The sequence below is a fragment of the Runella sp. CRIBMP genome (genome assembly GCF_009905605.1).
Taxonomy (GTDB): domain Bacteria; phylum Bacteroidota; class Bacteroidia; order Cytophagales; family Spirosomataceae; genus Runella.
The window spans coordinates 460,626-518,296 of the sequence record NZ_JAAAKZ010000002.1 but is presented as its reverse complement, the minus strand read 5'-3'; the positions used below and the strand labels follow the sequence as shown (position 1 = coordinate 518,296).

Annotated in this window: 43 protein-coding genes (2 of these 43 cut by a window edge); 22 read left to right on the top strand and 21 right to left on the bottom strand. The window is 44.1% G+C overall.

The features are described 5' to 3' along the window. Window positions 1-1,432, top strand: partial view of a translational GTPase TypA gene (gene typA, locus GVN20_RS07235; protein ID WP_114065427.1) — the 3' portion only. It extends 383 nt beyond the left edge of the window; 1,432 of the gene's 1,815 nt are visible here — the last part of the coding sequence; its start codon lies beyond the left edge, outside the window; it ends in the stop codon at window positions 1,430-1,432. A gap of 71 nt (window positions 1,433-1,503) precedes the next feature. Here typA and GVN20_RS07230 read toward each other — a convergent pair whose 3' ends face one another. After that, window positions 1,504-1,716, bottom strand: coding sequence for a hypothetical protein (locus GVN20_RS07230; RefSeq protein WP_114065428.1), 213 nt, complete (start codon window positions 1,714-1,716; stop codon window positions 1,504-1,506). 62 nt (window positions 1,717-1,778) lie between these two features. Continuing rightward, window positions 1,779-2,048, bottom strand: a complete 270-nt coding sequence (locus tag GVN20_RS07225) for a hypothetical protein (RefSeq protein WP_162793519.1) — start codon at window positions 2,046-2,048, stop codon at window positions 1,779-1,781. Between the two features lie 217 nt (window positions 2,049-2,265). Between GVN20_RS07225 and GVN20_RS07220 the strand changes: the two genes are divergently transcribed. Next, window positions 2,266-2,667 (top strand): DUF3828 domain-containing protein, encoded by a 402-nt coding sequence (locus GVN20_RS07220; RefSeq protein ID WP_166557681.1) that lies wholly within the window; start codon window positions 2,266-2,268, stop codon window positions 2,665-2,667. A gap of 54 nt (window positions 2,668-2,721) precedes the next feature. Here the strand turns inward: GVN20_RS07220 and GVN20_RS07215 are convergent, their stop codons facing one another. The 3 genes from GVN20_RS07215 to GVN20_RS07205 are packed head-to-tail and all read right to left on the bottom strand — an operon-like array spanning window position 2,722 to window position 5,740. Beyond that, on the bottom strand, window positions 2,722-3,369 hold the full coding sequence (locus tag GVN20_RS07215; RefSeq protein ID WP_166557680.1) for a phosphoribosylanthranilate isomerase: 648 nt from the start codon (window positions 3,367-3,369) through the stop codon (window positions 2,722-2,724). A 2-nt stretch (window positions 3,370-3,371) separates the two neighbouring features. Beyond that, a complete protein-coding gene (locus GVN20_RS07210; protein ID WP_166557679.1) occupies window positions 3,372-4,583 on the bottom strand; it encodes a M20/M25/M40 family metallo-hydrolase in 1,212 nt (403 codons plus the stop codon). A 41-nt stretch (window positions 4,584-4,624) separates the two neighbouring features. Next, window positions 4,625-5,740: a mechanosensitive ion channel family protein gene (locus GVN20_RS07205; protein WP_166557678.1), complete on the bottom strand. Its 1,116-nt coding sequence runs from the start codon at window positions 5,738-5,740 to the stop codon at window positions 4,625-4,627. A gap of 122 nt (window positions 5,741-5,862) precedes the next feature. On the opposite strand from GVN20_RS07205, the gene GVN20_RS07200 reads away from it, so the two are divergent. The 10 genes from GVN20_RS07200 to GVN20_RS07155 all read left to right on the top strand — a co-directional run bounded on the left by GVN20_RS07200 (window position 5,863) and on the right by GVN20_RS07155 (window position 22,184). Further along, window positions 5,863-6,609, top strand: coding sequence for a type III pantothenate kinase (locus GVN20_RS07200; RefSeq protein WP_166557677.1), 747 nt, complete (start codon window positions 5,863-5,865; stop codon window positions 6,607-6,609). After that, a complete protein-coding gene (locus GVN20_RS07195; RefSeq protein WP_166557676.1) occupies window positions 6,587-7,870 on the top strand; it encodes an OmpP1/FadL family transporter in 1,284 nt (427 codons plus the stop codon). The genes GVN20_RS07200 and GVN20_RS07195 overlap by 23 nt, the downstream gene beginning before the upstream one ends. A 268-nt stretch (window positions 7,871-8,138) precedes the next feature. Continuing rightward, a complete protein-coding gene (gene lptC, locus GVN20_RS07190; protein WP_229598997.1) occupies window positions 8,139-8,678 on the top strand; it encodes an LPS export ABC transporter periplasmic protein LptC in 540 nt (179 codons plus the stop codon). A gap of 134 nt (window positions 8,679-8,812) precedes the next feature. Next, on the top strand, window positions 8,813-9,532 hold the full coding sequence (locus GVN20_RS07185; RefSeq protein ID WP_166557675.1) for an RNA polymerase sigma-70 factor: 720 nt from the start codon (window positions 8,813-8,815) through the stop codon (window positions 9,530-9,532). A 13-nt stretch (window positions 9,533-9,545) separates the two neighbouring features. Further along, entirely contained in the window at window positions 9,546-10,544 is a 999-nt protein-coding gene (locus GVN20_RS07180; RefSeq protein ID WP_166557674.1) for a FecR family protein, read from the top strand. Between the two features lie 20 nt (window positions 10,545-10,564). Further along, window positions 10,565-13,966, top strand: coding sequence for a TonB-dependent receptor (locus GVN20_RS07175; RefSeq protein ID WP_166557673.1), 3,402 nt, complete (start codon window positions 10,565-10,567; stop codon window positions 13,964-13,966). Window positions 13,967-13,989: 23 nt separating this feature from the next. Continuing rightward, window positions 13,990-15,852 carry a RagB/SusD family nutrient uptake outer membrane protein gene (locus GVN20_RS07170; protein ID WP_166557672.1) on the top strand — a complete coding sequence of 621 codons (1,863 nt, stop codon included), beginning with the start codon at window positions 13,990-13,992 and terminating at the stop codon, window positions 15,850-15,852. A gap of 123 nt (window positions 15,853-15,975) precedes the next feature. Next, entirely contained in the window at window positions 15,976-17,373 is a 1,398-nt protein-coding gene (locus tag GVN20_RS07165) for a DUF1080 domain-containing protein (RefSeq protein WP_409033837.1), read from the top strand. A 64-nt stretch (window positions 17,374-17,437) separates the two neighbouring features. Continuing rightward, window positions 17,438-19,897, top strand: a complete 2,460-nt coding sequence (locus GVN20_RS07160; protein ID WP_166557671.1) for a glycosyl hydrolase family 95 catalytic domain-containing protein — start codon at window positions 17,438-17,440, stop codon at window positions 19,895-19,897. 52 nt (window positions 19,898-19,949) lie between these two features. Continuing rightward, complete coding sequence (locus tag GVN20_RS07155; RefSeq protein WP_166557670.1) at window positions 19,950-22,184, top strand: S9 family peptidase; 2,235 nt, start codon at window positions 19,950-19,952, stop codon at window positions 22,182-22,184. 27 nt (window positions 22,185-22,211) lie between these two features. Here the strand turns inward: GVN20_RS07155 and GVN20_RS07150 are convergent, their stop codons facing one another. Further along, window positions 22,212-23,066, bottom strand: a complete 855-nt coding sequence (locus tag GVN20_RS07150) for a sulfite exporter TauE/SafE family protein (protein WP_166557669.1) — start codon at window positions 23,064-23,066, stop codon at window positions 22,212-22,214. A gap of 171 nt (window positions 23,067-23,237) precedes the next feature. Between GVN20_RS07150 and GVN20_RS07145 the strand changes: the two genes are divergently transcribed. The 9 genes from GVN20_RS07145 (at window position 23,238) to GVN20_RS07105 (ending at window position 39,051) form a co-directional block, all read left to right on the top strand. Next, window positions 23,238-24,815, top strand: coding sequence for an L-serine ammonia-lyase, iron-sulfur-dependent, subunit alpha (locus tag GVN20_RS07145; protein WP_166557668.1), 1,578 nt, complete (start codon window positions 23,238-23,240; stop codon window positions 24,813-24,815). A gap of 97 nt (window positions 24,816-24,912) precedes the next feature. Continuing rightward, window positions 24,913-26,619, top strand: coding sequence for a hypothetical protein (locus GVN20_RS07140; protein ID WP_166557667.1), 1,707 nt, complete (start codon window positions 24,913-24,915; stop codon window positions 26,617-26,619). A 187-nt stretch (window positions 26,620-26,806) separates the two neighbouring features. Then, the gene (locus GVN20_RS07135) at window positions 26,807-27,520 is read left to right on the top strand and encodes an alpha/beta hydrolase (protein WP_206023217.1); all 714 of its coding nucleotides are present in this window, start codon (window positions 26,807-26,809) and stop codon (window positions 27,518-27,520) included. 61 nt (window positions 27,521-27,581) lie between these two features. Next, window positions 27,582-30,245: a DUF6797 domain-containing protein gene (locus tag GVN20_RS07130; protein WP_206023216.1), complete on the top strand. Its 2,664-nt coding sequence runs from the start codon at window positions 27,582-27,584 to the stop codon at window positions 30,243-30,245. Between the two features lie 82 nt (window positions 30,246-30,327). After that, a complete protein-coding gene (locus GVN20_RS07125) occupies window positions 30,328-32,283 on the top strand; it encodes an NPCBM/NEW2 domain-containing protein (protein WP_409033836.1) in 1,956 nt (651 codons plus the stop codon). Window positions 32,284-32,565: 282 nt separating this feature from the next. Further along, window positions 32,566-33,522, top strand: coding sequence for a family 43 glycosylhydrolase (locus GVN20_RS07120; RefSeq protein ID WP_229598996.1), 957 nt, complete (start codon window positions 32,566-32,568; stop codon window positions 33,520-33,522). A gap of 82 nt (window positions 33,523-33,604) precedes the next feature. Continuing rightward, the gene (locus GVN20_RS07115) at window positions 33,605-35,809 is read left to right on the top strand and encodes a c-type cytochrome (protein ID WP_229598995.1); all 2,205 of its coding nucleotides are present in this window, start codon (window positions 33,605-33,607) and stop codon (window positions 35,807-35,809) included. Between the two features lie 87 nt (window positions 35,810-35,896). After that, window positions 35,897-37,456 (top strand): hypothetical protein, encoded by a 1,560-nt coding sequence (locus tag GVN20_RS07110; RefSeq protein ID WP_166557663.1) that lies wholly within the window; start codon window positions 35,897-35,899, stop codon window positions 37,454-37,456. A 59-nt stretch (window positions 37,457-37,515) separates the two neighbouring features. Next, a complete protein-coding gene (locus tag GVN20_RS07105; protein WP_166557662.1) occupies window positions 37,516-39,051 on the top strand; it encodes an arylsulfatase in 1,536 nt (511 codons plus the stop codon). A 12-nt stretch (window positions 39,052-39,063) separates the two neighbouring features. On the opposite strand, the gene GVN20_RS07100 is transcribed toward GVN20_RS07105, so the two are convergent. The 9 genes from GVN20_RS07100 to GVN20_RS07060 all read right to left on the bottom strand — a co-directional run bounded on the left by GVN20_RS07100 (window position 39,064) and on the right by GVN20_RS07060 (window position 51,923). Further along, on the bottom strand, window positions 39,064-41,787 hold the full coding sequence (locus GVN20_RS07100; protein ID WP_166557661.1) for a GEVED domain-containing protein: 2,724 nt from the start codon (window positions 41,785-41,787) through the stop codon (window positions 39,064-39,066). Between the two features lie 36 nt (window positions 41,788-41,823). Continuing rightward, a complete protein-coding gene (locus tag GVN20_RS07095) occupies window positions 41,824-44,067 on the bottom strand; it encodes a hypothetical protein (RefSeq protein WP_166557660.1) in 2,244 nt (747 codons plus the stop codon). A 106-nt stretch (window positions 44,068-44,173) separates the two neighbouring features. After that, a complete protein-coding gene (locus tag GVN20_RS07090) occupies window positions 44,174-44,824 on the bottom strand; it encodes a hypothetical protein (protein ID WP_166557659.1) in 651 nt (216 codons plus the stop codon). 10 nt (window positions 44,825-44,834) lie between these two features. Then, complete coding sequence (locus tag GVN20_RS07085; RefSeq protein ID WP_166557658.1) at window positions 44,835-45,410, bottom strand: hypothetical protein; 576 nt, start codon at window positions 45,408-45,410, stop codon at window positions 44,835-44,837. A gap of 54 nt (window positions 45,411-45,464) precedes the next feature. Beyond that, a complete protein-coding gene (locus tag GVN20_RS07080; protein WP_166557657.1) occupies window positions 45,465-46,013 on the bottom strand; it encodes a hypothetical protein in 549 nt (182 codons plus the stop codon). 332 nt (window positions 46,014-46,345) lie between these two features. Then, window positions 46,346-47,575: a hypothetical protein gene (locus tag GVN20_RS07075; protein WP_166557656.1), complete on the bottom strand. Its 1,230-nt coding sequence runs from the start codon at window positions 47,573-47,575 to the stop codon at window positions 46,346-46,348. A 43-nt stretch (window positions 47,576-47,618) separates the two neighbouring features. Next, the gene (locus GVN20_RS07070) at window positions 47,619-47,987 is read right to left on the bottom strand and encodes a LytTR family DNA-binding domain-containing protein (RefSeq protein WP_166557655.1); all 369 of its coding nucleotides are present in this window, start codon (window positions 47,985-47,987) and stop codon (window positions 47,619-47,621) included. Between the two features lie 144 nt (window positions 47,988-48,131). Beyond that, entirely contained in the window at window positions 48,132-48,896 is a 765-nt protein-coding gene (locus tag GVN20_RS07065) for a LytTR family DNA-binding domain-containing protein (RefSeq protein WP_166557654.1), read from the bottom strand. Window positions 48,897-48,911: 15 nt separating this feature from the next. Beyond that, window positions 48,912-51,923 (bottom strand): sensor histidine kinase, encoded by a 3,012-nt coding sequence (locus GVN20_RS07060; RefSeq protein ID WP_166557653.1) that lies wholly within the window; start codon window positions 51,921-51,923, stop codon window positions 48,912-48,914. A 238-nt stretch (window positions 51,924-52,161) separates the two neighbouring features. Between GVN20_RS07060 and GVN20_RS07055 the strand changes: the two genes are divergently transcribed. Further along, a complete protein-coding gene (locus GVN20_RS07055) occupies window positions 52,162-53,487 on the top strand; it encodes a Gfo/Idh/MocA family protein (RefSeq protein ID WP_166557652.1) in 1,326 nt (441 codons plus the stop codon). Between the two features lie 50 nt (window positions 53,488-53,537). Here the strand turns inward: GVN20_RS07055 and GVN20_RS07050 are convergent, their stop codons facing one another. The 6 genes from GVN20_RS07050 to GVN20_RS07025 all read right to left on the bottom strand — a co-directional run. Continuing rightward, the gene (locus GVN20_RS07050; RefSeq protein WP_166557651.1) at window positions 53,538-53,978 is read right to left on the bottom strand and encodes a cytochrome c; all 441 of its coding nucleotides are present in this window, start codon (window positions 53,976-53,978) and stop codon (window positions 53,538-53,540) included. Between the two features lie 32 nt (window positions 53,979-54,010). Further along, entirely contained in the window at window positions 54,011-54,652 is a 642-nt protein-coding gene (locus GVN20_RS07045; RefSeq protein ID WP_166557650.1) for an SCO family protein, read from the bottom strand. A gap of 29 nt (window positions 54,653-54,681) precedes the next feature. Further along, complete coding sequence (locus tag GVN20_RS07040) at window positions 54,682-55,113, bottom strand: viral A-type inclusion protein (protein ID WP_166557649.1); 432 nt, start codon at window positions 55,111-55,113, stop codon at window positions 54,682-54,684. A 55-nt stretch (window positions 55,114-55,168) separates the two neighbouring features. Beyond that, the gene (gene recN / locus GVN20_RS07035; RefSeq protein ID WP_166557648.1) at window positions 55,169-56,851 is read right to left on the bottom strand and encodes a DNA repair protein RecN; all 1,683 of its coding nucleotides are present in this window, start codon (window positions 56,849-56,851) and stop codon (window positions 55,169-55,171) included. Window positions 56,852-56,925: 74 nt separating this feature from the next. Next, entirely contained in the window at window positions 56,926-57,153 is a 228-nt protein-coding gene (locus tag GVN20_RS07030; protein WP_166557647.1) for a hypothetical protein, read from the bottom strand. A gap of 13 nt (window positions 57,154-57,166) precedes the next feature. Next, window positions 57,167-57,671: the 3' portion of a DUF4835 family protein gene (locus tag GVN20_RS07025; RefSeq protein ID WP_166557646.1), read on the bottom strand. 425 nt of this gene lie beyond the right edge of the window; 505 of the gene's 930 nt are visible here — the last part of the coding sequence; its start codon lies off the right edge, out of view; its stop codon occupies window positions 57,167-57,169.

Sequence of the window (57,671 nt, the reverse complement as noted above, 5' to 3'; positions counted from 1 at the left end):
AGTAGATAAGCCCAACTGCCGCCCCGACGAAGTACACGAAGCGGTATTTGACCTAATGTTTAACCTCGAAGCCAACGACGTACAACTTGATTTTCCTACCGTTTTCGGCTCGTCGAAACAAGGATGGATGGGGCCTGATTGGCAAAAACCAACCACCGATATTTCGTATTTATTGGACGTAATCGTTGAACATATCCCACCAGCTCCCAACAACGAAGGCGATCCGCAAATGCAGATTACTTCATTGGATTACAGTTCTTTTGTAGGACGTATTGCCATCGGTCGCGTACACCGTGGTACATTCAAAGAAGGTGCTCAATTGGGTCTTTGCAAGTCAGACGGCACGGTAAAACGCGCTCGTGTCAAAGAATTGCAGGTATTTGAAGGCTTGGGCAGACAAAAAGTAACGGAAGTTTCATCGGGTGATATTTGTGCCGTAACGGGTTTGGAAGATTTCGAAATCGGTGATACCATCACGCTTTTCGAAAATCCTGAACCCCTACCGCGTATTTCGGTAGACGAGCCAACGATGAACATGTTGTTTACCATCAATAACTCACCGTTTTTTGGCAAAGAAGGCAAATTTGTGACTTCTCGCCACTTGCGTGAGCGTTTGTTTAAAGAAATGGAAAAAAACCTTGCCTTACGCGTTGAATCAATGGGTAGCGAGGATAAATTTATGGTGTTCGGCCGTGGTATTCTTCACTTGTCGGTGTTGATTGAAACCATGCGTCGCGAAGGTTACGAATTGCAGGTAGGTCAGCCACAGGTGATTTTCAAAGAAGGCGACAAAGGCGAACGCCTTGAGCCAATCGAAATTCTCGTGGTAGATGTTCCTGAAGAATCAGCTGGTAAAGTAATTGAATTGGTTACCCAACGCAAAGGCGACCTACTCGTGATGGAGCCACGCGGCGATTTGCAACACTTGGAGTTCAATATTCCTTCACGCGGTTTGATTGGGTTGCGTTCCAACGTCTTGACTGCCACGCAGGGTGAAGCCGTATTGTCGCACCGTTTTAAGGCCTACGAGCCCCACAAAGGCACGATTCCGGGACGTATCAACGGTTCAATTATTTCTAAAGGAACTGGAGTAGCTACCCCTTACGCCTTAGACCGTTTGCAAGAGCGCGGAAGATTCTTTGTGGATCCAGGTGAAGAATTATACATGGGAATGGTAATCGGTGAGCATAGCCGCCCAGGAGATATTGTAGTAAACTTGCAGGAAACCAAGAAGTTGACCAACATGCGGGCTTCAGGTACGGACGACAACGTGCGTATTGCGCCTAAAATCAACTTTTCGTTGGAAGAATCAATGGAATATATCCAAAAGGATGAATATTTGGAAGTAACGCCGCAAACGCTTCGTATTCGGAAAATATACTTAGACGAAAACGAACGCAAGCGCAATTCAAAAGAAATGGAAATGGCGTAAAAAGTGGGCAGTTTGCAGTAGGCAGTCAACAATTTTTTGTGAAATTACTGCCCACTGCCTACTGCAAACTATTAATTTTTCGGGCAGTCGCAGGCGTTGCGTTTGCGGAAAATGCCCCCCAAAAAACCTTTACGTTGCCGATTACGCTTGCGTTTTCGGTACGACGATTGCTCAGAAGCGGCCTCAACGGTCGCTTTTTTGTTTGTAACTACTTTGACTTCCGCCGCAGAGGCTTCAAACTGCAAAAAGCTGATACACAACAGCAGCAAAATACTTTTTTTCATGGGTATGAATTTTAAGGACGAATTCGGTTGGAAGCGGCGAAAGTATGAAAAAAAACGATGTTCTACCAACGACCCCGTCCGCGCCCGCGATGACCATAATTACGGCTGTCGTAACGTGGGCGTTGCGAATAACGCGGCGGATTGACGTATACACGAGGGCGAACCACTACCGGTGGCGGCACAACCCGCACGTAAGGGCGAGGAGCGTAGTAACGAGAGCCGTAATAACCTCGGTCGTATCCGCCTCGATACCCACCACCTGAATAAAAACAGCTGCTCATGATTGCACTGAGCGCCAATACGGTTACAAAAAGTGTTATGCGCGATTTCATAGCTTGTCAGCGTTTAATGGTACTACTTTTATATAACGTTTTATCTGCCTTTTTTGTCTAAGACAACTCAAAAAGTATTTGCCACTATGGGATTGCAAAAAATTATGGGGCTTTAGATTGAGGTAAGTGATTTTATTAGGCATATTCTGCGGTTTTTGCTAAAAAATTATGTTTCCATCGTTACTTTTGTAAACAACCTCAACCTAACTTTGAAAAAATGAAACGCTCTCTCTTTTTAATGATTTTTATTGGGTTTGGCCTACATTCACTGAACGCTCAAACCCCAACTGCCGCTCAAGCTGCTAATGATTTCTACAAGTGGTATTTGACCAAAGGAGTCAATTTGGGATGGCGAAAGGTGGTAAACCACCCTGATTTAACCCCTTCTTTCCGAAAACGCTTAACGAATTTTTTTAAGAAAATGGAAAAAGATAACGAGGGTGGTTATGATCCAATTCTTCAGGCGCAGGATTTCGAAGAGAAATTTTTATTGAAACCAGTCTCTCAATCACCCACAAAAGCAATATTTAATTTTTGGATGTTTGGCCAAAAAGCAGCGGTTGTTACGCTAATTAATAGTAATAACAAATGGATGATTGATGCCATTCAAGGGGTGTAAACTGGAATACTTTTTTGACCGAAGCACATCTCTCAAATTGGGGAATTTGATTGTTTAACCAATCGCGGCAAAAAAAGCCTCTAATTTTTCGGGGTCTAGTTGTCCATTGGTACGTACACTGCTACAAAGGTCTAAGCCAAACGGCTGTACTGTTTCAATCGCCTCTTTTACGTTTTCGGCTTTGATGCCTCCTGCTAAAAAGAGAGGAATAGGGATGGCTTCGCGTATTTTGCGGCTGATGGCCCAATTGTGGACCCTTCCCGTTCCCCCCAATTCCTTGATTTTTAGGTTTGGATTTCCGCTATCCAATAAAATGGCATCCACAAATTCGGCCGTCTGAAGAGCTTCTTCCACCGTTTTTTCATCAATTACGTGGATAACCTGCACGAGTTTAACGCCCGGCAGTGCCTCCCGGATTTGGTGATAGGTGCCTTCAGAGAGCGCATCTACAATCTGAATGGTGCTCGTATGAACGCGCTGATGGTGGGCAATGATGGCCTCTGGATTGGTCTCGCTTGTAAGCAAAAAAGTAGAAACGGGCGGCGGCACCGCCTTGGCAATCTGCGCAATTAGCTCGTCTGATATTATTCCTGGCCCGCTGGGCATATTTCCCACTAAACCCAAGGCAGAAGCCCCTGCTTCAATGGCCAGTTTGGCTTCCATCAGACTGCTAATGCAGCAAATTTTTACGCGTGGTTTCATGGTCAAAACGTTACTTTCATCATCAATTTCTCCGCTCCCCGTTGAACTTCCGCTTCCACAGTTTGACCCTTTTCGTATTTTCCTAGCGCGCCCATGTAATCATAAATTGTATTGAGTGTATAGTTGCCTAGTCGTAAAATAAGGTCGCCCCCTTTGATGCCGGCCGCTTCGCCAGGCCGATTTTTAGAAACGCCGTCCACTTTGATGCCGGGACCGTTGAATGAGTAATCCAACAACAACCCCATCGTTACTTTAAAACTGGCATTGCGAGCCATTGGCATCGCGGTTTCGAGGTATTCGAGGCGGCCGGGAAGTTTATCCAATTCATTAATGATTCCGGTGACGGCATTCAAAATTTGGGATTCGCCCGCAAAGTTGATGAGTGCGATGTCGTCGCTGGGGCGGTGGTAGTCAGAATGTACGCCCGTAAAGAAAAAAAGTACGGGGATTTTTTTTGTATAAAACGAAGTATGGTCGGAAGCCCCTGCCCCCGAAGAGTCAATTTTAAACGCCATCTTTTCGCGCTGCATCACTGGCGGAATCACCTGTCCCCAGGTTGGGCTCGTGCCCCATCCGCCAACGGTAATGGGTTTGGTGGGGTCAAAACGGCCAATCATGTCAAAATTGAGCATACAATTTACCTTCGTAAGGTCAATGGTAGGATTATTAGCGTAGAATTTTGAGCCTAACAGCCCTAATTCTTCGGCAGAAAAACAAATAAAAAGAAAATTGTGGCTTTCCTTGATGCCGTTTTTAGCGTAATACCGTGCCAATTCCAACACACCTGCCACTCCTGAGGCGTTGTCGTCGGCTCCGTTATGGATTTTTCCTTTGGCATCTTGGTCGAGCGAACCCCGCTGATAGCCTTCGCCCAAATGGTCGTAGTGCGCCCCGATCACAATGGTGCGCTCAGCACCGTTGTCCAGATAGCCTACTACATTGCGGGCGTCTAGTACATGTACTGTGTCAAGATTGGCCTTGAAGGGTTGTTCAAAACCATTGGTCCCTTTGGGTTGTAAGCCTAGGTCATTAAAGAAGGTTGCAATGTATTGCGCTGCTTTTTGTTCGTCTTTGGTGCCCGTTCCCCGTCCTTTCAATTCATCGGATGCAAGGTAGGAAATATGTTTTTCAACATTTGTTGGACTGATGGTAATTGATTGTCCAAAAGAATAAATACTGATCAGGACGAAAAGAAAAAGAAGGGAATGCTTCATATAATGTTGGTTTTAGTAGGCTTGATATCAGGTTTTTAGTGTTAATTTTCGACAGATTCTTTGATAAACAGATTGCGACTTGGATACGCAAAGGTAGCACCGTGTTCGTGCACTATTTCAATGATTTTGAAGTTAATTTCCTCTCTGGTTTCCATAAATACCCGCCAAATAGAGCTATGGACGTGGTAAATTACCAAAATATCTAACGAATTTTCGGCGAGGGTTTCGAGGCGAACCATCGGCATTTTTGAATTAGTCAGATAATTGCTTTCTAAATAGAGACGAATGTCCTTCACGATTTGTGCGATGGTTTCGGGAGGGGTGTTGAACGACAGACGAACGTAGTATTTGGCGCGGCGGTAGCTTCGTTGAGTAACGTTTTCGAGGGCTTGGGTGGTCATGAGTCGGTTAGGAACCGTAATCAAACTCCCATCATCGGAACGGACGCGGGTACTACGAAACCCAATCTGCTCAATCTCGCCCGAAATTTTGTCCAACACGATGGAGTCGCCAATTACAAAGGGCCGTTCAAGCATAATCGCGACAGAGGCAATCAAATTTTCGAGGGTTTCGCGGGCGGCCAACGCAATGACCAATCCCCCGATTCCTAGACTGGTAATGAGCGCCCAGACGTTGACTTCGTAAACTTTGTGAAGAATGACAAAAAAACTGGTCAAGGTCCACAGAATGATGGCAATATCTTTGAAAAACGGAACGAGTTGGTCATCAAGGGGGGTAGGTGTTGTGGCGGCTTTTTGTTTAAATATCAACGCGGCAAATTTAATGATACGAATGCCCAACCAGCCAATTGCGGCACCTAGCAGGGTGAAAAATAGGTTCTGAATGAGTACCAACCCGCCGAATTTTTTGGAAGTCATCCAATCCCATTGTTTAGGGACGACCAAGTGACTGAAGGCGAGATATATCATGCCCAGCGTAATGAGCAATTCAAAGGGACGGCGGGTGAGCCGAACAAACTCGGCCAAGGGAATATCCCCCGATTCATTTTTGATAAATCGGTAAATGGTACGACTGATTGTAAATGATAGTCCGCGTCTGATGAGTATACTTAAACCAATGATTCCCCCAAACCAAAGCAAGTCTCGGATGGGATTGTCTAAAATTGTATAATTAAGCCACTTTGATACTATTTCCATGGTGACTGTCGGTTTTTTACTGCAAAACAACAATTTTGCGTCGTGAAAGTAAAAGGTTATGTGCTATTAAGATAACAAAGATTATTAATTTTTAACTCCAAAATACCAACTCGTTTATTTCAATGAATGCAGCCATTGACCTCGGAAATACCTTTGCCAAAATCGCTTGGTTTGAAAATGAGCAACTTGTAAAAGCGCAATATAAAATTCCGTTTGAGGAGTTAACCGCAATATTGTCGGATGAGTTACCGACCCACGCCATTTTGTCTTCTACTAGCCAAGATACACAAGTATATGCTGATTTGCTGCGCCAACAAGGTGTTTGGGTTGTACAGCTTTCTCCCGCGCTTCCAGTGCCGATTGGCAAAGATTACGACACCCCGCAAACCCTTGGCGCTGATCGTTTGGCGGCGGCCGTGGGTGCTACCGTTTTATTTCCTAATGAAAACTGCTTGGTCATTGACATGGGGACCTGCATCACCTACGATTGGGTAAGTGCAGACGCTGTTTTTCATGGCGGAATAATTTCTCCAGGCTTTCGTATGCGATTTCAGGCCATGCACACGTTTACTAAGAGATTGCCTTTGATTGACGTGGTAGAGACACAAAATAAGGTGTCCGTGCCCTTGGTCGGGAAAAGTACACATACAGCAATGGAAAGCGGAGTCATCAATGGACTGCTCGCAGAAGTGGAAGGCTTTATGGAGCAGTATCGCAACGAATACGGCGAATGTCGCGTACTATTGTGCGGGGGAGACGCGCCTTTCTTTGAAAATCGGCTTAAAAATCGCATCTTTGCGGCGCCAAATCTGGTTTTGATGGGTCTGAATCGAATTTTATTATACAATGTCAATGTACAAAACGCGTAAGCTTCTTCAGTGGAGTTGGGTACTGGGAGTCCTATTTTTACAAACAAACGTTCATGCTCAGGGGTTAGGAAACGCCCCTTATTCAGCCATCGGAATAGGAGAGTTATTAAGTAGAGGATATTCGCCAAGCAATGCCATGGGCGATGTGGGGGTTAGTGCCTCTAATCCTCTATATATCAATTCTTTAAATCCAGCTTTGCTTGTCCGGAACCGATACACCATGTTTGATGTGGGGGTAATCGGTCAATACAAAAGCCTTCAGGATTCTCAACAAAATCAACGTGATTTTGGGGGAAATATCGGGTATTTGGCCTTGTCGTTTCCAGTTGCGCCCAAATGGTCGTTGGGATTGAGCCTAAAGCCTTACAGCTTTGTGAATTACCAGCAGAATTCGTACGGACGTATCGGCACTTCCATTTATGAAGCCCAGTATGTATACTCTGGAAAAGGAGGGCTCAATCAAATTAACCTGACAAATGGCTTCCAAATTGGTAAAAATCTGAGCGTTGGGGCTGATTTTACCTATCTATTCGGGAATTTTAACCGCAGTGTCACTTCTCAATTACGCATCGGCGATAGCCGTGACTACATCGTGAGTCGGGATGACCGTCTGAATATGAGTGACGTTAACCTGAAATTAGGGGCCGCTTATCGCCAGAAACTGAAAGAAGATCACTACCTGAATTTTGGGGCTACCTATAATCTGGCTTCTTCGGTAAATACAATTCGTAATACTACCCTGGAGGTATTGAGTAGCGCTGGTCAGCCTATTACCAATCCTGATACCATAACGCAGGCTAATCTTAACGTGAATCTTCCCGCCAACTGGCGCGTGGGATTGAGCTATGAGAAATTCTTCAAGCTGTTGCTTAGCTTTGACTACGACCGCCAAAACTGGTCGCAATACAAAGGAATATCGGGCAATAATGAAAACATGCGCGACGGACAAAGTTTTCACTTTGGCATGGAATACGTTCCCAAATTCAACTCGACAAAATATTGGGATTTGGTCTTTTATCGTTTAGGTTTTATCTATCACCAAACTCCGTTGGTTATCGGAACCAAACCCGTGGATGACATGAGTATCTCGATGGGAATGTCCCTGCCCGTAGGACGGAACTTCGTTAACCTAATCAACATCTCTTTTGTGGCGGGGCAACGAGGAACTGTTTCTTCCCAAACATTTCGAGAGCGATACGGACGGGTAGTTCTTGGAATTTCGCTAAAAGATACGTGGTTCCAGAAATTCAAAGTGGATTAATTGCGATTTAAAAATTGTTAAAAACAAACAATAAGGTGTTTATTTTCAGCATATTTGTATGCAAGCATACGATTTTTTGCTAAAAAAAATGAAAAAAAATCCCTCTATAAATCAATTGTTTTTGGAAAAGACGTTAGAACACCTTAATTTTGCCTTCAAGATGTTAAGGTGGGTTAATACAACATCTGCAAGGATGCAAATGGGAGATAAACTTTTATCTCCTATTTGTTTTTTACAGCAGTCAACTTTTCGATACATGTTAAGGTTGATGAAGTGCTCTCCCTTTATTTTGTCAATGGTGTTTCTCGGTGCCTGCGAGGAAGACAAAAATTCAAAAAAATTTATTGCTTACAACGGCCCACTCGAAGAGGCTGAAAATATTGAAGTACTGTTTAGCGAGCTTGGTTTTTTGAAAGTGCGGGTCAGAACTGCAAAGCAAATTAAGCTCCCCACCGAAGATAAAGTATTTCCCAAAAAAGTTTTTGTAGATTTTTACGGCCCTGCGGGTGATGTCATCACCACCTTGGAATCCGATTCTGGTCGTTATGAATACCGAACTGGCCTATACAAAGTAAAAGGGAACGTCAAGGTGGTTACCCAAAAAAAGGAACGCTTGTTTTCGGATGAGTTGACTTGGAATCCACAAACGCAGAAAGTATTTACCGATAAAAAGGTGACCATCGAAAATCAACAATCGGGAGAGCGCATGAATGGGGTAGGCTTGGACGCCAATCAGGATTTTAGCCAATACAGTATCCGCAAACCTACGGGCTTCTTCAATGCCCCTGCTGGAATCACACCCAACTAGGCTTAAAGCCTATTTTTTGCCTTATTATCATTATACAAAGAATTATTTTAAAAATATTTACAAAATAGGCAAGGGTAAAGCAAGGTTTTTATACTCTTAGTAGATAAACACCCGTTTGTTATCCCCTTACCCCTATGCCCTTGCCTTCAATGGACTCAAATGAGCCGGAATTTCATCAACCGGACGAGAGTAACCGTTTTGCCCCTCAACTAAAGGACAATTCCGCTGGAATTGTTGATTCTGAATTGTGGATAAAACGTGCCTTTGAAGCAGATACCACCAAAGGTTACGAACTGCTTTTTAAGCGCTACTATCAGCCGTTGTGCAGTCATGCCGTTCGGTTTGTGTATTCAAAAGAGGTGGCCGAAGACTTGGTGATGGAGGTATTCAGTCAGTTTTGGCAAAAACAATTGCATCAGACCGTTACGTCTTCCTACCGAGCCTATTTGTTTACTTCTGTACGACACGCTTCTTTCGCGTATTTGCGGACAGAGTTAGGCGTTGAAAAATCCAGTGATTATTCAGAAAACGATAGCTCAGATACCCAGCCCATTACGCCTCAACAAATTCTTCAATACAATGAATTGTACGTAAAAATTGAAGAAATTCTTCGTTCTACCTCCCCACAAAGTCAAAAGGTATTTGTAATGAGTAGGTTTGAAGGCAAGAAAAATGCGGCTATTGCCGAAGAACTGAACCTTTCTACGAAAACAGTGGAAGGACACATTACAAAAGTCCTCTCGTTATTGCGGCAATCCCTACGAAATTACGGGTTACTTTTCTTGTTCATAATGAGTGATTTATGGGCTCAAAGCAAAGAAGTTATGTTCTTTTTTCTCTCACAATGGTCGTAATTTACTCACACTCATGAGCCAGAATATATTTAAACCTGCCATTTTGGCCTTATTTGAAGGCCGAGCGACACCTTTGCAGAAATCATTAATTGAAGAATGGTTGATGGAGCTGAGTCACCAGGAGCTCTATTTTCAGTGGTTGGAGGAGTGGGAGCGACAAAACCCGCAATTGATAGTAGATGCCGATGCGGCTTTTTTTCAATTGTCAAATCAGGCCGAGGCTGATAATCCTAAAACGGCGGCGGTACGCCCGTTGTCTCGACGCCTCAATTTCTTTTTAGGGATAGCTGCTTCCGTATTGCTATTGACAGGGATATGCACCTACGTTTTTCGGGACGTGATTCTTTTCCAACAGTACGAAACCACCAACGGTGAGCTTCTGACGCTTCAATTGCCCGACGACAGTCGTGTGACCCTAAACGCTAATTCGTCCCTTAAAGTACCACGGTTTGGATTTGGGGAAACGTCGAGAGAAGTTTTTTTGAAGGGAGAAGCGGAATTTTCGGTGAAGCATTTACCCAATCACGCCCAATTTATTGTCCGCACCCCCGATCAACTGGAAGTGCAGGTTTTGGGAACTGAATTTATGGTTTACAGCCGTTCAAGGGGAAGTAAGGTGGTGCTTAATAAAGGCAAAGTACAGTTGCGCTCCCTGAAAACCAAGGAAACGAAACCCCTGATTATTACCTCGGGCGATGTGGTTACGATTTCTTCAAAGGGGCGTCTCACTTTGCGCCGCGATCAGTCGCTTGCGCCACATTTGGGTTGGAAAGAACACCGTTTTATGTTTGAAAATACCTCCATTTCTGAAATAGCCTACCAATTGACCGAACGATTTGGGGTCCAAATTGTGATTGCAGATTCAACATTGGCCAAACGAACCATCGGTGGGACATTTAAAGCCGAAACAGCCGATGCTTTTTTACAGGTCTTGGCCGAAATGCTTGAAATAAGAATTATCCGTAACGAATCTCCTTCGGGTGCTACCCAAACCTATACCTTAACTTATTGAAAATTAAACCCCTATTGATAATGATTCGACCTATCCGTATTCCCGTTTATTTGGTAGGAGTAGTCTTGTGGCTACTCACCGCACCACGGCTTTCGGCCCAACTATTGGCCTTTAACCAACAGGCAACACCGCGATTGGAACCGCAAGCACCAGCAGGAAAAGTTTCGTTAAGGGATGCCCTGATGCAGTTTAAAAAACAGCACGGAATCGACATTCTTTTTGAAGAAAAAATCGTTGACGGTATTTCTATCCCTACTGGGCAGTTGAGTAGCAATAACAATGTGGAGCGGAATTTATCGCAGATGCTGCGCCCATTGGGCTTACGGTTAAAAAAGGTGAGTAAAGATACCTTCGTCATTGTTTCTGCAAAAGCGAATCCCAAAGCGGTATTGCAAGAAGCCCTGTCGCCCGGGGGGCCATTGGTTGTAGAGCGCCCGTCAAACCTTGTGGCTCAACTTTCAACTTTAAATAATTCCCTCCCCGTCAATCAGACCATTGAAAAAATGGTAACGGGAGTAGTAACGAGTGCGTCAGGTGAGCGCCTGCCGGGGGTAAACGTGGTCATTAAAGGAACCCAGCGCGGAACCGCTACTGATGAAAACGGGAGTTTTCGCTTAGAAGTAGCTGATGACAATAGCGTATTGATTTTTAGTTTTATTGGTTATATAAAACAGGAAATTTTGGTAGGCACCCGAACCACGCTTAATGTATCGCTAAAAGCCGACGACATGGCCCTAAATGAAGTAGTGGTGGTGGGTTATGGTGAAATTAAAAAAACAGACCTAACGGGAGCCGTAGCGTCGGTACAAACAAAAGACATTGTTAGGGCCAATCCGGTAGTGGCAGCAAGAGCCATTCAGGGACAAGTAGCTGGCGCAACTGTCACCAAATCAAGCAATAAGCCAGGCGCAGGTTATAGCATTACTATCAGAGGAGAAAATACGGTCAACAACTCTACCGAGCCTTTGGTGGTCATTGACGGTCTAATGGGAGGTGATATCAACAACCTGAATCCCAACGATATTCAATCAATGGATGTCTTGAAAGATGCTTCCTCGACGGCTATTTACGGGGCGCGGGGTGCTAATGGAGTGATTATCATTACCACTAAAAAAGGGCTTTCTGGTAAGCCAAGGGTGAGTTATGATAGCTACGTAGGAATCAAAACACCCGCTCACGTGCCTCGGTTGATGAATACTGAGGAGTTTTATAAAGTGACCTTTACTGATAGAGTGTTGGAAGGGGCAACAGGGGCAACGTTTACAGCGGCCGAAACCGCCAATATTAATGCTGGTAAAACAACGGATTGGGTGGATTTGGTAACCGCTCCAGGCATTCAGATGAGTCATAACATCAGTGTCTCGGGGGGGAGTGAGAAAACCACCTACCGCTTTTCTGGTGGCTTTTTGAACGAAGATGGCAACGTGCTATATACAGGATTTAAAAGGTATAACTTAAACGCGGGGCTTGACAGCAAATTGGGAGAACGCTTTAAAGTAGGGTTTACTTCCTATTTGACCTACAGCGACCAAAATGTAGGCTCGGGCGAATCGCTGAGAAATGCCTATCGTGCCAGACCTACGGGTACTGTTTATTATTCAGACCTTGCTAATCCGTCCGAAAATGGCGATTTGAATATTGATGGCTACGCTTTTTGGATGGGAATCAACGACAAGCAGGTAGGAAATCCATTGCTTGATATTGACCCTAAAACGTCTAAACTACAGACCACTACCATGAACGCCATGGCCAATGCCTACGGAGAGGTGACTTTGCTCAAAGGACTGACGTTTCGTTCATCGCTGTCGGCTTCATATACGGCACAGCGTTTAGGCGACTTTAGAGGGCAATGGTCAAAATCGCAGATTGGGGCAAAACCAAGAGCGCAGTACGACAACCGAACCATCGGGAATTATACCATTGACAATATTCTCAATTATAACATAGACTTAGGAAAGCACAAAATTACGGCTACGGCGCTGCAAAGTGCTTTTTATCAGAGAAATGAGGCCTATTCTATCGCGGTACGAGACCTGCCGTACGCTTCAGATTGGTATGCCTTGAATACCGCAGCAACCATTTCGGGAATTAACAGTTCGCTCGTCGAGCGCTCTATTTTATCGTACATGGGAAGAATCAATTATTCCTACAATGATAAATATTTATTGACCCTCACGGGCCGTTCAGACGGTGCTTCGCAACTTGCCGAAGGTAACAAATGGGCGTTTTTCCCTTCGGTGGCTTTTGCGTGGCGATTGGGCGATGAACAATTTATCAATAATCTAAATGTGTTTTCAAACCTAAAACTGCGCCTTAGTTACGGTCAGGTAGGCAACTCAACCGTCAATCCATACAGTACACAGGCTGGTTTATTGAACACTGGCTATGATTTTGACGGCACTGCGGCTTATGGCTTTGCTCCATTAAATTTGGCCAATAAAGATTTGAGATGGGAGCGGAGCAAAGAGCTCAACTTAGGTATTGATTTTGGATTCTTTAAAAACCGAATTGCCGCTTCGCTTGAAATTTACAACCGCAAAACAGATGATTTAATTTTGAACCAAAAACTCCCCACCACGACGGGTTTTACCCAAGTAATAGCCAACGTGGGTAAAATTGAGAACAAAGGCGTGGAGTTAACGCTCAATACGGTTAACATATCAAAACAGAATTTTAATTGGAATACTACATTTGCCTTTACCAGAAACCAAAACAAATTGCTTGAATTATACGGTAATGGTCAGACGGTTGACAAAGGAAACAACCTTTTTGTGGGTTATCCCATAAGAGCCAATTTTGATTTTAAATTTGACGGTATTTGGCAAACAGCCGACAAAGACTTGGCTACAAAATACAAGCAGGTGCCTGGCTCTGTGCGGGTGGTGGATCAAAACAATGACGGTCAGATTTCTTCCACCGATGCAATTGATGACAGGATGTATCTCGGTACGCAGCTTCCCAATTGGATTTTGGGTATAACCAATCGCTTTAAGTACAAGAATGTTGATTTCTCGTTCTTTACTTATTACCGCAATGGAGTACAATACAGAAACAATACCCTGGCAGGGACTTTTGGCGAGATTGGCAGTACGAGATACAACAAATTGGCAGGCTTGGATTATTGGAGAAGCGATAATCCTTCCAACACTTTTTTCGGTACTGTAGCCGCCAATCCTTATCGCAATGCCATTTTTTATCAAGATGCTAGCTTCTTAAGAATCTCTGATATTACCTTGGGCTATACCTTGGGTAACAGGGCGCTAAATAAGGTAAAAATGTCGAATGCGCGGCTCTATCTGCAAGTGTTGAATCCGTTTGTGTTCAGCAACTTTACTGGTTTTGACCCCGAATTCAATTCCGCTATTTTTCAGGATGACGTGCCGTCGGCGACGTATTCTTTTGGCGTAAACATCAGTTTCTAACCTTTCCTTTAATCAGAAAAACAATGAAATCTCACTATAAATTACGACTGACATCGGTGGCAATCGCCTTTATTGGCGTTTTTGCTACGGGTTGTGAAAAAGACTTTTTGGTTGAAAAGCCCGTTACCACACTTACTACCGACGTTTATTTTAAAACCGAAGCGGGGTTTGAAGATTTGGTTCGGGCGTGTTATCCTCTTTTGAGAAACATCCACCAAAACAGGATCTTGGTGTTGCAGGGAACCGATATTTTTACCGCGCAAAGCGGCTGGAATCCTTCGTCAGTTACTGGGAAAGAGAATGTTCCGAGTTTGTTTGACGTCTATAATGCTGAATTTAACGCTAACTTGGCGGATATTCAACGCCTTTGGCAGTTGCTGTATGCCGAAATCGCCAGAACCAATTCGGCCATCACTCGCGCCAATGATATTACCACAATGGCACCCGCATTGAAAGATGCCAGGGTGTCGGAAGCAAAGTTTTTACGGGCTTTGTGTCTGTTTTATGCCGTGCAGCAATGGGGCGATATTCCTATGCCACTGGCAGAAATCACTTCACCGAGCAAAGATTTTCCAAGGGCTCCTTCGGCAGATGTTTATAAACAAATTATCACAGATTTGTTGGATTGTGAAGCAAAATTGCCCGTTACCGCCACCAATTATGGTCGTATTACCAAAGGTGCAGCGCAGTTTTTGCTGTCACGGGTGTATTTAACAAGAGGTTGGAACTTTAACAACGCTTTAGGCGGAACAACAGCCGACTTTGACATGGCACTTCAATACGCCGATAAAGTAATAGATGCCTATCCGTTGGCGGCCAACTACAGCGATTTATTTCCTAAACGTTCAAACAACCCCCTGACCCAATACACGGGGGCTCAAAATGATAAAAATCCCGAAATTATTTTTGCGGTTCAGTACAACTCTGAAGTACTAACCAATAAAACAGATGCGGCTTTTACACAAGACCCTGCCGGTGGCAATGACTTGCATTCTAAATTTGGACCAAGTGGCGAGGGGTTTGTCGGTACCAAAGGTCGAACAAGTGACTATAACCGATGTTTGGGCATACATCAGGTTACACCTGCAGGCTACCGTTTTTTTGATCCAGACAATGATACCCGTTATGCACACAATTTTGTAAGTGTTGGATATGCTCTTACCGCGGTAAAAGATTATAGACCGCTACCATTGAGCAACCCCTCTTTGAGAATAAACTTCAACGTGGGCGATACTGTGATGTTTGCCAGACCTTGGAATAAACCTGCCACTACCTTGGCCGAAAGAGGCGTGGACTTGGGTGGCAAGAAAAACTATGCTGTCGTAAATGCCGATGAATACGGCGGTGGGTATCCCATTGATAATTCGGGGCTAAACATTCAGCCGCCGTTGATGTGGAAATTTTGGCAGCCGGGCATTCCTTACGGTGATGCTTTTGGAACGTTTAATGAATGTGTGTTCAGAGCGGCAGAGGCTTATCTAATTGCAGCAGAGGCGATTGTCAAAGGAGCAAAAAATGGTAAATTGGGCGGTGCAGAGGTCTATTACAACAAAGTGTTGGACCGTGCCTTGGGGACCAAAAAGGGAACCGACCCCAAATGTGCCGCCGCCCCTGAAAATCAAAAATCATTGGCGACTGCCTCCTACCGAGCCACCGCCGCCAATATCTCAATTGACTTGATTTTGGACGAAAGAGCCAGAGAATTGATGGGAGAATACAGCCGATGGTTTGATTTGAAACGTACTGGTAAATTGGTGGAACGCGTCAAAAAATATAACCCTTGGGTGAAAGGACAGTCGATTGCGGCCAAACACAACTTGCGACCGATTCCGCAGAGTGAAATTGATTTGTCGTTTCCTGCTCTCAAGCAAAATGAAGGATATTAAGCCGGAAGCGAGCGTGAAAAAAAAACGCAAGAAATAGCATAAATTTTAAAGAAAAAACACTTTACCTGAAATGAAAAGAGAAGAAGAATCCGTTTTTCTTCTCTTTTTTTAACGCTTTTGACCATGCCCACCTCTTACTCAAAAATTACGATGAAATCTATTTTTTCGATTGGTTTAATTGCCCTTCTTTCTGTCAATTCTTCTGTCCAAGCCCAATGGAAAGACCTTTTTAATGGAAAAGATTTAAAAGGTTGGGTAAAACGGAATGGAAACGCCGAATACAAAATCGTCAATAATACAATTGTCGGGGTTTCTCAGCTTAATACCCCCAATAGTTTTCTGTGTACTGAAGCTACTTACGGTGATTTTGTGTTGGAACTTGATGTAAAAGTAGAGGCAGGCCTGAACTCTGGCATTCAGATTAGAAGCATCAGCGACCCTGCCGTTATGGCTGGAAAAGTACACGGCTATCAGGTCGAAATCGACCCCGGTGACCGGGCTTGGTCGGGAGGGATTTTCGACGAAGGACGCAACGGTTGGCTGTATCCCTTGTCAGTAAATCCCAAAGGTCAAAACGCCTTTAAATTGGGCCAATGGAATAAATACCACATCGAAGCCATCGGCAATAGCCTTAAAACATGGATAAATGGTATTCCATGTACCAATCTTCTCGACCCTCAAACCGCTCGCGGATTTATTGCGTTGCAGGTGCATCAAATCAAGAAAGAAGAACAGGTTGGACTGACGGTTCAATGGAAAAACATCAGAATTGCGACGGATAATCTGAAAGAGGTTATTTTTAAAGGAGGCGAAGAAGCACCTGAAATCAGCTATTTGCTTAACGAGCTGTCGGAAAATGAAAAAAGAAAAGGATGGCGGTTGCTGTGGGATGGCAAAACCACCGAGGGTTGGCGATTAGCCAATGACGATAAGTTTCCAGCGGTGGGCTGGGCTATTCAAGATGGAGTTTTGAAAGTGCTTGGCACTAAAAAAGATACGTTGGTCAAAAGCGGCGATATTATTACCGACAAAGAATTTTCAAACTTTGAACTCGAAATGGATTTTAAACTCACGACGGGGGCCAACAGCGGGCTGAAATATTTTGTGGTAGAAGACCGCAAAAAAAGAGCGGGTACGGGCCTAGGGCCTGAGTTTCAAATCCTCGACGACAAAGAGCATCCTGATGCCAAAGCAGGTGTGGGGGGCAATCGTACCACAGCTTCTTTGTATGACCTTGTCACGGCCGAAAATTTGTCGGAAGGCAGTACCGCAAAACGGATGAATCCGCCGGGTAAATGGAATAAATTACGGTTGGTAGTAAGGGATGGGCACGTCGAGCATTGGCTCAATAACCTCAAAATGGTAGAATACGACCGCTATTCGCAGATTTTTCGCAATCTAGTGGCCAAAAGTAAATACAACACCTACCCCAATTTTGCGCAGGCAGTAGCAGGGCATATACTTTTGCAGGACCACGGCGACGAAGTTCATTTTAGAAGCATTAAAATCAGGGAGTTATAGTTTTTTGAAGTAAGAGATTGGCCTTTTTTTGTTTAGCTTGAAAGTAATTAAGCTGCAAAATTGTATGAAATTAAACACACTTTTATTCTTGTCTATTAACTTGTTGTCAGTGGTTTATTCCAATGCGCAGCACGATGATTTTGCTATTAAAATCAATGCAAAGGCATTTAACCCATCTACGGTAAGTTGGTACAATACACCAGCCAAAAAATGGGACGAAGCGCTGCCTGTCGGCAATGGCAGATTGGGGGCGATGGTTTTTGGGCGAAGTGGAGAAGAACGGATTCAACTCAACGAAGAAACCTACTGGTCGGGCGGGCCCTATTCTACAGTTGTAAAAGGCGGCTATAAAGTATTATCAGAAATCCAAAAACTGGTATTTGAAGAAAAATATTTAGCGGCTCATAATCTATTCGGGAGAAATTTGATGGGTTATCCTGTTGAGCAACAGAAATACCAAAGTCTTGCCAATCTCCATTTGTTTTTCAAAAACCAAGATTCAACTACCGAATACCAACGATGGCTGAACTTAGAAAGTGGAATTACCTCGGTTTCGTACAAATCAAACGGCGTCACCTACCAACGAGAGGTGTTTGCCTCCGCCCCCGACCAAGTAATTGTGATTCGACTAACGGCCGATAAATCAGGTAGTATTTCTTTCAAAGCAAATCTCAGAGGCGTAAGAAACCAAGCCCATTCCAATTACGCCACCGACTATTTCAGAATGGATCCATATGGCTCCGACGGCTTGATTTTGACTGGAAAATCGGCTGATTATATGGGGGTTGCAGGCAAACTAAAATACGAAGCCCGTATAAAAGCTGTTCCCGAAGGTGGAACTATGAAAACCGATGGAGTGGATTTAATCGTCGAAAATGCCAACGTCGTCACCTTGTATTTTGCAGCAGCCACCAATTTTGTGAATTACAAAGACGTGAGTGCCAACCCACACCAAAGGGTAGAGGATTATTTTACAAAGATAAAGGGCAAATCATATACCGCCATTTTTGAGGCGGCTTTGGCCGATTATAAACACTATTTTGGCCGAGTTTCTCTCCAATTGCCAATCACTGAAAACTCCTTTCTTCCTTTACCCGAACGAATTCAGAAAATACAAACGAGTCCTGACCCCTCACTGTCGGCATTAAGTTATAATTTTGGCCGGTATTTGATGATTACATCTTCTCGGCCTGGCACCGAACCCGCTAATTTACAGGGCATTTGGAACGACGACATGAACCCTTCTTGGGATTCAAAATACACGACCAATATCAATACACAAATGAATTATTGGCCTGTGGAAAGTAGCAACCTTTCGGAATGTGCCGAGCCATTGGTTCGTATGATTAGAGAATTGACAGACCAAGGTTCGCAAGTAGCCCGTGAGCATTATGGCGCAAAAGGCTGGGTTTTTCACCAGAATACAGACCTATGGCGCGTAGCTGCCCCCATGGATGGCCCTACGTGGGGGACATTTACCGTAGGCGGTGCTTGGCTATGCACCCACCTTTGGGAGCATTATCAATACACCATGGACGCAGCATTTCTCAAAGAGACCTATCCATTAATGAAAGGCTCAGTGCAGTTTTTTATGGACTTCTTAAAGCCTCATCCCAATGGCAAATGGTTGGTAACCAATCCTTCTACCTCGCCCGAAAACTTCCCCGATGGAGGTGGTAACAAGCCTTATTTTGATGAAGTAACGGCGAGTTTTAGAGAAGGCACAACGATATGCGCAGGCTCTTCGATAGACATGCAAATTCTCTATGATTTGTTCGGCTATTTCGTAGAAGCTTCTGCCATTTTGGGCGACAATGGCGCTTTTGTTCAGCAGGTGAAAGCCGCAAGAGAAAAATTAGTGCCGCCCCAAATCGGCTGGGATGGTTCGTTGCAGGAATGGGCAGACGACTGGAAATCGTTGGAAAAAAATCACCGACATTTTTCGCACATGTATGGCCTATATCCAGGGAAGGTGTTGTACGAAAAAAGAACTCCCGCGCTGATAGAGGCCTATAAAAAAGTATTGGAAGAGCGTGGTGATGCTTCCACAGGTTGGTCCAGAGCCTGGAAAATGGCGCTGTGGGCAAGGCTGGGTGATGGCAACAGGGCCAATAAGATTTACAAAGGCTTCATCAGAGAACAAAGTTGCTCGTCGCTGTTTGCTTTGTGTGGAAGAGCCCCACAGGTGGATGGCACATTTGGTGTAACTGCCGCCATCACCGAAATGTTGATGCAATCGCACGATGGTTTTATCAAATTACTACCCGCCTTGCCCGACGATTGGAGTTCAGGAGCGTTCAAAGGAGTATGCGCCAGAGGGGCTTTTGAGTTGGATTATGTTTGGAAAAATAAGCAACTTACCCAATTGAAAATCAAGTCAAAAGCAGGTGGAATCTGCCGATTAGAAGCCTTGCCGAATGCAAAGGTTGTTACCCAAAATGGTAAAATGGTAGCATTTCAAAAATTGCCCAACGGAATCATCGAAATTAAAACCGTGAAAGGTGAAGTATATGTTGTTGAGTGAATTTTGTAATTTGAGATTGTTTCCTTCTTTTTAACATTTTTACAGTAATAAAATGACTAAGAACTTATCTCTTTGGCTATTCGTTGGCGTAGCTATTTTCTTGAATAACAGCACAATTGGTCAAAAAAACACCAAAGTGCTAACCTTAGAAGACATCTACAAAAACAACTTGTACAGCGCCAAGGGGTTTGGAGCAATCCGATGGATGAAAGACAATGCGGGCTATTCAACAATTGAAAATAACGCATCCACCAACGGAAATGAAATAGTGAGATACGAGGTAAATTCGGGGGCAAAAAAGACCCTCGTGAGTGCAGCCCAACTCACTCCCACAGGTACATCCACCCCTTTGGTAATCGCCAATTATATTTGGTCAGAAGACAACTCCAAACTCTTGATTTTTACCAATACACGAAAAGTTTGGCGACAAAATTCGAGAGGAGATTATTGGGTTTTAGACCTCCAAACCAACAAATTGAGCCAACTCGGCAAGGGATTGGAAGAAGCTACGCTGATGTTTGCTAAATTCTCGCCCGATGGCATACGGGCTGCCTACGTAAGTAAACTCAATATTTATGTAGAAGACCTCACTTCGGGTAAAATTACAAAATTGACAACCGACGGCGGCGGCAATATCATCAATGGTACTTTTGACTGGGTCTATGAAGAAGAACTTGATTGCCGAGACGGATTTAGGTGGAGTCCCGACGGAAAGAGTATAGCCTACTGGCAGTCGGACACCAAAAACGTGGGTACTTTTTACATGATTAACAATGTGGACTCTATTTATTCAAAACCCATTCCGTTGCCTTATCCCAAAGTAGGAACGGCCAATTCTGCCGTAAAAATAGGAGTGATTTCAGCCTCAGGGGGTGAAACCAAGTGGTTTAATGTACCCGGCGACCCAACAAATAATTACTTGGCGCGCATGGAATTTATTCCTGCATCTGACGAAGTGATGATTCAGCAATTGAACCGTCTTCAAAACACTAATACTGTCTGGATTGGAAATACCAAAACGATGGCTTTGAATACCATTTTGACCGATAAAGATGAGGCGTATTTGGATTTACACGACAACATTGTTTGGCTGGAAAACAATCAATTCTTTACGTGGACAAGCGAAAAAGATGGTTGGCTGCACCTTTACAAAGTATCGAGAGATGGCAAACAATCAAGCCTAATCACCAAGGGGAATTTTGACGTAGTGAATATCAACTGCATTGATCCCAAGGGTGGCTATGTGTATTACATCGCCTCGCCCGAAAACTTTACCCAACGCTACTTGTACCGCAGTAGAATAGATGGGAAAGGCGAAGCAGAACGAGTTTCTCCCAAAAACTTGGCAGGTCAGCATAGCTATCAAATTTCTGACGATGCCCAATATGCCATTCATACTTTTGAAAATGCGACCACACCGCGAAGAATTTCGCTTATCAATCTTAATACCCACACAGAAATCAAGCTATTGCAAGACAATGCGGACTTAAAAACCAAAATGAAAGAACTGGCGCTGCGTCCCAAAGAATTTTTTAAGGTGGACATTGGCGAGGCGGTTTTAGATGCATGGATTATTAAACCTAAGTCTTTCGATCCAAAGAAAAAATACCCCGTTATTTTTCATGTTTATGGCGAGCCTGCCGGCTCAACTGTGCAAGACAATTGGGGAACGGGTGATAATTTTTGGCACCAATACCTCGCCAATCAAGGCTATGTAGTGATGAGCGTCGACAACCGAGGAACCAAAGTGCCAAGAGGCCGTGATTTTAGAAAGTGTATTTACCGACAAATTGGCCTATTGGCCGCTGATGACCAAGCCAAAGCGGCCAAAAAAATCATAACAATGTATCCATTTGTAGATGCCAAACGCATTGGTATTTGGGGATGGAGTGGCGGAGGGCAAATGTCGCTTCATTGTATGTTTCGCCATTCCGATGTCTATAAAACGGGCATTGCGGTTTCTTTTGTGGCACTTCAAACCCTATATGATAATATTTACCAAGAAAGATACATGGGCTTGCCTTCCGACAATGTGGAAGGATACAGAGAAGGCTCTCCTGTGACGCACGCCAGCAAACTAAAAGGAAATTTGATGATTATACACGGCACCGCCGACGACAACGTGCATTATCAAAACTTTGAATTACTGGCCAATGAATTAATCAAGCACAACAAGCTTTTCAGCATGTTGTCCTATCCTATGCGCGACCACAGTATCAATCAGCGTGAAAATACTACGTTGCACATGAGACGGTCAATGGAAAAGTTTTGGAAGGATAATTTGTGAGAAATGCACTAAGAATAAGACGATATATTATTTTGAATATGCCGACCTAATCATGACCACAGAAGTATAAACAATAACCAAAATGACCAACCAACGGAGCGTATCTAAGGGCAAAGATTTAACAATCAAGGCGGCAATCAACACCGCTATTATACCAGGAATTGCCATCGCCACGGCCGCTTTTCGATTATAGGCACCTTTCCTAATAAATTGGATAGAAGCAGGAGGCATCAAAAAAGCACAAGAACCCATCATGATTGGAAAGGCAACTTGAGGCGATAACCCCAAGGCAAAGACCATCGCCATACATGGGGCGTAGAGACCGATACCCGCGGTCATCAATGCGCCCAAAAGGAAATTAACGGTCACCGCAATGGTCAGTTTAATTCCGCTGAGGCCAATGGCTGTGCCGCCTCCTTGAATCCATTGCATCTTTCCCGCAAACATAAATCCAGCCGTAATCAATAAAGCAAAGCCCATTACAATGCGAATTCTCTTTTCAGACATTCTTGACACTAGACCCGCCCCCAATATTGCCCCCGCTGCTGCCGAGAGCAACATCAATATTAGGGTAGTGGGTTCTACTTCAATAACCGTTATGAAAATAAGGGCTTGGATAAGCACAGGTACTGTATTGGCTACGTTGAGTGTGCCCGGCAAAACACGGTCTTCTGTTTGTTTGGTAAATTTCAACAAAGCTGTTTGCGGAGCAAAAGCGCCAATACCCAAAACATCAAAAAAATTGACCACAAACCCAATTAGCCCCGTTTTTATCCAACTGATATTTTCAAGGTTGTTTTTATGTTTTGTAAAATCCTTAAAAAGCGCGGTGCTGAACCAAATGGTTAGTATTGCCAACGAAAGCCAGATGAATGGTATCATGTCGTAGATTATTATGTCAAAAGTAGAACTCATTTTATTCCTTTAGAACATTTCAACAAATGTAAAGTAGGAAAACCCAATTTACACATTTCTTATGTGTGTATCTTCTTGTTCAAAACTTACCCCAAAAGTCTTGTCAATATCATATCCGAATCATAACAGCGAGATAAAATGAGCACATATCCAAGTATTTTCAATGATGTAATTGGCCCTGTGATGAGAGGCCCGTCGAGTTCGCATTGTGCGGCATCTTTGCGGATAGCTCGGCTATGCCGTGATCTAATGGACGAAAACATCAAAAACATTTTGATTGAATTTGACCCCAACGGCTCATTGGCAACCACACACAAAAGTCAAGGCTCCGACATGGGCTTGTTTGGCGGATTTTTAGGTTGGGAAGCCTATGATGAACGGTTGCCAGAATCTGAAAAATACCTCACTGCTGCGGGAATCAATGTGGAGATTAAAATATGTGATATCAAAGCAGATCACCCAAATACCTATAAAATCAGACTCAAAAACGATAAAGAAACCCGTAACCTAACGGCTATCTCTACGGGTGGTGGCATGATTGAAGTCATTGAAATTGATGGTGTTGGGGTGGCTATGGCAGGCGATTATTTTGAAACCCTTGTTTATTGTACCAAATCAGATGAAATTATCTCTTTTTTGAAAGCCTCCATTGCTTATGATTCAATAGCATTTCACCAAGGGGAAATTAGTTTTGTTGAAATCAAATCTCAAGCCCCCCTTGACAGGATTATTTGTGATGAGTTGAATGCAATGGATAGCGTTCTGTTCATAAAATGCTTGAAGCCGGTACTGCCTGTAATGTCCAGACACAACCTTCAAGTGCCTTTTATTACTTGCCATGAAATGCTCGCCTACAACGAAGACAAAAATAAATCATTGTGGGAATTAGCCATTGATTATGAGGCTGCACGGGGCAATATCTCTGCCGAAGATGTGTTTGAAAAAATGCGTAAAATTATTCACATCATGGGGAATGCAATAGAGTTGGGGCTTAAAGGCACGCATTATGAAGATAGGATACTGGGGAGTCAGTCTTTGCAATTCCAACAAAAACTGGCGGCGAAACAATTGGTTGGTGGCGATGCCAACAACAGAATTATCATGTATGTATCGGCCATGATGGAAGTGAAAAGTTCTATGGGGGTCATCGTGGCTGCACCCACTGCAGGCTCGTGTGGGGCTTTGCCTGGCGCTTTGTTTGGGACAGCCCATGCCATGGATTTGCACGAGGACGAAATCGTAAAAGCCATGCTCTCTGCTGGTTTGATTGGCGTATTTATAGCGGCTCATGCCACTTTTGCGGCGGAAGTAGGCGGGTGTATGGCCGAAACAGGCTCAGGCGGAGGCATGGCTGCGGCAGGCATAGTGGGATTGAAGGGTGGTACATTGAAGCAGTCCATTGCAGCGGCCTCTTTGGCCTTACAAAACTCGTTGGGTATCATCTGCGACCCCATCGGCAACAGAGTGGAAGCCCCTTGCTTGGGTAGAAACGTAATGGCCGCTACCAACGCCGTTTCTTGTGCCAATATGGCTTTGTCAGATTATGAGCAACTTATTCCTTTAGATGAAGTAATCGAAACCATGAAAGCTGTTGGCGATCAAATTCACCATACTTTGCGTTGCACCAACTTGGGCGGACTTTCTATCACCAAGGCGGCAAAGAAAATCGAAGCTATGCTCGAAGAAGAGCCAAATAAATTCTATAAAAGTTGTTAAAAATGACAATGGGAAAATGGAAGTTCAAAAGAGTAGTACACACCGTTTTTCCTTCCATCTTATACCTTAAACTAAGCCTTTAAATCGTCCTTTTCGAATGAATAGAAGAACTTTTGTGACCACAGGAGTCAGTACGCTCTGTGCTGTGCCATTGTTGGGATTTCAACATTTTGATAAATACACCGCTCCCAAACCTGCGTGGTTGCTCGATTGGATTAAAATTTACGACCAAAATTTCCCCAACTACAAGGCGCTGAAAGTCACCGATGCCAATCATAAATATGCTGGTGGCTACATGAATGACATGGAGATTCCGAATCCTCATTCTACGGCGGCTTTTATTGCCACGGCCTGTATGTTAATGTCTTGTCCCGAATCTGCTTTTTATCAATCTAAAGAATTGGTAAAAGAAGTAGAAGCGGCAACGCAGTGCCTGCTGAAAATGCAGCACTCCGACGGAACGATTGACCTCTTGGAAACCAATTTCCATTCGACGCCCGATACGGGTTTTATTCTGGAAAATATGATTCCTGCCTATAAATACTTGAAACTGTCAAAGGTCAAAGGCGCTGAACCGTCGCTCGAATTGATAAAAACATTTTTGAAAAGAGCGGGCGAAGCACTCACCGTGGGCGGTATTCATACCCCAAATCACCGTTGGGTGGTCTCGGCGGCCCTAACAAAATTAAATGAACTTTTTCCCGACCCGCGCTACGTGGGTCGTATCGAACAATGGTTGGCTGAGCACATAGATATTGACCCCGACGGTCAATACAACGAAAAAAGCACCAACAGTTATTCGCCCATTGTCAATCGGTCGTTGATTATCATCGCCAAAGGCCTCAATAAGCCTGAGTTGCTAGAGCCAGTGCGCAAAAATTTGATGATGACGCTTTATTACGTCCACCCCAACGGGGAGGTGGTAACTGAAGCCTCCAACCGACAAGATAAAGGCACCATCGGCAACATGTCGCGGTATTATTACTGCTATCGCTACATGGCTTTGTTGGACAACAATGGCGAAATGGCCGCCATGTGTCGGCTCATTGAACAAACCAGTACGAAGAATCAATTAGCGGGTTATCTGGATTATTTTCTGGAAGACCCCACCCTTTGGAGCGCTTTACCTGCCGACAAACCCCTGCCTACTAGTTATGCCAAAGCCTTTCCGTATTCGGGTTTGGTGCGGATTCGTCGTGAAAATTGGGACGCCACGATTTTGTCCAACAACGCAAGTTGGCTCACGTTTCACAAAGGTAACGCCGTATTGCAAGCCATGCGGGTAGCGGCTTCTTTCTTCGGAAAAGGACAGTTTCAGTCGGCCAAAATCACGCAGGAAGGAACCACATGGGTGATGCAAAATGCCCTAGAAGGTCCTTATTATCAGCCGATTGCCAAAGAGCAAATTGTGCCTGATGGAGATTGGGACAAAATGCCGAGGGCAAACCGTCCGCAGAGTGAAATTCAAAAACTCGAAACAATCGTAAAAGTTAGCGAAGCGAATAACGGCCTACAAATAGACATTGAGATGACTGGAACAGAAGGCGTACCTGTGTCATTTGAGTTGATTTTTAGGGCGGGGGGCACGTTTTCGGGGGTTACAAAACATCCCAAAAAAGAAACAGCTTACCTATTGGCGGGTGAATCTGCCTCTTACACGGTCAATGCTGATACCATCCACTTTGGCCCTGGCAAAGCCGAACACAAAGGAATCCAATTGAGAGGAGCACTGCCAGCGATGGACGCTCCGACGGTCTATTTGACGGGATTTACGCCTTTTAGGCATACGATTAAACTCTCGTAGTTTTCTCCTCAAGGTTTTTATAGGAAGGGTTAGCATCAAAACTTTAAACCAATCAAAAAGAATGTTTACAAACGTTATTAAATCATTCGTTTGTTTCTTAACACTTAGTCTCTTTTCTGTGAATTGTTTTTCACAAGCAAAGAGCGCTGTTTTTGATATAACCTATAAGCAGATCGATTCTTTAAGATTGGGCTTAAAGCTTTATTACCCAGCGTCTTTCCAAATAGATAAAACTTATCCAACCATCGTATTTTTCTTTGGAGGTGGTTGGAATGGGGGCACAACCAAACAATTTGAGCCCCACGCCTTGCACTACGTGGCCAAGGATTTTATTGCGGTTTTGGTAGATTATCGGGTAAAGACGCGACACAACACAACTCCTTTTGAAAGTTTAAAAGATGCGAAATCGGCCATTCGGTATTTGCGCAAAAATGCCCAAAAACTCCGAATTGACGCAAATCGAATCGTTGGCTCGGGCGGTTCGGCGGGGGGACATTTGGCGGCGGCTTGTTTTACTAATGAATCTATCGACGAACCAACCGATAACCTAGCGATTAGCGCAAAACCCAATGCCCTAGTTTTGTTTAATCCCGTGATTGACAATGGAAAAGATGGGTATGGCTTTGAACGAATCGGAGAACGATATGTGGAGTTTTCGCCAATGCACAACATAAATAAAGGTTTTCCGCCCACCATTTTCTTTTTGGGTACCAACGACAACCTGATTCCGGTTGAAACGGCCCAGAAATTCAAGAAAAAAATAGAAGAGGTAGGAAGTCGTTGCGACCTTTTTTTATTCGAAAACCAAGGGCATGGTTTTTTCAATAAAGAGCCTTTCCTTTCAGAAACTATTTTGAAAGCAGACGCTTTTCTCCAGTCAATAGACTATCTCAAACCTTAAAAATCATTCGCTGTGGTTAGTTAATTACTCAGTCTACTTTATAACCTGTATGATGATGAATATGCGCCATTTCTATCTTTTGCTTGTACTTTTATTGATACTTATCAATTGTAAAACGAGTAATAATATCGCATACAATCTTGCGTCAAAAGACCTGCCAACTACCGAAAAGGGCCTAGACCATGCGGGTTTTATTAGCGATTTTGATGATAAAGCCTTTGTTCGGGGCGAGCGCATCTACAATGCTACATGCATCAATTGTCATGGAAATGAAGAAAATGAAGGCTCAATTCCGATGTCGTTGAAGTTTTGGTCAGAGCCATTCAAAGCAGGTGGCGATGCCTACTCGATGTATCAAACTGTGACCAAAGGGTATGGTTCTATGCCACCGCAAGTGGCACTAACTCCCCAAGAAAAATACGACGTCATTCACTATATTCAAAAAGAATTTGTTGCAAAAAACAAAGCCGTAACCCTTCCGAAAGTAACGCTGGAATATCTTTCTTCGCTCCCCAAAGGAAAATCAAGAGGGCCTGTATCAAAGCCTTATCAACCATGGGCCGACATGGACTACGGTAATTTTTTGATAAACACCTACGAATTGGCCGACGAAAAAACGGGTATTCCACGGTTTCATTCGCCGGGCCCTTCACCGTTCAAAGATGAAGATTACTCAAAAAATAATTTTGCTTACAAAGGCATCGCAGTTCGCCTAGACAAAGGGGCAGGGGGTGTTTCTAAAGGAAAAGCGTGGATGATTTTTGACCATGACCTCATGCGCGTAGCGGGGGCCTACACGGGCGAAGGTTTTATTGATTGGAACGCTATCTTGTTGAACGACAAGCACGAAACCTATCCCCGCACCATCGGAAAACTGCATTTTGAAACTCCCGTAAGCCCAGGCTGGGCTAATCCTACAACGGGGAAATTTGACGACCCTCGCTTTGTGGCTCGTGACGGAAGGGCTTTTGGGCCATTGCCTAAATCTTGGGCAAACTATAAAGGGCTTTACCATTACGAAGACCAAATCATCATTTCATACACGGTGGGCGAATCGGCCATTTTAGAGAAATTTGGGTTTATCGAACCCTCCGTTTTTACAAGAACGCTCAATATCTCGCCCTCCAATTCAATGTTGAAAATGCGAGTGGCGGCTGCTTCCGCCAAGGTGAGTTTGCAGGGCAAAGGAGCAACGCTGATAGAAGAAAATGGACAGATTTTTATGAATGTCAATGCCAAAGAAGGGGTTAAAATCACTTTGGCCATTAGCGAAAAAGCCTCTAGTTTTTCTGAAAAGGATTTGCCAGAGCCAGAATCATTGACAAAATACACCTTGGGTACTGGCCGTGCGCATTATCACGAAGTGCTCAAAACCTTTACTACTATAGGAAAAGAGGACGGTCCGTTTGCCGTTGACCAACTAACCCCTCCTTTCGAGAATCCTTGGGCTTGTCGAATGAAATTGAGCGGGATAGACTTTTTTAAAGATGCCAATACTGCCGTGGTATGTGCCACCGACGGGGATGTTTGGTTAATTAAAGGCTTGCTCAATCCTGATGGCGCATTGACTTGGCAGCGCATTGGCTCGGGGCTTTTTCAGCCTTTGGGAATAAAAGTGGTCAATGAAAAAATATACGTCACCTGTAGGGACCAACTCGTATTGCTCAGAGATTTGAATGGCGATATGGAAACTGATTTTTACGAAAGTTTCAATCATGACCACCAAGTTACCGACCATTTCCATGAATTTGCGATGGGTTTACAAACCGACAAACAAGGTAATTTTTATTATGCCAAAAGTGGCCGCCACGCCCGTGAGGCGCTTATTCCGCAACACGGTACTTTATTGAAAGTAAGTGCCGACGGCTCAAAAACCGATATTATTGCTACAGGCTTCAGAGCGGCAAATGGCGTTTGTATCAATCCCGATGGCAGTTTTATCGTAACCGACCAACAGGGCTATTGGAACCCCATGAATCGAATAAACTGGGTGAAAGGTATTGGTAAGTTTTATGGCAATATGTGGGGCTATAACCCACCCAAAGACTCATCAAGGGCCGCCATGGAACAGCCTTTGGTGTGGGTAGATATGAAATACGACCGCTCGCCTTCAGAAATGGTTTGGGTAGAAAGCAACAAATGGGGTGCGTTGAATGGTGGACTTCTGAGCCTTTCGTATGGCTACGGTAAGATTCAATATGTTTTAAACGAAACCGTAAATGGGCAAGAACAAGGCGCAGTGATTGATTTGCCCGGTATCAAATTCCTGACGGGGGTAATGCGTGGCCGGTTTAATTCAACCGATGGTCAACTGTATGCTTGCGGTATGTCGGCATGGGGAACCAACCAGATGATGCGTGGGGGAGGGCTGTACAGAATTCGTTATACGGGTAAAACCGTTCCTGTACCTATCAAAATGAAAGTACTTGAAAAAAGTATTGTGCTTGATTTTGATACCCAGATAGACCAAAATTCTGCGTCTGATTTGACCAATTTTGAAGTAAAAACTTGGCAATTGTTACGTAGTAAAAAATACGGCTCTGAACGTCATAACCCCAAAATGTTAAAAGTAAGCAAATCGCAGTCAATAGATAAAAGATTGATTTTGAGCATCGAAAACTTAGAAAAAGTGGATGTAATCACCATCGATTATAAAATCAAAAATACCAAAGGCGAGCCTCTAACGGGGTCTATTCAGGGTACGATACACCAACTTGGGAATTAGAGAAATGTTGAATAGTGAAATATAATGAATTGAAAAAATGCACAGAGTAATTTGGTTAATACTTATATGTTGTGGAGTACAAGTGTCTCTTCCTGCCCAAAAAACACAAGCCATCTGGCTCGATGATTTACCCATCAAATCTTTTTCGGAAGGCATACCAGCGGTGTTGCCCAAAACCACGGCAGCGGGGGATTCTATGCTCATTAAAGGTCGGTATTTTAAGCATGGAGTAGGCGTTAACGCCACGAGTATTTTGGCGTTCTTTCTGGAGGGTAAAGCCATTGAGTTTTCGGCTTTGGTGGGCGTTGACGACAAAGGGAATAAAGATTTGCCGCATACTTTTTACGTAATTGCCGACCGCAAAATCTTGTTTGACAGCGGAGAAATGCGGTGGGGCGATGCCCCCAAACCCGTAAAAGTTAAGTTGGAGGGTGTACAGCGGCTGGGCCTATTGGTAAAAGTCCATGACGAGGGCCGAACCAAAGTCTATTCCAATTGGGCAGATGCCCGATTGGTCATGTTGGACAACCACCTCCCTAAAAACATTCCAAATACCGATGAACGCTATATTTTGACCCCACCCACGGCAAAATTCCCTAAAATTAACTCCGCCAAAGTGTTTGGCGCTACGCCCAACAACCCTTTTCTGTACACCATCGCCGCCACAGGCGAACGCCCCATGCGCTTCTCGGCCAAAGGCTTGCCGAAAGGCCTTTCTTTGGATGACAAAACGGGAATTATTACGGGAAAAGTAGCACAGCGTGGCACCTACCTCGTGACGCTTAAAGCAAAAAATGCCCTCGGTGAAGCTACCAAAGAACTAAAAATAAAGATTGGTGATACAATTGCCCTCACGCCCCCAATTGGCTGGAACGGCTGGAATTCGTGGGCTAGAAACATCGACCAACAAAAAGTAATTGCCTCCGCCGATGCCATGGTGAAAATGGGACTGAACCAACACGGTTGGACTTACATCAACATTGACGATGCTTGGCAGGGCAAACGCGGCGGAAAATTTAACGCCATTCAGCCGAATGATAAGTTTCCGAAATTTACGGAAATGGTGGATTATATTCATGGTTTGGGCCTAAAAGTAGGCGTCTATTCTACACCCATGATTACGAGTTATGCGGGTTATATTGGTGGCTCTTCTGACTTTGAAAATGGCCAAATTACTGACTCTATCATCGCCAATAAGCGCGCTTTTCGCTACGTGGGCAAATACCGTTTTGAAACCAATGACGCCAAACAATTTGCTGAATGGGGCATTGATTACCTCAAATACGATTGGCGAATCGAAGTTCCATCAGCGGAGCGGATGTCGGTAGCGTTGAGGCAATCGGGGCGCGATATTTTGTACAGTATTTCCAATTCTGCCCCCTTTACCCACGTCAAAGATTGGGTACGGCTGACCAACAGCTACCGTACGGGGCCTGATATTCGCGACAGTTGGAACAGCCTCTTTGTGTCGGCTTTTACATTGGACAAATGGGCACCCTACGGCGGTCCGGGGCATTGGAACGACCCCGACATGATGATTGTTGGCAATGTCACCACAGGTACACAACTGCACCCCACCCGCCTGACACCCGACGAACAGTACAGCCATGTGAGTTTATTCAGCCTTTTGGCAACCCCATTGCTGATAGGTTGTCCTATTGAGCAGCTCGATGCTTTTACGCTGAATTTGTTGACCAACGACGAAGTCATTGAAATTGACCAAGACCCACTGGGCAAGTCGGCTCGGCTTGTTTGGAACAAAGATGGTATTCAAATCTGGCTCAAGCCGTTGGAAGACGGCTCGTATGCGGTGGGTTTGTTTAACGTTGGTGATTTTGGCAAAACGCCCGAATCTTACTTCCGTTGGGGGGATGAAACATCGAAATCGTTTACCTTTGATTTTGCAAATGTGGGCATGAAAGGCAAGTTTAGGCTGCGCGATGTTTGGCGGCAAAAAGAGTTGGGTATCTTTAACGGTTCATTTATTACCGATATTCGGCACCACGGCGTAGTGGTGTTGCGGATGTTTCCTAAGTAGGTGGGTAAATTGTAATTTCCCGTTGCTGTGTCTCGACTGTAAACTAAAGAAATGATATTTTTATTAGAAATGAAATTCAATAAACGAAGCTATAAGGAATTTAGCAACAACATTAGAACACGGATGAAATCCCGAAAACATTCTGGATTCCTGCACGGATTTTACCGCACGTGCGGCCCCGCACAACGGCGAACCGCGAAAATCCGCGTTTTTCGTGTGCCTTTTTTTGATGCCAGCCAAGTTTTTAATAATTCTGTAATTAAAAGAGTATTTTTAAACATTTTGCTTTTCATTCTATTTATGGTGAAAGTAGAAATGCTTTTTGCTCAAAAACCCGAAATGTATTACGGAGATTTGGATATTCCTACCAGACCGTATGCCAAAGACCCCTACGTGATTTTTTTTCAAGGAAAGTATTGGATGTATTATTCGGTTCCAGGTGAGCAATTCAAAGAATGGTACATTGGTATTGCGACCAGCAATGACTTGATTCATTGGGATAAAAGAGGAAATATCAAGGGCCAAAAAGGAACCGTGGAAGAAAAAGGCATTTGTGCGCCCGGAGCATTGGTAAAAGACGGGGTTTTGCATCTTTTTTATCAAACCTATGGCAATGGTAAATTGGATGCTATTTGTCATGCCTCATCTACCAATGGCATAGATTTTGAACGAGATGCGACCAACCCCATTTTCAGACCGAAAATAAGTGATTGGAGTTGTGGAAGGGCGATTGATGCAGAAGTGATTGCTTATAAAAATAACTATTTTTTGTATTATGCTACCAGGGACCCCGATTACAAAATTCAGCAACAAGGCGTAGCCGTAGCACCTATCACATCCAATTTTGACCGTAACAGCTGGACCGAAGTACCCAATATGCCCATGCTAAAACCCGAATTGACCTGGGAGAAAAAATGCATTGAAGCCGCATCTTGTATTCAAAAAGGCAAGTATTTGTACATGTTTTATGCGGGAGCCTATAATAACGAACCTCAGCAAATCGGCATTGCCCGCAGTAAGGATGGCATTCACTGGAAACGTTTAGCGGAAGAGCCTTTCCTCAAAAACGGCGAGGCTGGCGCGTGGAATGAAAGTGAAAGTGGGCACCCCAACATTTTTAAAGCCCAAGATGGACGATATTATCTGTTTTTTCAAGGCAATAATGACAAAGGGAAAACGTGGTATTTGTCCAAAGTAGAAATCGGTTGGAATAAAAAAGGACCTTATTTGAAGAAGTAAAACCAGCAGTTGAGCAATAATGAAAACCCCTAAATTCACCATTAACACCCTTAAATTTAAGATTACATTTTGTTTAATCTTTATGCTTTCCATCTTTATGGTAAGCTTCAGAATTCTCCCCTTTGATGTGCCCAAAATTTCGGTCGATGGCTATAAAGTGGAAGATGGATTTGAACTGAAAGTTATCTCCTCCGAACCATTTTTAAAAGCGCCCGTGAGCATGGACTTTGACAACAAAGGCCGAATGTGGGTGGTAGAAATGATTGGCTATATGCCTAATCTAGAAGGCATTGGCGAAGAAGTACCCAACGGTAGAATTACCATTTTAGAAGACTGGAATAAAGATGGCGTGACCGACCATTCCAAAGTCTTTTTGGATAAACTCATCTTGCCCCGTGGGCTGGCTCACGTGTATGGCGGACTTCTGTACGTTGATGGCCCAAAACTGTGGTTTGTAGAAATTAAAAACGATAAACCTGGCAAAAAAACCTTGGTTGACCCTGTATACGCCGAAGGCGGCAACGTGGAGCACTCCTCCAACGGACTCATGATGAACATTGACAATTGGATTTATAACGCCAATTACAATTTTAGGTACCAGCTTAAAAATGGAAAATGGATTAAAGAACCGACGTCGTATAGAGGGCAGTGGGGTATAACCAAAGACAATTTTGGACGGCTTTATTACAACAACAACAGCACGCAATTGCAGGGTGACTATGTTTTGCCCAACAAAGCAATTCGTAACCGGTACTTTAAACCTACCACCGCCGAGAATCAACGGCTCACCAATAATAGGGTATTCCCAATTCATCAAACGTCGGTCAATCGGGGGTATCAAAAAGGAGTTTTGGACGAAAAAGGACTACTTAAAGACGTGACCGCGGCCTGTGGACCGTTGGTGTATCGGGGAGGGGCTTTTCCTGCGTCGTACAACCAAAATGCTTTTGTGTGCGTGCCCGAGGTCAACCTCATTAAACGAAACATCCTGACCTTCAAAAATACCCAAACCACCGCTTCCCAAGCTATTGAGGGGAAAGAGTTTCTTACTTCCACCGATGAAGGTTTCCGTCCCGTCAATTTGTTTAACGGACCCGACGGCGCCATCTATGTGGTTGATATGCACCGGGGAATTATTCAGCACAAGGCGTATATTTCGCAATACCTGACCGAGCAGTTGGCCTCCAAGAAATTGGATACTTTACAAAATGCAGGACGTATTTTGAAAATAACGAGCAAAGCCGTCAAAACCCATTTAATTCCTGACTTGACAAAGGCGACTACTAAAGAATTGGTGGCATTGCTCAGTCATTCAAATGGTTGGCTGCGCGACCGCGCCCAACAGTTATTGATTCAAAAGAAAGACCTTACGGTGGTTAAAGAGCTGATTAATTTAACCAAAAACAGCAATGAGTTTGCAACGGCTATTCACGCGCTGTATGTACTAGAAGGCTTAAATGTGCTTTCTTTTACCACTATGAGCGATGTGGTTAATCAATCAAAACAGCCCGAAACCATCGCCCATGCTTTAGGTCTTTTGGAGCGTTTTGCCTCCATGCCTAATGTGGCTAAAATGAAAACTACCTGTAACCAGCTATTGGCGCAAAACAATGAAGTGATAGACCTCTATTTGTCTATGTCGTTGAATGCTTGGCTAAAACTGTCGGAGGCAGCTTTCTTGCCCATTCTTACCGAAATTGACAAAAAATATGCGGCTCAGAAAATCTATCAGGAGGCCATTGTCAGCAGCCTTGAAGGGATGGAAGAATATTATCTCAATGCCATGAATCCCAATGCATTACTGAAAAGTAGTTTGTCTACAGCCCTCAATAACCGGCAGAAAAAAGAAATGAACCCCATTTTTGTCAAGGAAAAAAATGCCGTGGATAACCGAACCAAAGGCCTGCAACTGTACCGAACCATTTGTGCTACCTGTCACGGGGCAGATGGCAAGGGAATTCAGGATTTAGCCCCGCCACTCAAAGGTTCTGAATACATCGACGGCTCCATGAAGCGCCTAGCGGCCATTATTCTGCATGGTGTCAGCGGGCCGATTCAGGTCGGCGGGAAATTGTACAAATTGAACAACGAAATGCCCGCACTTGTCAATAATAAGGCCATCAGCGATCAAGACATCGTGGATATTATAAGATTTACGCAGAATGCCTTTGCAAAAGAAGGGAAGGGGGTTGCGGTAGAGGACGTAAAAAAAATGAGAGAAAGAAAGCCCGAAGGAAGCGGTATTTTTAACGAAAAGCAGCTGTTGGAAACCGATTTTGAAAAATAATTGGGAGAGAACTGCTTTTGCCCCTCCGCCTGGAGATGTTGAAAATGGTTGCCCGTATACAACATAAACAAAATAATGAGCAGTAGTATGAGCAAGAAATTAATCAGTATAGGGGTCATTTATTTTGTGAGTGTCGTGTTGGTATTCGGGCAACTAAAAGCAACAAATGAGGCTGTTGTTTTCAACAAATACACCTACGAAACGCTGTCAACGTATCAGAAACAGTTATTTGAAGACTTTCTGGTGAATGAAATCCCGACGGGGAAAAAGGTGGCTGATGTTTTGACCAATCGCACCAGCCTGCGCAGTAAAACCCGTCTGGCTGAGGCGCTTCTGTTTCGTAATTTTATGGGCGATAAGGAAAAGGCGGCGGAGATTCTGACTTGGATTTTAAAAAATCAATACCGCGACGAGAATACCAAAATCTACGGAATCTGGAAAACCTCTATCGAAGATGATAAGTTTGACCAAAACTGGCGAGAGTTTATTGGTTGTGATTTGATTATTATCCGCCAAAAATACCGTCACCTTTTACCGACTGAAATTCAGAAAGAAATTGAAATAGGCTTGGTTCATGCCGCTCGTGGGGCCTTAAAACGCAATGTTGCTCCAGATTATACCAATATTTCCATCATGAGTGCTTTTCTGATGGAATATGTCGGCACTGAATTTAAAATAGACGAATTAAGAACGGCAGGGTTACAAAAAGCGCGGGATATTTTCAAGCTCTATCAAACACATAAAACTTTCAGCGAATATAACTCGCCGACCTACTACGGAGTCACACTAATTGCCCTTGCTTTCTGGCGGGAATTGGCTTTTTCGCCCGAGATAAAGCAAATGGGACAAACCCTCGAAGCTGAGTTTTGGCACGAAGCCGCGACTTTTTATAATCCCAATCTCAAAAATATGCCCGGCCCTCATTTCAGAGGCTACGGCATGGATATGCGCAAGTATTTTTCCATCATGGGAATTTGGATTGCCATTGCCGTTGATGACGAAAAACAAGCACCAATGCCCCCCTCAACGGATGGTCCAAAATACGGTGAAATGAGCAATTTAGCGCCAATTTTTAACCTTGGACTAGCTATTCCAAAAGCAGATTTAGCCGCCCTAAAAACATTCACATCTTCCCGATTTATCAGTCGAACGGTACCCAATAATTACACGGGAGATAGCCTCAAACAAGTCACTGCTATGATTCATAAGGATTGGATGATGGGCGGGGTATGGGGTATTCGACGGGTGTGGGGGCAAATCAAAACGGGCGCGCTTCATTGGAAAGCAGATGATGGCGATATAGGCTGGCTGTTGGTGCCCGGAGATGGAAAAACCAACGTGCAAGTCAGTAAAACTGCCATGAAGGTATATTCGGCAGGCCCCCAAACGACGCGTTTAGAGCTTTATGTATACGCCCCAGATGCCACGTCTGACTCCTTTTTAGAGAAGTCTTGGAAGTTGTCGGGCATGACATTAAACGTTAAAACGTCCTTAAAAATAATGAGCAGCGAAAAGATTGATACTGCACTTTTTCAAAAAGAGCAGGCGGTGGCCGAAACTTATGCGCAGATTTTCAAAGTGGTTTTTGAAATACCTGCTTCATGGGCGTCGGCTAAACCTTTAATTGAAATTATTCCTAAAAAATAAGCCTAGCCCTGAATATTAATTCAAGAACAAATTGATTCTTCCATGCCTTATCTTATAAAATGAAAAAAACAACCTACTCCCTCCTAACCATCCTCTTCATTGGTATCGCATCGGCTTTTTTATCCTTTAAACCGACCGTGCAGAAAAATAAAATGCCCAACATTGTCTATATTTTAGCCGATGACATGGGCTATGGCGATGTTTCAATCTATAATCCGCAAGGGAAAATTGCGACACCAAATATTGATAAACTTGCCATGCAAGGAATGCGGTTTACGGATGCCCACTCTCCTTCATCGGTCTGTACACCAACGCGTTATGCTCTAATGACTGGCCGCTACCCTTGGCGGAGCCGCTTGCCCGTAGGCGTATTAAGAGGGTATAGTCGTACGTTGATTGAGGAAAATCGACCCACTGTTGCTACATTACTCAAAAGTCAAGGTTATCAAACGGGTGTGGTGGGCAAATGGCATTTGGGTCTGGATTGGGAAGTGCCGAAAGGCAAGGAAGAATTGCTAAAAACAGAGAACTACGGCATCAAAACAGAGATGAATCCTGAGGAGATTGATTTTACCAAAAAAACCACAGGAGGACCTCAGAGCGTTGGATTTGATTATTCCTATATTTTGCCTGCCTCTTTGGATATGCCACCGTATTGTTATTTGGAAAACCAACAATTGACCGAACAACCCACGGCCTATACCAAAGGGAATAAATTGGAATCGGGCTATACAGGTCCCTTTTGGCGTGAGGGAAAAATGTCACCCTCGTTTGATTTTTATGGGGTATTACCTGAATTTGTTAGCAAAGCCAATGCATTTTTGAAAAAACAAACCCAAGAAAGACCCTTCTTCTTGTATGTTCCGTTGGCGGGTCCGCATACGCCTTGGGTGCCCACCAAAAACTACGTAGGTAAATCAAAAGCGGGAGAATACGGCGATTTTGTGCAACAGGTGGACGCGGCAGTGGGCGAAATTCTGAAATCCTTGGAAGCATCTGGACTTGCCGAAAACACCCTTGTTATTTTTACCAGCGATAATGGCCCGTATTGGCGACCCAATTTTGTCGAACAATTTGGACACGCTGCCGCTGGGCCGTTTAGAGGAATGAAAGGTGATGCTTTTGAAGGTGGGCACCGCGTGCCGTTTGTCGTTCGTTGGCCGAATAAAGTCAAACCAAACGTCGTCAGCAATGCCACGACAACCTTGGCAAATTTGATGGCTACTTGCGCAGAAATCGTTGGAACGAAAGATACTAAATACAATAGTGAAGACAGTTACAGCATTTTGCCCGTATTGACAGGGAAAGCAAAACAAGTGACTACACAACCGGCCGTGGTGCATAGTTCATCGAGTGGTTTTTTTGCCATTCGCAAAGGCGACTGGAAATTGATTGAAGGCCTTGGCTCAGGTGGATTTACCGAACCGAAAGAAATAAAACCCAAAGTCGGAGAAGCCGCAGGACAGCTTTATAATTTATCGGATGATGTTTCGGAAAAAAACAATTTGTATGAACAAAATCCTGAAAAAGTAAGGGAACTTACGCAGTTATTGACGGAAATCAGGCAAAGTAAAAAGAAATTGGTTTTGAACTGATTCTTCGCCTTTTTATTGACATCCCGTAATTTTTGCTTCAAAAACGGTATTGGGGCCACTTTGCCAAAAGCCACCATTGGCAGGAGAGGTGATGGTGATTGATTTTCCTGCGGTATAGGTTATATTGCCAGAAGTATATTGGATAGTACCCGTTGTTGTTATGGTTTCCGAGGCTTGATAAGGTGCGGGGAGGGAGGCATGGACGGCAAGCGTTTGGGGACAAGGGAACTGCGTTGGTAAAACCGTGATCAGGGCGCTGCCGGTGGCAGTGCCAGCCCCGCATTGCGTATTGCTTACCTGAGTAATCGTGTAAGTTGTCGTTGTTGTGGGAGAAACCGAAATCGTAAAAGGATTATTCATACTGTTTGTAAACTGTTGACCGGTCGAAAGGGTAAGTTGATACGGAAGAGTTCCCATGATCAATGAAACACTCAAATTGGCCGATTGACTGGCATATATACTTGCAGCACCTGACAGATTCACTTGCACTTTGGGATTGATGGTCACTGCGACGGGCCCTGATTCATTGATACACCCATTTTGTGAAATTTCCACCCGGTAATTCTCCGTTTGGGCCGCAGCCAATGTTTGATTGGTCGCACTGGGCAGTGTGCCCGCATTGTTTTTCCACGTATAGGTATAGCCTTCGCCCGCAGCGGCAGTTAATGAGACAGTTGTTGGCGCACAAACCACCGCATTGCCGGAAACCGCGATAGACGCCTCAGGCTTCGAATATACCTGGATACTTTCGCTGTTGGTTGATACGCTGATGTCTGTTGAGATGATTCTCAGCCGGTAGTAGCTGCCTGGGGCTAACAGGGGAGGGAGTGAAACAGTCAAAGGACTGCTGGTCCCGTTACCGACTTCAGTACCAGCCGCAAAATTTCCGTATGTGTCAGAAAGCTCGGCTTTAAAGGTGTTATTGCCTGAAAATGACCCTGAGGTTGTAAAGCTTGCCTGATAGTTCCCGCTGGCACACAGGGGGGGGAATGTCGATAAAAGCTGGATTTGGGGTAAGGAACTTCCGTTGCTGATCGTAACTGTATAGTCTTCGGTTTCACCTACCGTGTAGCGACTGCAGGCATTGGTTACACCTCCGCTTGCAAAGTCAGCGGTTCTGACCCGCATTCGGGTAGGGCCGTTGAGGAGCGTTGTAGGTAACGTCACCAAAACGGATTTTTCAGTTGTGCCGATCATTTCGCTGGATGTAGTGGATTTGGCAATCATTTCCGGGGTTTCAAACGTGCCGTTTTGATTGGCATCAATCCAGATAGCATAGTGTTGCGAAGTTGACCCTTTTAAGATGAAAGTATAGCTTTGTCCAGCTATCAAAGCAGCGGGTGGAATGGCCGTAAAATCGGAGAAATTATTGGCATTACAGGGGGAAGGGAAATCCGATGTGTTATCGAGGGCCGTGCCGTTGATTTTTACTTTGGTGATGAATGAACTTACCAAAGTGCATACTTGGTTGGTGTAGACGGGAAAGCAATAACTGGTTTGATTCTGAGGAACAGTGATGGAAACGATTCCAGAAAAATCGGTGGTGTTGGAGGCGCGGATTCGGTAATGATAGGTTCTTCCCGCACTGAATTCTGAATCAATATAGGTGTTGGTGCCGGGACCGACGCCTCCCAAACAAATGTATTGGGCGTTGGTTGATTCAGCTCTTTCGACAAAATACCCTGTTTCAGTGGTAGAATTATCGGTCCATTGCAGGATGATTCCGTTGACCCCCATAACTGCCGTTGGCAAACCCGGCAAGGGTTGATTAACAGGGGCGCAGTCTAGGGTGTATTGGTTGGAAGGGTCGGTTCGAGCGATGTAACCGATTTTCATACGTTCATACTGTCCGGGAGTCAATTGTCCATGTTGATTAAGACCGCATATTCTGCTCCAATACGACATTACATTTGTGATGCTTGGTTGATAAGAGACGCCGTTGGCATCGATGGGCGTTGTCAGGGCATAGCTACATGCATTATTGACGTTGTTTCTTTGTGTGGAGTTTAGTTGTTCATAAGGATCGGCAGGAGTATCACACACCCGATCGCCTCTAGTAGAGCAGTTGGCTCCTAAGCCTCTTGTAACTACTTCTCGATTTGACACAGTGGCATGATTGCTGTCCTGAAAAGTATGGTAAAGACCGAAATAATGGCCGAATTCGTGCAGCAGCGTTTTATTTACTGCGTTCGAAATGGCTAAATAATTCACAAAGACATGGTTAAAACTCGCGTTTGGCTGTGTGGCAAATCCTTCGGCACCAATGATGGTACTGCTTATGTATAGATTGATGGCATTGCTAACGTTGTAGGCTGATAAAATACCCGTAAATGTGTTTGCATTGCTGTAATTAATGGTGGTATTATAGGTAGTGCTGTTGATAAAATGCGGAGAGTCAGTGGCGGGATTAGTGCCGCCGAAAGAACCGCTCCCGCCAAAATAAAACTGTAATCCTACGGGTAAAAAGGCTCTGTTCAATTCGGCAAATTTGGCATTGAGGGCAATGAGGTCCACCCCGCCGCTGCCGTCATCGTTGCGGATAATGTGCACCTTTACTGGGACATACTTGAGGGGTACCGCACCTGCCCGGGTGTTTTTACTTTTCGCGTGCTTGTGGATGAATTTACCAAAGAAAAGTTCATCAGCATCCGTCGGAGAAGAGGTCCCGCAGTTTTGTCCAAATAAGGGGATACAGCTTACTATAAGCCCAAAAAGAGAATACAAATGTTTTTTCATTTCGGAAAATCATTGATTAAAAAATCCTTTACTATTTTATTGACATCCCTCAATTCTTGCTTCAAAGACGGTTCCCTTCTCCGTTTGCCAAAACCCGTTTCCTCCGGTGGGTGGCGTAATGGTTATGGCTTTGCCGGCCTGATAAAGCCTACTGCCTGATGTATAATTGATAGTTCCTGAGGTGGTGATATGATCACCCGCTTTGGCAGGTGAGGTGGTTGAAGAATTGACTATGAGCGTAGGCGGACACCCTCCAATGACCGTCACGGTAATTGGCACAGAAGTGACCAGATTACCACAAGAATTAGTGCAAGTGAAGGTATAAGTGGTGGTAGTAGTTGGACCAACGTAAATATTGCTTCCCGTTTGTCCAGATGACCAAGTGATGCCTGCATAGTTTAAACAGCCACCGTTATCATTATAATACAAACTGATGTATTCTCCACTATTGATAGTCGTGCTGGCAGGATAAGAGGCCATATTGGGCTGCGGTGGGCCTATAATCGTAATACTCCTGGCTTTGGTAAGGCCTGTACCACAGCTATTGACAGGAGTGGCATAAACAACACCCGAGGTGGCATTGGCCGCAAACGAAACCGTGACAGGATTGGTATTACTGCCAAAAGTAGCTCCTGTGCCCGACACGTAACTGTAATTATAGGAATCTACATTGGGGTCAGTGTTGGCGGTGAGTACGATGCTCTTGCCTGCACAAGCCTGCGTGGGGTTGCTGGGTGCGTAGTAGGGTTGTACGGGCAATGACTTTACGACAATAGGCAACGTAAGGGGCGTGCTGGTACCACATCCATTAACAGCTCTCACACTCAGTGTTCCTGCCGTAGAGGTGCTTGTAAAATATAGGTTATTAGAGGCACCAGCAGTGGTAGGGTTGTGGATGGTTGCACTTCCAGAATAGCTCCATGTATAAGAAGTAGCCTCCAAAACTGAGCTCACTGTGTAAAGTGGATTTTGATTATTGTTACAAACCGTCTCCGACTTTACCACAAAATTGGCAGGTGCAGGCGGTGGTGCTGGACAGCCCACATATTTGTATAACCCGCTTTCTCCTCCACTAATACCAGAGTAAAAGTACAAAGTACCGTTGTACCAGACTGTAGAGATAGAGTTAGACAAGAAATCAGTACCTACAAATGAGCGATGATTGCCCCCCACCACTACTTGCGTACCCGCCGTAGTACCATCGGTTTGCCATAGATTAAAGCTTTGGTTGTTGGCATTGTATTTCCAGAGATACGTCGTAGTACCTGCTTGGGTAGCAGCCCTAAAATTGCCCGAGTAAAATAAAGTAGTACCCGCTACCGTGCCATCTGTTTGATAAATATCGTTTCCTTGACCTACTGTATAAAAATATTTACTTCCTATTTTCCCGATTGACGAAGCACCCAGCACGTCTTGGAGTTTGATAGTGCCCGCAGTGGTACCGTCTGTTCTGTACAGGCGAATACCGTCGCCTGAAGGTGTGGGCGGGTCGTTATAGCCATTGAGATAGTAAACGTAGTTGTTACTGTTGTCCTTAAAGAGTATTTCACCAAGGCGAGTATTGGCTACATTGGTGTAAGAATTGGTGGTATTGACATCGGTATAATAAAAACCAGAAGAGGGGTCGAAGCCTAGATAGAGCTTGTTGGCTTGCAAATAGAGAGGAAGGAAATTGATGCTATTGATGTGTACAGTGGTCCCCGCCGCTGTACCATTGCTTTTATAGACACTACCACCTGCTGCAAAATAGACATTGCCTGTACCATCCGAAACAAAGTTGCTTATGCCACCAGCGTTGAGCAATTGGGTATTCGTATTGTGAAGTTTTAAGTTCACCCCACCGTTCACGTAGTACACATTGCTTCCACTGACACCATATTTTGGGCCATTAACCCCGAAGTCATATACTTCAACTGTGCCAGCTGTGGTACCATCACTCACCCAAAGCGCGTAATGGGGGCTTCCACCACCTGCATAGAGCAAATACGTATCTTCGATACAAAGTACATTGTTTATTACTTTGAGGGTAATTCCGTTGACCCCTGCTCCGTATCTTGGAATCTCTTTTACTAGTATTTTGCCATTGAATGAACCATCCGACTTAAAAAGTTTGATAGTAGCGGTTGTATTGGTAACAAAATACAGGGAGCCGTTGAATTGCACCAAGGGGGCATCACAATGCACGCAGTTGACATCTTCTATTCGATTAAACTGCGCTTGCGATATTTGTATTGACCAAAAAGCCAACGCAATACCCATTTTAAATATATGATTTACCATGATTGTTTGATGGATTAATTGAACTCTTTCCATGAAAATGTTCCTCCTGATGTATCCTCGGCATAGCCTTCATACTTTCAGGTTGTTTTATTGTAGCGAATCATGCCTACGACGGGCGTAGAGGGGCGTTGGGTGGTAGTGCTTGTACCGTTTCACACCAAAAGAAAGTCTCTGTGCTTTGGCAAGTGTCATTTATTGCATAAGCGTACGCATACCCCGAGGCGAATGTTGTAGGAAACTGTACACTTACTTTGATGGAAGAAGCCGTAAGGGGTGTAATGACCGAACCTGCCGGAAAACCTGACCATGTGTAGGTTAGCCCGCTCGTGGCCGCTACTTCAAATACATAACTTTCGTTGGTACGGATGTTGTTTATCATTGTACTTACCCGCGTAGGTGCGGTAGGGATGGGGCTTACCGTCACATTGTGGCTTACCGGGGTAGGGGTGTTACAGGTGGAGGTGAAGCACTTGGCATAGTAAGTGGTTGTTCCGGCGGTGTTCATCTGTGGAGAATAATACTGCCCCGATGCTACCGAGGCACTGTTGGGGTCGTCCTTATGCCACGTTACGTTGGCTCCGACACCCGTACATCCTGGGGCATTAAGCGTTACATAATTGCCTTGGCAAATTGTGCCGGTGGGAGATTGGGATATGGAAAGAGTCGGACAATTTGTTTCATTTTTCTCGATTGCTGCCAATGATGATAAGGATTGTCCAATCATCAGGATGATACATAGCATTATGATACTTTTCATTCGGTGCCTTTTACTGAAAACTTAAACTTCGCCAACTGCCGTTACTATACACTTTTACGGTGTGCGTGGTTAGATCATAAACCATCATGCCGTTTCGAGGATTGGGGATTTGATTGACAGCCACAGTAGGCAACCCCGCCAACTGTACATAACGAGGCATTAACTCGGTATAAGTGCTGTTTTCAAAGTTGGCATCGCATGTTCCAGTCATTTCCTGTTGGCACACCTGCCCGTCACTCAAACGACGCCACCACCCGTTGCAGGGGGGATTGAGTGACTGACTTATTTGGGTCATGGCATAAGATATACTTACCTCAGCACCGGTTGCAACAATACCGTGTTTCCAAAAGCCACCTTCTCGAAAGATATACATCACTATGGAGGGTGGACCACTGGCAAAGACCAACCGATAAACGTTGGTGCCGGCGTCTTTTGTAAAGGGGATTATACCTGTGTAGGGTTGGTAGGTTTTGGGCCCTTCTGACGACAAAAAAATGCACCCAGATTGAAGCGTTACTTGTGCCTGAACTACAGAAAATAGTCCAAAAAGAACAAGATTTAGTAAAAGTATACGAATGATTTTCATCTGATGTTTACAATTATCTTAAAGACATTACTCATTGGCAGCGATTCTCCAAACTTATTCTGTAAAAGCAACCTTTTTCCAGACGCTGCCGTTATAATACCGCAGGCATTCATTGGTGATATCATACACCATCATTCCTCTTTGAGGTGAGATTATTGCCGAAATAGCAGCAAAGGAGAATTGAGGTATGGTAATAAATCCGGGCGTAATCGTAGCGGATTGTACAGGTTGTACCTCACAGGTTCCTGCCAACAAAACCCCGTTGCCCCAATTACAGGGGGGATTGTTCGAGTTATTTGAAATTGTATACAAAGTAGAAATATTAACTCCTACACTAGCACTTACTATTACCTGATCTAACGTCCAAACTCCTCCTACACGATACATTCGGTACATAGTATAAGAATAGGGCATCGGCAGATTATAAGGAATGTTTGAATATAAATTTGTACCGGCATCGCTGTTGAACACCTGTACAGTTTGGGCCGTGCCTAAATTATAGGTTGTGTTTGCTCCTGCTGTACTGGCACCCGTGACCGTGATTTGCGCATACATCTGCACCGAAATCAATTGAACTGCTATTAAAAAAATAATGTATTTCAAGATTTGTTAATTTAAAGAGTGATTGAGTTTAAGTACTAAGGCAATTTTAATCACGCAGAGACGCAAAGTGGCAAAGGGAATAGGTCATTGATAATAAAATAAATACTTTGCAGATTTACGCCTTAGCGGGAATTTTAAATTTATTGTGCCTCGATACTTATATATTGTCATGATTAGCTTTTCTATGGAATCAATTCGCTCATTTTTGACCTTACCGCTTCTCTTCGACATCGTGCAATGGTGACACTAAGATGTGTATAAATCAATCGCTTAAATGATGCCACACAATTGATGTTATTTTAATAACTCGACAATCCTTAATGAAGCAGGCATCAATGCAGATCTTTCCAGCCGGGAGAGCCGGTGCCGTTATCAAGTACGTATCCCTCGTACTTGTCGTTCTCAGAATTGTAGCGAATCATCCCCACAACCGGACTGGTTGGTCTTTGGGCTTTGGTACCTACCGGAACCACAATGGCATCCGTACCAACCACGTCAAGTGAGGCCCTTGGGGTGGCGGCGGTCGCTGAAATGACCGTTTTTCCAATGACCAACGCATCTCCCTGTACCTGAAGGGCATGAGCAGCAGCGGCAATGGCACTTATTGAACGATTGATTCCGACTCGGTTGTTGGCAAAATCTCCTCCTATAAGTGGTGTGGAGCTGTCCGAATTTTCGATATAAAGCTTGTTTGATCCCACCTCACTACGGCCCGCTTTGTAACCTATTGCGATGTTGCCTTCACCGTCTGTGTTGGAAGTAAGCGACTCATAGCCAATGGCTACGTTTCCACTTCCTTCCCATCCATATTCGTAGGTGCCTCCCCTAAATGCGCGGCTTCCTATGGCTACATTGTAATAGCCGCCGGCTATGAATTGCATACTTTGAGATCCAAGGGCGACATTGTCCTTTCCAGTCCAAATTCCCTGTTGAGCAGAATTGCCAATGGCAATATTATCTGAGAATGAATGCGTAGTAGGTATATTTATCCCTCTAAGGGCCATTTTTCCAAAGGCTAAATTATTGGTTCCGGTACTGAGTTGCTGTAAGGCATAACTTCCCAATGCTAGGTTGTTGCTGCTACTTGTCGAAGTTTGCAATGAATTGTAGCCAATACTGATATTTTCCTCCCCCGATTCATTGGCCAAAAGTGTTCCAACTCCTAGGGCCACATTACGTTTGCCTATGGTATTTGATAGCAATGAATTGTTCCCAATGGCAATATTTTCATAGCCTAGTGAGTTGGCAGAAAGAGCACTCTTACCAACCCCAATGTTGCCAAAAGACTGAAAACCACCAGTGGTGCTGCCTAAGCCATTTTGTGATAATACATCTACCCCGATGGCAATGTTATTTTCGTGCGTTTTAGGGTTTAGCAGATTGCGTTTTCCAATAATTATGTTGTTTTTGACAGTGTCAAATCCAGCCCCTTCACGTTTTGTAAGGATACTGTTTGGCATAATCGTGACACTTTTTAGTTGATCTTGAATAGTAAAGCTTTGGTCTTGCGCCCATGCCTGCGTAAATCCTACAAATGCAGTTAGAAATAAAATTTTTTTCATTTTAGAAGTGGCTTTATGTTGATGATTTCATGATGAATAAACATTACAAAGTTTTTGACTGTTTAATGAGTTTTTTCACCTTCGGAGTTTTGCGTCTCGAACAGTTGTACCATTGGTCATTTATGAGTTTAATGGCAAACTCCTGGTCTTTATAACAGGTATCCTTGACGAATGATAAATTGACAATGATGCTTTTATTGAGGCGAATGAAGCCGAATTGGGCTAAGGGTGCCTCAAAAAGGCCCACGTTTTTGGAGGCAATCAGGCGGGAGCCGGTGACAAGATGTAAAAAGGTATAATTGCCACATGCTTCAAGAAAAAGGATTTGAGCGGTATCAACGGTCTGTTTTCCATCAGATGATTGAATTCTCAGACTCGGTAACGTATTGAAAAAATAAGGTTGTGTATTCATACATGTTTATGTTAATTATGCCTGCTGTCGGGCATCGAAATTTTTATCTGTCAAACATAGAGCAATACAACAACCTGCCAAACTCCTACTGAGTAAGTGCGTACTGTGAGTGAGTAAGTGTGGAGAAAAAGACAAATAGTGCGTTTAGGCAAAGCGAGCTAAAAAGTCGTTTTTTTTGCGGGAGGATACTTCAACGGTAGAGCCGTCAGACATTTCTAAATAACCGCCTTTGCCTTTAAAATAGCGGCGAATATGTTTGAGATTTACAATGTGTGAATGGTGCACCCTGCAAAATAAATCTTCTGACAACATCTCCTCAATATCATTGAGGGTACGGGAAACCAGAAATTTACGGTTATTTGTTAATGTTAAATGGGTATAATTACTGTCGCTGCGGCAGGCGATTACTTCTTCGTCATGAATAAAAATCAGCCCTTCAATGGTGGGCATGGCCATGATGTATTGATCGCGGGGCGCCCCATTGATATAGCTGTTTAAAATCATGCTCTGCCCTTCTAGGTGTTTTGTAACGGCGCTTAAAGGGGGAAGCTTTTGTACTGCGGCTACCAAATCATCAATGTCAAGGGGTTTGAGCAGGTAGTCCAACGCAGAGCGTTTGAGTGCTTTCAGGGCGTAATGTTCATAGGCCGTAACAAAAATAACGCTGAATGAAAGATTGGGTAGCCTATCCAGCACTTTAAAACCAGAGCCATCGGGCAGTTCGATGTCTAAAAATACTACATCGGGCTGAAGGGAGCTGATGATTGTTAACGCCGTTTCAAGGGTATCTGCAACCCCGACGATTTCAATTTGTGGACAGTATTTACCCAGCATGTTCTCCAATAATTTACGACTTCGATCTTCGTCTTCAACTATGACAGCTCGGTATATTTCATTTGGGTCGGGCAAGGCAGTATTCGCAGTTTAACCGATATACAATTTCATTAAAACACGCGTCCCTCGCAATGTTGGATTGAGGTTCTTCTTATCAAAGACGTCAATACTGTGGCTTTCGTCACTCAACTGGTTGATTAATTTTATTCTTTTTTTAACGATGTCCAAACCTTGTGAAGTATGTTCTTTTGCAATGGCCGTTTTGGAATTTTGGGAGAACTCCAAACCCACACCGTTGTCGTCGATTGTGCAGTATAGATACTTCTCCGCATATTCAAAGTCTATCCTGAGCAGACCTTCTTCCCTCATTCGGCCCAGTTGCCCGTGTCTGATGGCATTTTCAACAAACGGCTGCAACAAAAGCGAAGGAACTTCTGTTTCGTTGGCTTTCACCCCTGAATGGATATTAATTTCAACCCTGAAAGGATGCAGGTACCGCAATTGTTCTAATTTGATATACAGCTTCAGGAAGTCGATTTCATCGGTTAAAAATACCGTGCTACGTTTGGTAAAATCCAATGATTTACGAATCAACTTGGCAAATTGTGAAAGATATCGATGGGCCTGTTCAGATTCGTTATTTGTGAGAAACTCTTGAATCGCATTGAGACAGTTGAAAATAAAATGAGGATTCATCTGGGCTCGAAATGCCTGTTTTTCCAACTCATTGAATTCTTCATTGAATGCCCTTGCCTTTCGCTCCCGACGATAATAATACATAAACAAAACGGTAAGCAAAGCAAAACAAAATGAAGTAATAAGGGTGCCCTTTATGATGGGATTGAGATACCAAGGCATGGTAACTTTAAATTCTAAGGATGTTTTTCCCAAGATCAACCCTCGTTCTTTCGAAATAGCTTCCAGCTCAAACTGATAGCTGCCCGGCAGTAACTTTGTGAAAATGGCAGTATGCTCATCGGTGGTACTCCATTGATTATAAGACGAATAGGAGCCGAACATGTTCCCTAAGAGTCGGAAGCGATACCGTAAATTACCAGCCCATTGACGGCTGATAGCGTAAAAGTTAAACCTGACTTCGTCTTGACTTTCTATGGATAAACGCGGCGTGATACCAATGAGGCTGTCATCTGCCCAAACATTGGTAATGTGTACGGGAATCGGTAGTTTATTACTGCTCGAAATGTCTTTTAAAAAAGTGACCCCTCCCGATGTTGCCACCCAGATAGAGTCATGTTTTACAAATACATCATTGACAATATTGGTCGCCAATCCGTTGCTTGTATTATAGATAGTAATGTGCCATTTTTTTTGTGGAATATTATCAATGCTTATTTTGTTCAGTCCATTGATTGTGTTCACCCACAGTATTTTATCTTCGCTTATAAAGAATGACTGAACAAAATTGTTGGATAAACCCTCTTCGACGGAAAGGTTGAAAAGTTGACGGTTATTGTAGAAAAAAATACCCGCGGCGGTTGTTCCGATGACCAGACTGCCGTCTGGCAGAGTAGCTAACGCGGTGATTCTGTATTTGAAATTTTGCAAAACAGACGGCAATGTATCCGATATTTGCGACTTGAAAACACCGTTTTTAAGGGTTTTTTCTATTTTGCGGCGGCTGAATGTTATCAACCCGTTGGGTTGTCCTATCCAGAGTCGTTTTTCATATGAATCGTAAGCAATCGCCGTTGAACGCTCCAACATTATTTTTCTTTTATCGGTATGATTGGCTAATAAATATTGGTATTTGGAGGTCGTAAAGGGAGGTTTTATTTCCCAATCTGCCAATTCATTTTCAGTGGAAACATAAGCCCCGTGATGCGTGGCGAGGAAAATCAATGAATCGGAGAAGGCAATGTCTTTAATATTACCGTTTATAAAATACGACTTGAATGCTCGACCATCGTAGCGATAAAGGATGTTTTCATACGACATCCAGGCAGCCCTCGGACGGATACGGATATTTTTGACACGAGATGTAAGGGGTTTTACGCTGTACGACTTTTCAAAATCAAAGCTTTTTCGCGGAATATTATCCACTACAATCTCTATATTTCCTCGGTTGAGACCCACCAACAACTCCTGGTTGAGTTTACCGACGCTCAAAGGCTCGGTATTGTAGATTCCGATGTTGGAAATTTGGTAAGCCGCCCGAGGAGACATGCAGTAAAGTCCATCGTTGTAGGTAGCTATCCATATGTTTCCTTCGTTGTCTGAAGCGGTGTAAGTAATGCTTCGCCCTGGCAATTGGTTGGATACATACGAAAGTTTATCCCCTTGCATTTTAAACAAAAACAGCCCTTGATCGGAAGTTCCGACACATACTGTTTTGTGGTGTAAATTGACAAAAATAGTGTTTTTATAAGGCAGTTCGGGTACTTTTACGGTGTTGATTTTACCCGCATTATAAAAACAAACGGCAGCGTTGGAAGGGTAAATATATTTAAGGGAGTCTACATGGCAAATAGTTCGAGGACGATTTTTGCTAAAACCTTCAGGTAATGAAAAAAGCTGTTTGCTACTGAAGAGTTCTATACAATAATCTCCGTCATTAATAAATATCTGATTAGGAGCCGAAATGTTAACAATATTTTTATATGTGTATGCCTTTCCCTTAATTGCTGTAAGTTTTTGGGAAGCGAGATGGAAGCGAAAGATGTCAGCCCTTTGTTTGACAACCCAAATATTACCAAAATCATCTTCATAAATTTGCTGTACTGATTGAAAAGACGTTCCGAAAAAGGATTTTCCGTTGCGAAATCTAGAGCCGTCGAAGAGCAAAACATCACCAGAAAAGGGAATAAACCAGATGCGTCCTTGCTTTCCGATAGAAATATCAATGAATTCAACATCATTGACCAGTCCCTTAAGGGAGAATGTTTCAAAGCGATGCCCATCAAATCGGCAGATACCATTGCTGGTGGCCAGCCATAAAAAGCCACGCTCATCTTTCACTACTTTGTACACTGTATTGCTGGGAAGTCCGTCGGCAGTTGTATAATGCGGAAAATAACGCTCCTGCCCATAGGCAACGCTGAAAAAAATCAAAATTATTGTCCAAAGAATGATTGGTCTTATCATTGAAAAAAGGATTGATTCAGCGGTTGGATTAATGGGTAGACTCCTAAAAGGCTGTGCGGGTTACATATTTCAAAAAGTTAATTTGAGCACTAGTTAATTCATAACCCTGACAATCACTAAATACGGCGTTTCAGGTGGTGTTTTTTTTGGAAATATCGGTGAATGGGACCCCATACAAGTATAAACTTTTGGTTAGGCTGCTTTTGGGAGAGTAGCTATATTCAATCTAAATTTTCAGATGAAAGAAGAAAATTCAACCCCCATCAACCGTAGAGATTTCGTCGGAATGACGACCAAAGCCCTGACAGGATTTATGATTGTCCCTCGCTTTGTATTGGGCGGCAAAAGACCTGACGGGTCGAAATATTTGGCACCAAGTGACATTATTTCCTTGGGTTTTATCGGGACCGGCAAACAGGGCAAAGGATTGACTAACTCGTTTTTAGGGACCAACGAGGCGCGTATTGTGGCCATCAGTGAAGTATATAGGGCCAAGGCGCAATTGACCCTCGACCGCATCAAAACATATTACGAAAAAAACACACAGGCGGGGACTTATTCGGATATCCCCGTTTACAATGATTTCAGAGAGTTGCTTGCCCGCAAAGATGTCGATGCAGTCGTCATTGCCACGCCGGATCACTGGCATGCGGCTATGGCCGTCAGGGCGGCGGAAGCAGGAAAGGATATTTATTGCGAAAAACCGTTGGCGCTGACGGTCAAAGAAGGTCGGGCCATGGTGGATGCCGCCCGCAAATACGACCGGGTGTTTCAAACGGGTAGCATGCAGCGCTCGTGGCCAGAGTTTCGGCAAGCGGCTGAATTGGTTCGAAACGGTTATATCGGTGAAATAAAAAGCATCAAAGTGAACGTGGGCCCGCCGCCCAAACCGTACGATTTGCCCGCTGAGCCGATTCCTGAAGGGTTGGACTGGAATGCTTGGTTAGGACCTAATATGCCCGTTGCTTTCAATTCGGAATTGGCTCCTCCGATTTCCAAAGACGTATTTCCCAACTGGCGGAATTACAAAGAATTTGGTGGTGGTATGGTGACCGATTGGGGGGCACACATGTTTGACATTGTACAATGGGCGTTGGATAAGGACAACAGCGGCCCCGTAGAAGTGATTGCTCCCGATGGCAAAGAGCACCCTTTTCTAACCTATCGGTACGATAACGGCATCGTGATGACCCACGAAAAATGGGACTGGAACAATGCGATTCTCTTTACGGGAACGGAAGGTGAACTTCGGGTACAACGTAAGAAAATAGAAACTACGCCTGCCTCATTGGCTACGCGCGTAATCGCAGAAACCGAAAAACACGTGTATAAGAGCGAAAATCACTATAAAGATTTTTTTGATGCGATGCGCAAACGGAGCAAACCCATCTGTGACGTGGAAATTGGCCACCGGACGGCGTCGGTTTGTAACATCGGAAATATTGCCTACCAACTCAATCGACCGCTGCAATGGAATCCGAAGAAAGAATCGTTTAAAAATGACAAAGAAGCCAATGCTTTGCTTGGGCGTTCGATGAACGACGTGTGGGGTATTAAAATTTAATCATAGCAACGGCAAACCGTGCAGAGAAGTATACATTGGAGCAGTGGGTATCAGTTAGATACGCATTGCTCCAATGCTTTTTGTACGGTTTCGGTGGTGGTAATTTTAGCGTCGTTGCCCCATGTGGTGTACATATACGTCATGATTTCGGCAATCTCCAATTCTTTTAGGGCTGGATTAGCAGGCATGGGTCGATTAAAGGTTTTTCCATTGACCGTTACCGATTGATTTACTCCGTTTTTAATCCAACAAATAACTTTTGCTTTGTCTTTAAGATATTCGGGTACAATGGCGGGATATAAATTGCTTAGTCCTTTGCCATCGCGTTGGTGACAGTTGGCGCAGTGCGTCTGAAACAAAGTATAGCCTTCTGCTACGTACTGTGCATGTTTTGTACTTTCTTCACTTTGACAGGAGAAGAAAAAGAGGAATAGAAACCCAGAACTAAGCGCCGAATAACGAAAGAAACTAACCCTAAAAAAATGTAGCATATACCTTAATTTATAAACGCACTCCGCACTCCTTACTCTTTGTTTTTGTATTCTTCTTGCAAACGTTCGATGTCAGCGATAAGCCGCTTGGTGGCTTCCTCGTCGGTGCCGTTGTACATCCCACGGACGTGTTTTTCTTTATCGACCAATACAAAGGCACCGCTGTGGATGTATCCCCCTGGAGCGGTGGAATCAGCCCCCGCAACGACCAAGTACTTTTTCTCCCCAATTTCATAAATTTTTTCGCGATTACCCGTCACAAAAAGCCATTGGTTGCCCGTTACGCCCAAATCAGTGGCGTATTCTTTCAACACGGCAGGGGTGTCGTGGTCGGGGTCAATCGTGTGGGAAAGAATGGCTACGTCGTTCTGTCCCTTGATTTTTTCGTAGACTTTCAACATTTGTTTTTTCATCACGGGGCAAATCGTGGGGCAGGTGGTAAAGAAAAAATCCGCAACGTAAATTTTGTCTTTGAAATTTTGGGCCGTAACAGTGTCGCCGTTTTGACTCACAAACTTAAAATCAGGAATGGTATGGTAGAGTGTATCAACGACTTCCTTACCGTCCACGATTCGGGTGGTGGTTTCGCGCTCGCCCAAGATGGGCAAACGGTCGGAGTTTTTGTTACAACCCCAAATGACTAAAAATAAAAGGGCAAAAATGGTGTTTTTCATAGCTTGGGTGCTCAATCACAATTAATGGGTTATTTCTTTAAAAACTGCTCAGCTTTGGCCATGCTTTCGAGCATTTTATCACGTACTGCGCTGATTTTGGTTTTCTCGGCATTCATGGCCTTTACGGCTTCCTCGCCAGAGAGCGCTTTTAAAGAATCCCCGTTGTAATCGTGCATCCAGTTCATCATTCCTTGATCGGCTTCGGTTAAGGCAACACTCAGCGCCAACGCTTCTTCTTTGCGCTTTTGAAGGCTGTCATTGGGGGTGATTTTTACCAAGCTGTCAATCGCGCTGATTTCTTTACTCAGCCCCGTTTTTAATTCCATGAGTTGTCCCATTTTGGGCATTACTTCATCGTGGATGACAAATACTTCTTTTTCAGTCTGTTCTACGGAGCCTTTGTCTTCCGAACATGCACATGCAAACAATACGATGCCGAAGGCGATGATTATATTTTTCATTTCTAATTAAGGACTGATTTGAACGTAATTTGTTGATTAACAATTGATTGATTTTCTAAAATAAATTTGTTTGCTTGACTCCCGATTGCGTCTGAAGCATTTCACGGGCATTTTGGAGGATGGCTTCGCTTGGCTTGCTTCCCCCAATCATTTGGGCAATTTCGTTCACTCGTTCTTCAAACGTAAGCTTGCGAATCTTGCTCACCGTTTTTTCGGAGGAGTTGTCTTTGTATACAAAATAATGGGCGGTTCCCTGCGTGGCTATTTGGTGCAAGTGCGTAATGGAAATCACTTGGTGGCTCTTGGAAATCTCTCGCATCATTTGACCCATTTTAATGGCAATTTCGCCCGAAACTCCCGTGTCAATTTCGTCAAAAACAATGGTGGGCAGTTTACGTTTGCTGGCCAGAATGTACTTAATCACCATCATCAACCGCGAAAATTCCCCCCCCGATGCCACATTTTTCAGTTGTTGCGGCTTGATTCCCTTGTTGGCACTGAACAAAAAGTCTACATCATCAATGCCCGACTCGCTTGGTTCGATGATTGTGTGTTGGATGCTTAGCGCGGCATTGGGCATTCCTAACTCCAACAAGTAGGTCTTTACCTGCTTTTCGACAGATGCCATCACGGCTTTTCGACTATTGGAAAGCTTTTCAGCCGATTTTTGAAGTTTTGCCTGCGCTTTGTCGGCGGTAGCTTTGGCCTTGTTGATGTCTTCATCCAGGTTTAACACCCGGCTCACTTTTGTTTCCAACTCCGCCTGAATCGCAATGAGTTCCTTGAGGGTTTTGACTTGGTGCTTTTGTTGTAAATGGTAAAACAAATTAAGCCGCTCACGGATTTCTTCGGCGCGGGTATCGTCTATTTCTACATTGTCTTGTTCGTCGCTGATTTCGCCCGCCAAATCCTTTAATTCAATGTAAACACTCTGGGCTCTTTCGCGAAGTTGCTCATACTGAGGCGCAAACTTACTGATGGCATTGAGGCTAGAAACTGCATTTTTTAGAAACACAATCACCGATTGTTCGGGATTGTCAAGGTATTCGGTGGCTAGTTGCAGCCGTTCGCGCACATCAGTGGCATTTTCAAGAATCATCAATTCCTGCTCCAATTGTTCCTGTTCGTCGGCTTGCAGCTGCGCTTTTTCGAGTTCGTCGTACAAAAATTGGTTATAATCAAACTCTTTCCGCATTTGGGCCGCCTCCGCTATCAGGCGATTATGGACTTGGTTTGCTTTACGATACGCCTGAAAATCAGTGTGATAGTGCCGAAGTATTTCTTCGTTTTGGGCATAAGTATCCACAATCTGTAGCTGAAATTCATTAGAGCCGAGCAGCAGGGTATCGTGCTGTGAATGAATATCCATCAATTGGCCCGCAATGCGTCGCAGGGATTCCAGATTGACGGGGGTATCATTGATAAAAGCCCTTGATTTGCCAGTGGGGCTGATTTCGCGACGAATGAGGCAGGTAGTCATAAAATCCAGCTCTTCTTCGTCAAATAAGTGTTCAATGAAGTAGCCTGAAAGGTCGAAGGTGCCTTCAATGATGCATTTTCCCGCAGGATTGTACAGCACTTTTGTATCGGCACGGCTGCCCAACAATAAGCCAATAGCGCCGAGCATGATGGATTTACCCGCCCCCGTTTCGCCCGTGATGATATTAAGCTGTGGGTCAGGAGTAAGCTCCAAATGGTCGATTAAAGCGTAATTTTTGATTAGTAGATGCGCAAGCATAAAGCAATCGGTTGAACCGCCGCGAAGTTAGTTAACTATTCAACAAAATGTACAGACTTTGTGTTCGGAACTTGTTAAAATGTCGCCTCAAGGTCGTAAACGACGGTGTCAATTTGCGTAAAAGCAAAGGTATGGCGGTGCATTCGTTGGTCTTGCAGAAAGAGAAGGTTGTTTTCAATTTTTTGACAACGGCCAAAAAATGTTTGATTGCTCTTAAGGACTACGTTTATTTCTCGGTTCAGAAGTTCTTCCGTCCGAGCAGAAAGCGCCGACTGAACGATTCGGATAAGTCTTTTTCCCACAATGTTAGGTCAATTATCTTAATAATTTTCGATACAATTCGGTCTTGGAAGGGTCTAACTGTGACAGCATATTAAAGGCCTTTTGGCGGTCTTCTTTGCTTGCTTCCAACAGAATCTTGTTGATTTCTTCGCCTTTCGCGTCAAAAAAAGAATTGATGTAAACCGAACCAGGCAATACTCGGTTGGTTTGCTGGAGGGTAGTCAACAGATTCATGACTTGGGTACGGGCGCCAATTGGATTTTCGGTAAACGTATCGAGTGCCAATCGGTGATAATTGTAAATCCCTTCCCGCACGGGCAGCATCAGCTGATTGTTGAGATTATCGACCAACCAAAAACGATTTCGGCGGTCGTTGCCGGTGGCATTCCAACCCGCAGGTGCGCCGCCGGGATTGACCCCTAGCGCTAAATTAGCCACCTGCTGAGCACGTTGCAGGTAATTATTGCCACCTAGTTTGCTGAATGAGTCATAATCTACGGCTAAAATAATATAGGCATAAAACGCAAGGGTTTGTGTC

Excerpts from the sequence above, each read along its gene's own strand:
- GVN20_RS07105 (WP_166557662.1), top strand. The coding sequence starts at position 37,516 with ATGAAAAAAACAACCTACTCCCTCCTAACCATCCTCTTCATTGGTATC.
- lptC (WP_229598997.1), top strand. The coding sequence starts at position 8,139 with ATGAAGTGCTCTCCCTTTATTTTGTCAATGGTGTTTCTCGGTGCCTGC.
- GVN20_RS07185 (WP_166557675.1), top strand. The coding sequence starts at position 8,813 with ATGCCCTTGCCTTCAATGGACTCAAATGAGCCGGAATTTCATCAACCG.
- GVN20_RS07100 (WP_166557661.1), bottom strand. The coding sequence starts at position 41,787 with ATGAAAAAACATTTGTATTCTCTTTTTGGGCTTATAGTAAGCTGTATC.
- GVN20_RS07110 (WP_166557663.1), top strand. The coding sequence starts at position 35,897 with ATGAGCAAGAAATTAATCAGTATAGGGGTCATTTATTTTGTGAGTGTC.
- GVN20_RS07075 (WP_166557656.1), bottom strand. The coding sequence starts at position 47,575 with ATGAAAAAAATTTTATTTCTAACTGCATTTGTAGGATTTACGCAGGCA.
- GVN20_RS07095 (WP_166557660.1), bottom strand. The coding sequence starts at position 44,067 with ATGGTAAATCATATATTTAAAATGGGTATTGCGTTGGCTTTTTGGTCA.
- GVN20_RS07220 (WP_166557681.1), top strand. The coding sequence starts at position 2,266 with ATGAAACGCTCTCTCTTTTTAATGATTTTTATTGGGTTTGGCCTACAT.
- GVN20_RS07115 (WP_229598995.1), top strand. The coding sequence starts at position 33,605 with ATGCTTTCCATCTTTATGGTAAGCTTCAGAATTCTCCCCTTTGATGTG.
- GVN20_RS07200 (WP_166557677.1), top strand. The coding sequence starts at position 5,863 with ATGAATGCAGCCATTGACCTCGGAAATACCTTTGCCAAAATCGCTTGG.
- GVN20_RS07060 (WP_166557653.1), bottom strand. The coding sequence starts at position 51,923 with ATGATAAGACCAATCATTCTTTGGACAATAATTTTGATTTTTTTCAGC.
- GVN20_RS07230 (WP_114065428.1), bottom strand. The coding sequence starts at position 1,716 with ATGAAAAAAAGTATTTTGCTGCTGTTGTGTATCAGCTTTTTGCAGTTT.
- GVN20_RS07045 (WP_166557650.1), bottom strand. The coding sequence starts at position 54,652 with ATGAAAAACACCATTTTTGCCCTTTTATTTTTAGTCATTTGGGGTTGT.
- GVN20_RS07140 (WP_166557667.1), top strand. The coding sequence starts at position 24,913 with ATGAATAGAAGAACTTTTGTGACCACAGGAGTCAGTACGCTCTGTGCT.
- GVN20_RS07150 (WP_166557669.1), bottom strand. The coding sequence starts at position 23,066 with ATGATACCATTCATCTGGCTTTCGTTGGCAATACTAACCATTTGGTTC.
- GVN20_RS07040 (WP_166557649.1), bottom strand. The coding sequence starts at position 55,113 with ATGAAAAATATAATCATCGCCTTCGGCATCGTATTGTTTGCATGTGCA.
- GVN20_RS07085 (WP_166557658.1), bottom strand. The coding sequence starts at position 45,410 with ATGAAAATCATTCGTATACTTTTACTAAATCTTGTTCTTTTTGGACTA.
- GVN20_RS07170 (WP_166557672.1), top strand. The coding sequence starts at position 13,990 with ATGAAATCTCACTATAAATTACGACTGACATCGGTGGCAATCGCCTTT.
- recN (WP_166557648.1), bottom strand. The coding sequence starts at position 56,851 with ATGCTTGCGCATCTACTAATCAAAAATTACGCTTTAATCGACCATTTG.
- GVN20_RS07215 (WP_166557680.1), bottom strand. The coding sequence starts at position 3,369 with ATGAAACCACGCGTAAAAATTTGCTGCATTAGCAGTCTGATGGAAGCC.
- GVN20_RS07205 (WP_166557678.1), bottom strand. The coding sequence starts at position 5,740 with ATGGAAATAGTATCAAAGTGGCTTAATTATACAATTTTAGACAATCCC.
- GVN20_RS07225 (WP_162793519.1), bottom strand. The coding sequence starts at position 2,048 with ATGAAATCGCGCATAACACTTTTTGTAACCGTATTGGCGCTCAGTGCA.
- GVN20_RS07160 (WP_166557671.1), top strand. The coding sequence starts at position 17,438 with ATGAAATTAAACACACTTTTATTCTTGTCTATTAACTTGTTGTCAGTG.
- GVN20_RS07070 (WP_166557655.1), bottom strand. The coding sequence starts at position 47,987 with ATGAATACACAACCTTATTTTTTCAATACGTTACCGAGTCTGAGAATT.
- GVN20_RS07055 (WP_166557652.1), top strand. The coding sequence starts at position 52,162 with ATGAAAGAAGAAAATTCAACCCCCATCAACCGTAGAGATTTCGTCGGA.
- GVN20_RS07155 (WP_166557670.1), top strand. The coding sequence starts at position 19,950 with ATGACTAAGAACTTATCTCTTTGGCTATTCGTTGGCGTAGCTATTTTC.
- GVN20_RS07050 (WP_166557651.1), bottom strand. The coding sequence starts at position 53,978 with ATGCTACATTTTTTTAGGGTTAGTTTCTTTCGTTATTCGGCGCTTAGT.
- GVN20_RS07175 (WP_166557673.1), top strand. The coding sequence starts at position 10,565 with ATGATTCGACCTATCCGTATTCCCGTTTATTTGGTAGGAGTAGTCTTG.
- GVN20_RS07210 (WP_166557679.1), bottom strand. The coding sequence starts at position 4,583 with ATGAAGCATTCCCTTCTTTTTCTTTTCGTCCTGATCAGTATTTATTCT.
- GVN20_RS07165 (WP_409033837.1), top strand. The coding sequence starts at position 15,976 with ATGCCCACCTCTTACTCAAAAATTACGATGAAATCTATTTTTTCGATT.
- GVN20_RS07180 (WP_166557674.1), top strand. The coding sequence starts at position 9,546 with ATGAGCCAGAATATATTTAAACCTGCCATTTTGGCCTTATTTGAAGGC.
- GVN20_RS07130 (WP_206023216.1), top strand. The coding sequence starts at position 27,582 with ATGCGCCATTTCTATCTTTTGCTTGTACTTTTATTGATACTTATCAAT.
- GVN20_RS07090 (WP_166557659.1), bottom strand. The coding sequence starts at position 44,824 with ATGAAAAGTATCATAATGCTATGTATCATCCTGATGATTGGACAATCC.
- GVN20_RS07145 (WP_166557668.1), top strand. The coding sequence starts at position 23,238 with ATGAGCACATATCCAAGTATTTTCAATGATGTAATTGGCCCTGTGATG.
- GVN20_RS07195 (WP_166557676.1), top strand. The coding sequence starts at position 6,587 with ATGTCAATGTACAAAACGCGTAAGCTTCTTCAGTGGAGTTGGGTACTG.